This is a genomic window from Paenibacillus sp. Pae15 (assembly GCF_024519685.1).
GTDB lineage: Bacteria > Bacillota > Bacilli > Paenibacillales > NBRC-103111 > Paenibacillus_G > Paenibacillus_G naphthalenovorans.
In genome coordinates this window covers 1-56,570 of sequence record NZ_JALJRM010000033.1, presented here as the reverse complement: position 1 = coordinate 56,570, position 56,570 = coordinate 1, and the positions used below count along the sequence as shown (strand labels likewise).

Annotated in this window: 50 protein-coding genes, 2 pseudogenes and 1 riboswitch; of the genes and pseudogenes, 46 read left to right on the top strand and 6 right to left on the bottom strand. The window is 50.6% G+C overall.

From position 1 onward, the window contains the following. Window positions 1-122 (bottom strand): annotated as a pseudogene (locus NR121_RS25495) (transposase); the annotation flags it as partial. Between the two features lie 479 nt (window positions 123-601). Here NR121_RS25495 and NR121_RS21625 point away from each other — a divergent pair. Both NR121_RS21625 and NR121_RS21620 read left to right on the top strand, forming a co-directional pair. Beyond that, window positions 602-2,779 carry a methyl-accepting chemotaxis protein gene (locus NR121_RS21625; RefSeq protein WP_256831918.1) on the top strand — a complete coding sequence of 726 codons (2,178 nt, stop codon included), beginning with the start codon at window positions 602-604 and terminating at the stop codon, window positions 2,777-2,779. Between the two features lie 127 nt (window positions 2,780-2,906). Continuing rightward, a complete protein-coding gene (locus NR121_RS21620) occupies window positions 2,907-4,712 on the top strand; it encodes a peptidoglycan D,D-transpeptidase FtsI family protein (protein ID WP_256831917.1) in 1,806 nt (601 codons plus the stop codon). 2 nt (window positions 4,713-4,714) lie between these two features. On the opposite strand, the gene NR121_RS21615 is transcribed toward NR121_RS21620, so the two are convergent. From NR121_RS21615 to NR121_RS21605, 3 genes are all read right to left on the bottom strand, one after another. Next, complete coding sequence (locus NR121_RS21615) at window positions 4,715-5,998, bottom strand: ATP-binding protein (RefSeq protein ID WP_256831916.1); 1,284 nt, start codon at window positions 5,996-5,998, stop codon at window positions 4,715-4,717. A gap of 180 nt (window positions 5,999-6,178) precedes the next feature. Beyond that, window positions 6,179-7,123, bottom strand: coding sequence for an NAD-dependent epimerase/dehydratase family protein (locus NR121_RS21610; protein WP_054820175.1), 945 nt, complete (start codon window positions 7,121-7,123; stop codon window positions 6,179-6,181). Window positions 7,124-7,187: 64 nt separating this feature from the next. Further along, complete coding sequence (locus NR121_RS21605) at window positions 7,188-8,249, bottom strand: metallophosphoesterase family protein (protein ID WP_062409190.1); 1,062 nt, start codon at window positions 8,247-8,249, stop codon at window positions 7,188-7,190. A gap of 230 nt (window positions 8,250-8,479) precedes the next feature. On the opposite strand from NR121_RS21605, the gene NR121_RS21600 reads away from it, so the two are divergent. From NR121_RS21600 to NR121_RS21590, 3 genes are all read left to right on the top strand, one after another. Next, window positions 8,480-9,706: a DUF2157 domain-containing protein gene (locus NR121_RS21600; protein ID WP_054820174.1), complete on the top strand. Its 1,227-nt coding sequence runs from the start codon at window positions 8,480-8,482 to the stop codon at window positions 9,704-9,706. Then, window positions 9,699-10,241: a GDYXXLXY domain-containing protein gene (locus NR121_RS21595; protein ID WP_137670139.1), complete on the top strand. Its 543-nt coding sequence runs from the start codon at window positions 9,699-9,701 to the stop codon at window positions 10,239-10,241. Before NR121_RS21600 ends, NR121_RS21595 begins: the two co-directional genes overlap by 8 nt. Window positions 10,242-10,352: 111 nt before the next feature. Beyond that, on the top strand, window positions 10,353-11,186 hold the full coding sequence (locus NR121_RS21590) for a lipoate--protein ligase family protein (protein ID WP_054820173.1): 834 nt from the start codon (window positions 10,353-10,355) through the stop codon (window positions 11,184-11,186). 12 nt (window positions 11,187-11,198) lie between these two features. Here the strand turns inward: NR121_RS21590 and NR121_RS21585 are convergent, their stop codons facing one another. Then, the gene (locus tag NR121_RS21585) at window positions 11,199-11,927 is read right to left on the bottom strand and encodes an alpha/beta hydrolase (RefSeq protein ID WP_062409189.1); all 729 of its coding nucleotides are present in this window, start codon (window positions 11,925-11,927) and stop codon (window positions 11,199-11,201) included. Between the two features lie 222 nt (window positions 11,928-12,149). Here NR121_RS21585 and pdhA point away from each other — a divergent pair, with 222 nt between their 5' ends. From pdhA to NR121_RS21495, 18 genes are all read left to right on the top strand, one after another. Then, complete coding sequence (gene pdhA, locus NR121_RS21580) at window positions 12,150-13,220, top strand: pyruvate dehydrogenase (acetyl-transferring) E1 component subunit alpha (protein ID WP_062409188.1); 1,071 nt, start codon at window positions 12,150-12,152, stop codon at window positions 13,218-13,220. 19 nt (window positions 13,221-13,239) lie between these two features. Continuing rightward, window positions 13,240-14,220 (top strand): alpha-ketoacid dehydrogenase subunit beta, encoded by a 981-nt coding sequence (locus NR121_RS21575; RefSeq protein ID WP_054820342.1) that lies wholly within the window; start codon window positions 13,240-13,242, stop codon window positions 14,218-14,220. A 32-nt stretch (window positions 14,221-14,252) separates the two neighbouring features. Next, window positions 14,253-15,620 (top strand): dihydrolipoamide acetyltransferase family protein, encoded by a 1,368-nt coding sequence (locus NR121_RS21570; RefSeq protein WP_062409187.1) that lies wholly within the window; start codon window positions 14,253-14,255, stop codon window positions 15,618-15,620. A 6-nt stretch (window positions 15,621-15,626) separates the two neighbouring features. Next, window positions 15,627-17,042 carry a dihydrolipoyl dehydrogenase gene (gene lpdA / locus NR121_RS21565; protein ID WP_054819157.1) on the top strand — a complete coding sequence of 472 codons (1,416 nt, stop codon included), beginning with the start codon at window positions 15,627-15,629 and terminating at the stop codon, window positions 17,040-17,042. 168 nt (window positions 17,043-17,210) lie between these two features. Continuing rightward, a complete protein-coding gene (locus tag NR121_RS21560) occupies window positions 17,211-17,360 on the top strand; it encodes a hypothetical protein (protein ID WP_160327383.1) in 150 nt (49 codons plus the stop codon). Further along, complete coding sequence (locus NR121_RS21555) at window positions 17,357-18,136, top strand: DUF429 domain-containing protein (RefSeq protein WP_054819158.1); 780 nt, start codon at window positions 17,357-17,359, stop codon at window positions 18,134-18,136. Before NR121_RS21560 ends, NR121_RS21555 begins: the two co-directional genes overlap by 4 nt. Then, on the top strand, window positions 18,105-19,007 hold the full coding sequence (locus NR121_RS21550) for a helix-turn-helix domain-containing protein (RefSeq protein WP_062409185.1): 903 nt from the start codon (window positions 18,105-18,107) through the stop codon (window positions 19,005-19,007). Before NR121_RS21555 ends, NR121_RS21550 begins: the two co-directional genes overlap by 32 nt. Window positions 19,008-19,189: 182 nt before the next feature. Then, a riboswitch (cyclic di-GMP riboswitch) is annotated at window positions 19,190-19,275 on the top strand. A gap of 100 nt (window positions 19,276-19,375) precedes the next feature. Further along, window positions 19,376-21,286: a flagellar assembly protein A gene (locus NR121_RS21545; RefSeq protein WP_137670140.1), complete on the top strand. Its 1,911-nt coding sequence runs from the start codon at window positions 19,376-19,378 to the stop codon at window positions 21,284-21,286. A gap of 59 nt (window positions 21,287-21,345) precedes the next feature. Next, entirely contained in the window at window positions 21,346-22,335 is a 990-nt protein-coding gene (locus NR121_RS21540) for an HD-GYP domain-containing protein (protein WP_171005881.1), read from the top strand. Window positions 22,336-22,634: 299 nt separating this feature from the next. After that, entirely contained in the window at window positions 22,635-24,323 is a 1,689-nt protein-coding gene (locus tag NR121_RS21535) for a long-chain-fatty-acid--CoA ligase (RefSeq protein WP_074727197.1), read from the top strand. Between the two features lie 183 nt (window positions 24,324-24,506). Next, on the top strand, window positions 24,507-24,830 hold the full coding sequence (locus tag NR121_RS21530; RefSeq protein WP_062409181.1) for an SCP2 sterol-binding domain-containing protein: 324 nt from the start codon (window positions 24,507-24,509) through the stop codon (window positions 24,828-24,830). A gap of 452 nt (window positions 24,831-25,282) precedes the next feature. Next, window positions 25,283-26,932: an AraC family transcriptional regulator gene (locus tag NR121_RS21525; protein ID WP_054819165.1), complete on the top strand. Its 1,650-nt coding sequence runs from the start codon at window positions 25,283-25,285 to the stop codon at window positions 26,930-26,932. A gap of 100 nt (window positions 26,933-27,032) precedes the next feature. Then, window positions 27,033-28,037 carry an ABC transporter substrate-binding protein gene (locus NR121_RS21520; RefSeq protein WP_375162533.1) on the top strand — a complete coding sequence of 335 codons (1,005 nt, stop codon included), beginning with the start codon at window positions 27,033-27,035 and terminating at the stop codon, window positions 28,035-28,037. 17 nt (window positions 28,038-28,054) lie between these two features. Continuing rightward, on the top strand, window positions 28,055-29,062 hold the full coding sequence (locus tag NR121_RS21515; RefSeq protein ID WP_256831914.1) for a FecCD family ABC transporter permease: 1,008 nt from the start codon (window positions 28,055-28,057) through the stop codon (window positions 29,060-29,062). Beyond that, window positions 29,055-30,077 (top strand): FecCD family ABC transporter permease, encoded by a 1,023-nt coding sequence (locus NR121_RS21510; protein ID WP_054819166.1) that lies wholly within the window; start codon window positions 29,055-29,057, stop codon window positions 30,075-30,077. The genes NR121_RS21515 and NR121_RS21510 overlap by 8 nt, the downstream gene beginning before the upstream one ends. Before the next feature lie 24 nt (window positions 30,078-30,101). After that, a complete protein-coding gene (locus NR121_RS21505) occupies window positions 30,102-30,860 on the top strand; it encodes an alpha/beta hydrolase (protein ID WP_256831913.1) in 759 nt (252 codons plus the stop codon). Further along, on the top strand, window positions 30,850-31,695 hold the full coding sequence (locus NR121_RS21500; RefSeq protein WP_062409176.1) for an alpha/beta hydrolase: 846 nt from the start codon (window positions 30,850-30,852) through the stop codon (window positions 31,693-31,695). The genes NR121_RS21505 and NR121_RS21500 overlap by 11 nt, the downstream gene beginning before the upstream one ends. Window positions 31,696-31,727: 32 nt before the next feature. Then, window positions 31,728-32,294 (top strand): nitroreductase family protein, encoded by a 567-nt coding sequence (locus NR121_RS21495; protein WP_054819167.1) that lies wholly within the window; start codon window positions 31,728-31,730, stop codon window positions 32,292-32,294. A 172-nt stretch (window positions 32,295-32,466) separates the two neighbouring features. On the opposite strand, the gene NR121_RS21490 is transcribed toward NR121_RS21495, so the two are convergent. Beyond that, window positions 32,467-33,237 carry a DeoR/GlpR family DNA-binding transcription regulator gene (locus tag NR121_RS21490; protein ID WP_074727203.1) on the bottom strand — a complete coding sequence of 257 codons (771 nt, stop codon included), beginning with the start codon at window positions 33,235-33,237 and terminating at the stop codon, window positions 32,467-32,469. Window positions 33,238-33,524: 287 nt separating this feature from the next. On the opposite strand from NR121_RS21490, the gene NR121_RS21485 reads away from it, so the two are divergent. The 23 genes and pseudogenes from NR121_RS21485 to NR121_RS21375 all read left to right on the top strand — a co-directional run bounded on the left by NR121_RS21485 (window position 33,525) and on the right by NR121_RS21375 (window position 56,528). Further along, window positions 33,525-34,166, top strand: coding sequence for a class II aldolase/adducin family protein (locus NR121_RS21485; protein WP_054819169.1), 642 nt, complete (start codon window positions 33,525-33,527; stop codon window positions 34,164-34,166). 14 nt (window positions 34,167-34,180) lie between these two features. Further along, window positions 34,181-35,233, top strand: a complete 1,053-nt coding sequence (locus tag NR121_RS21480; protein WP_256831912.1) for an alcohol dehydrogenase catalytic domain-containing protein — start codon at window positions 34,181-34,183, stop codon at window positions 35,231-35,233. A gap of 14 nt (window positions 35,234-35,247) precedes the next feature. Further along, window positions 35,248-36,228: an NAD(P)-dependent oxidoreductase gene (locus tag NR121_RS21475; RefSeq protein ID WP_054819172.1), complete on the top strand. Its 981-nt coding sequence runs from the start codon at window positions 35,248-35,250 to the stop codon at window positions 36,226-36,228. Then, window positions 36,215-37,729, top strand: a complete 1,515-nt coding sequence (locus NR121_RS21470) for a xylulokinase (RefSeq protein WP_054819173.1) — start codon at window positions 36,215-36,217, stop codon at window positions 37,727-37,729. The genes NR121_RS21475 and NR121_RS21470 overlap by 14 nt, the downstream gene beginning before the upstream one ends. Further along, the gene (locus NR121_RS21465) at window positions 37,726-39,219 is read left to right on the top strand and encodes a xylulokinase (RefSeq protein WP_256831911.1); all 1,494 of its coding nucleotides are present in this window, start codon (window positions 37,726-37,728) and stop codon (window positions 39,217-39,219) included. Before NR121_RS21470 ends, NR121_RS21465 begins: the two co-directional genes overlap by 4 nt. A 106-nt stretch (window positions 39,220-39,325) precedes the next feature. Beyond that, window positions 39,326-40,027 carry an RraA family protein gene (locus NR121_RS21460; RefSeq protein ID WP_256831910.1) on the top strand — a complete coding sequence of 234 codons (702 nt, stop codon included), beginning with the start codon at window positions 39,326-39,328 and terminating at the stop codon, window positions 40,025-40,027. Continuing rightward, the gene (locus tag NR121_RS21455; protein ID WP_256831908.1) at window positions 40,008-41,066 is read left to right on the top strand and encodes an Ldh family oxidoreductase; all 1,059 of its coding nucleotides are present in this window, start codon (window positions 40,008-40,010) and stop codon (window positions 41,064-41,066) included. The genes NR121_RS21460 and NR121_RS21455 overlap by 20 nt, the downstream gene beginning before the upstream one ends. Window positions 41,067-41,088: 22 nt before the next feature. Next, window positions 41,089-42,279, top strand: coding sequence for an iron-containing alcohol dehydrogenase (locus NR121_RS21450; RefSeq protein ID WP_256831907.1), 1,191 nt, complete (start codon window positions 41,089-41,091; stop codon window positions 42,277-42,279). Window positions 42,280-42,293: 14 nt separating this feature from the next. Continuing rightward, window positions 42,294-43,781: an aldehyde dehydrogenase family protein gene (locus NR121_RS21445; RefSeq protein ID WP_256831906.1), complete on the top strand. Its 1,488-nt coding sequence runs from the start codon at window positions 42,294-42,296 to the stop codon at window positions 43,779-43,781. A 63-nt stretch (window positions 43,782-43,844) separates the two neighbouring features. Beyond that, window positions 43,845-44,396, top strand: coding sequence for a TRAP transporter small permease (locus NR121_RS21440; RefSeq protein ID WP_256831905.1), 552 nt, complete (start codon window positions 43,845-43,847; stop codon window positions 44,394-44,396). After that, entirely contained in the window at window positions 44,393-45,670 is a 1,278-nt protein-coding gene (locus NR121_RS21435; protein WP_256831904.1) for a TRAP transporter large permease, read from the top strand. Before NR121_RS21440 ends, NR121_RS21435 begins: the two co-directional genes overlap by 4 nt. A 247-nt stretch (window positions 45,671-45,917) precedes the next feature. Beyond that, entirely contained in the window at window positions 45,918-46,946 is a 1,029-nt protein-coding gene (locus tag NR121_RS21430) for a TRAP transporter substrate-binding protein (RefSeq protein WP_256831903.1), read from the top strand. Window positions 46,947-47,243: 297 nt separating this feature from the next. Continuing rightward, window positions 47,244-47,441: pseudogene (locus NR121_RS21425) on the top strand (RNA polymerase subunit sigma-70); the annotation flags it as partial. Window positions 47,442-47,828: 387 nt separating this feature from the next. After that, on the top strand, window positions 47,829-48,062 hold the full coding sequence (locus NR121_RS21420; protein ID WP_007781139.1) for a hypothetical protein: 234 nt from the start codon (window positions 47,829-47,831) through the stop codon (window positions 48,060-48,062). Next, the gene (locus NR121_RS21415; protein WP_054819181.1) at window positions 48,063-48,455 is read left to right on the top strand and encodes a type II toxin-antitoxin system VapC family toxin; all 393 of its coding nucleotides are present in this window, start codon (window positions 48,063-48,065) and stop codon (window positions 48,453-48,455) included. It abuts the gene before it with no gap. A gap of 78 nt (window positions 48,456-48,533) precedes the next feature. After that, entirely contained in the window at window positions 48,534-49,667 is a 1,134-nt protein-coding gene (locus tag NR121_RS21410; RefSeq protein WP_256831902.1) for a DUF6155 family protein, read from the top strand. A 12-nt stretch (window positions 49,668-49,679) separates the two neighbouring features. Beyond that, window positions 49,680-50,318, top strand: coding sequence for a UPF0158 family protein (locus NR121_RS21405; protein ID WP_054819182.1), 639 nt, complete (start codon window positions 49,680-49,682; stop codon window positions 50,316-50,318). A 499-nt stretch (window positions 50,319-50,817) separates the two neighbouring features. Beyond that, window positions 50,818-52,482 (top strand): SWIM zinc finger family protein, encoded by a 1,665-nt coding sequence (locus NR121_RS21400; protein WP_054819183.1) that lies wholly within the window; start codon window positions 50,818-50,820, stop codon window positions 52,480-52,482. Between the two features lie 149 nt (window positions 52,483-52,631). Continuing rightward, entirely contained in the window at window positions 52,632-52,811 is a 180-nt protein-coding gene (locus NR121_RS21395) for a hypothetical protein (RefSeq protein ID WP_054819184.1), read from the top strand. Then, window positions 52,804-53,388 (top strand): ATPase, encoded by a 585-nt coding sequence (locus tag NR121_RS21390; protein WP_054819185.1) that lies wholly within the window; start codon window positions 52,804-52,806, stop codon window positions 53,386-53,388. Before NR121_RS21395 ends, NR121_RS21390 begins: the two co-directional genes overlap by 8 nt. A gap of 362 nt (window positions 53,389-53,750) precedes the next feature. Beyond that, window positions 53,751-54,047 (top strand): hypothetical protein, encoded by a 297-nt coding sequence (locus tag NR121_RS21385; RefSeq protein ID WP_256831900.1) that lies wholly within the window; start codon window positions 53,751-53,753, stop codon window positions 54,045-54,047. A 67-nt stretch (window positions 54,048-54,114) separates the two neighbouring features. Then, on the top strand, window positions 54,115-54,810 hold the full coding sequence (locus NR121_RS21380; RefSeq protein WP_256831899.1) for a restriction endonuclease-related protein: 696 nt from the start codon (window positions 54,115-54,117) through the stop codon (window positions 54,808-54,810). Next, window positions 54,807-56,528: a pPIWI_RE_Z domain-containing protein gene (locus tag NR121_RS21375; RefSeq protein WP_256831898.1), complete on the top strand. Its 1,722-nt coding sequence runs from the start codon at window positions 54,807-54,809 to the stop codon at window positions 56,526-56,528. Before NR121_RS21380 ends, NR121_RS21375 begins: the two co-directional genes overlap by 4 nt. Window positions 56,529-56,570: the final 42 nt, after the last annotated feature.

Here is a 56,570-nt window from a genome sequence, read left to right as displayed (position 1 = left end):
CACCCGACCTCCAGGCTCACTTTGGGCAAGCCGCGAAGCAGGAGACGCCGGAAGTTCCGGTTGTTTTTCATTTGTCCAAACACACTCTCCGGTTCGATCATACGTCGAACCGACAACGCGTAGCAAGAAAAAAAGTGAGGGCAAGCCCCGTAAAGTAGCCGTGATCGCTTGCGCCAACAAGTTATTACATCACGTCTACGCTTTGCTAAAAAAAGGGCACCCTACACTTCATAAAACACCAATTATAAGTAGAAACAACCATAAACTTCCATTGTATGGAGGTTTATTTGTCATGCTTAGAAAATAGTATACAAACTATTTATCTGTCAAGCAATCAAAAGTGTTGACAAACCATTGGCTGGTTTTTATTGATAGTCTAAAAAGACTATAAATTTTTTGTTGATTTGTCCCGATATATAATAAGTCAGCTGTGTTTTTTGTCATATTCGCTGGAAAACTCTTTTATTAGATTGGGGCGATAGAACTATATTTTTTGAATTATGCAGGAAAAATAAAAGGATTATGGCTAAACTTGTCGAATACGTACAAGTTGTGTTTTTACACATTCAGCTAAATATACCAAATCTAGGTGGTGGTCTCTGTGAAGAACTACTGGTCTTCACTCAAAGCCAGCCTGCAAAAAGCCGGCAAAGCATTTACAGCACAGATTCGTTTGAAATTTTCCAACAGGCGTAACCGTCAAGGGGCGCCCAATGCTTCACGTGCCATCGATGCGATAAAGGGGATCAGGTTGAATAACTTGTTCAAATCGGTTGGAACAAAGCTGTTTATCATTTTTCTTTTGAGTATCTGGTTTTTCGTCTTGAGCGTGGGTTTCATTTCTTATTTCATTTCCAAAGACGTGATTCAAAGAAAGGTGGCCGAAGCCTCCGAACAGACGATTGTTCAAGCGGGGCAAAAGCTGGATATTCTGTACAATACATATGAAGATTTATCCATGCAAATTTTAATCGACGAAGATCTGAGGAACGTGCTGAAGGAGTTGAATCAGCTAGACAAAAACAGCTATGAATATCTCGTGCTTCGTCAAAAGCTTGGAGAAAGGCTAAACGTATATTCATATTCGAATAAAGCCATTACCTCCATACAATTAATGAATTCCGCCGGAGATCCGTTGGCAGGGTCAGGAGGCACCCTTAAAAGCGAGGGCTTGGGACAAGAAAGCTGGTTCAAATCTATCCTGGACAACAACGGAGCCGTTTCCTGGCTGGGGACCAAGCAGGGCGGATTCTCACAAAACGTCGGAGTCCCCGGTGCGGCCAGCTTCGCATTGGGACGGCTGTTGAAGGTTACCAACGATTATCATGTGGTCTTGTTGATGGAGATCAATCTGGACGTCATTGATAAAGAATTAAGCTCCATTAATATGGGCGAAGGCGGAAGAACGATTATTGCCGGTCCGAATATGGAATTGATTTATCATGCAGATCGGACGACCATCGGAAATGACAGCAATCTCGGCGTTGCCAAGGAATCGTTTGAAAATGACATGGGCAGGCTGCTCAGCGACAATAAAAACATGCAGCTGGTGTACTACAAATCCCAAAAGAACCATTGGCTGCTCGTGGGCGAGATGCCTGTGGACGAGCTGGTCAAAGACGCCAAAACGATATCCAATATGACTTGGCTGATGACCGCTGTCGCAGCGGTGATTTCAGTCATCATCGGTTATTTTATCGCCCAAATGATCGGAAGGCCGATCATTATGCTCCGGAACTTGATGAAACAGGGAGAGCAGGGAGATTTAAGAGTCCGAATGACGGTCAAACGGAATGATGAAATCGGCCAGCTGGGTGAAAGCTTCAATCAAATGATGGAGAAAATCACCGGACTCGTGCAGCAAACCAATCAGTCTGCGCAGGATGTGCTCAATACCGCCGGTGAATTGTCCGAGGCTTCGAAGCAGACGGCCATTTCCGCCAAGGAGATCGCCGTCGCAACGGAGGAAATAGCCAACGGGGCATCCAGCCTGGCTGCGGAATCGGAGCGGGGGAATGAATTAACCCACAACATCGGCTTGCAAATGAAAAACGTGGTGGATGCGAACATCGTTATGGGCTCATCCGCATCGGAAGTTCAGAAGTCGAGTAAACAAGGGATTGAATATATGTCCCAGTTGATCGGCAAGACGAATACGACGGAAGCGATGACCCGGGAAATGGTGGAGAAGGTAGATAACCTGAAGGACAGCACCAGCTCCATCCGAAAAATTCTGGAAATGCTGAACAGCATTACGAAGCAAACGAACATCCTGTCCTTAAATGCGACCATCGAGGCGGCCAGAGCGGGTGCGGCAGGCAAAGGATTCATGGTGGTAGCCGACGAAATCCGCAAGCTCGCGGATCAGTCCCGTCAATCGATTGCGGTTGTGGGTGAAATTACCGAGAAGATACAAAAGGAGATAGACGAAACGGTAAGCGTACTTTCCCAGGCTTATCCGATATTCCAGGAGCAGATTCAATCCGTTAAAGAGGCGGATTCCATCTTCAAGCAGGTTGATTCGCAAATGGGCGGGTTGATTGACAGGCTCTCGGAAGTGACGGAATCGATCAGCCAATTGGAATCTTCGCAAATGATATTGAATGACGCGATGACGAATGTGAGCGCTGTGGCGCAGCAATCGTCAGCGACCTCGGAGGAGGTTGCTTCCTTAAGCTCGGAACAGCTGAACATCAGCAGCAGTCTTGTGAAGCTGTCAGACAAGCTCGAAGAGCTGTCCAATTCGTTGAAGGAGTCTCTTTCCAAATTCCAGGTATAGCCTAAAGCCTTTCCCTGTAAGCGGGGAAAGGCTTTTTTTTGCCGTCCATCGCCGTCAAGAAACGTTTGGAGCTCATGACAACTGAACATACTGTTACTAGATTACAGGCATTAAAGGAGATTCCGGCATGAATGACGAAACCGAGCTGAAAAAGCATCGCATGTTCCTTGCTTTACTTCTGATTGTCGGTCTTTTGGCCGTCTGGAACATCAGATTATTCTGGATTCAAGTCGTCGCCACCCGCAGCTTCACAGGCAGGGGCATCGATTTACTGGCGAACTCTGTGATTCAGCGGGAAAACGGAATAGTTCTGGACAGCGGCAGAGGAGATTTCGTTGACCGGAACGGCGATCCGCTCACCGGTAAAGAGTTGAAGGTGCTGACGGTGTTTCCTGTACGCGAGGAGGGCAGTGCGGGAGGACGGCGGGAGGAGTCGCTGAACCGGATTGCAGAATGGATGGGAATTCCGGGGAAAGAATGGCATATATTCGTCAGCGGGCTGAAATCACCGGAAATCTGGTCCGAATCGGGCCGGCCCGTCGCGCTTACGGATTCCCAGGCAGAGCGGATTGAAGCGCTCGGATTACCGGATGTCCGGGTGATGCGCTACAAGCAGCGATATGCACAGCAGCAGCCGGCAAGTCATGTCATCGGTTTTATCGGACAAAATCCGGAGCGGATCATGGAGCAGTTTTCAGGCCAAATCCAAAAGGGAGAGCTTCAGCTCACAAGTAAAATCGGGAATGCCGGTCTGGAGAAAACGTTTGATTATTGGCTGCAAGGCATCGGAGCTACCTCGGTTTCTTTATTTACCGACGGGATGAAGCGGCCTTTACCCGGTTTGGATGTGAGAATGATATCGCCCGACAATCCCTACTACCCGCTAAAAATGGTTACGACACTGAACAAAGGCATTCAGAGCCATATTGAATTTCAGATGGAGCGGCTCGGGATTGCGGAAGGAGCGGTTGTCGTGCTGGATATTCGGAACGCGGATACGGTAGCCATGGCAAGCCGTCCTTCGTTTCATCCCGGACACGTCGATCCGACAGAAGGCCATTGGAGCAATAGAGCACTAAAAGCAACCGTCCCGGGCTCGATATTCAAAACAGTGACGGCTGCTGCCGCGTTGGAAGAAAAAGCGGTGCATCCGGACGAAACGTTTGAATGCAACGGAGAGCTTGGAAAGTATGGATTCACCTGCTGGAAAAAGGGGGGACATGGACACTTGACGCTGGAGGAAGGCTTTGCGCAATCCTGCAACATCGTTTTTGCGGAAGCTGCGAAACGTATCGGCGCGGAGAAGCTGGAGCAATATGCGCAAAAGCTCGGGTTGGGGACTCTCGTGGGCTGGTCGGGAGCGGTGCCGGGACAAGCGGACTTCAGGCAGTGGGACGGAGAAGAGAAGGGACAGGTGTATCACCTTTCGACCGATAAAAGAGATGAGGGGGCTTTAGTGCAGACGGCGATCGGGCAGCGGGATGTCCAGGTGACTCCGCTCCAGGTGGCCAATCTGGTCGTAAGCTTATATGCGCAAGGAAAGGTACTCTCGCCGCGCATCGTCCAGGAAATCCGGTTTCAGAACGATCGGCTTCATACCTCTTTCCCTCCAAGAGGGCTTGCACCGGAAGGTGCCGCTCCGATCAGCCCTGATACGGCACAGCGGCTGCTCGCTTGGATGAAAGAGGTGGTAGACCATGGTACCGGTACGGCGCTGCAGGCGGCCAAATGGCCGCTTGCAGGCAAATCGGGAACGGCTCAATTGACCTTGAAGAACGGGAAGCCGGGAGAAAATCATTGGTTCATCGGGTATGGTCCTGCGGATCAGCCCCGTTACGCCGTTGCCGTTCTGGTACAGAATGTGCCGCAAGGATACGGCAACAAGTCCGTTCCTTTGTTCAAGGAAGTCATGGACATTCTTGCTGCTCCGTAAGTCTAGTGATAAGCGGATGAGTGCAGGGAAGGGATCAGAATGGAAAAACAGGTGCCTTTTCCTACTTCGCTTGTCACGTCTATGCGGCCCTGAATGTTCTGAATGGTCCGATAAGTAACCATCATGCCGAGTCCTGTTCCCTTAACGCGCGTAGAATAATATGGCGTCCCCAGCCGCCTTACCTCGTCGGCCGTCATCCCGACGCCGTGGTCGATGATATCGATACATACGGTTTGATTCTGTACTACGCCGACGAGCTGCAGCTTGCCTCCGCCCGGCATCGAATCAATTCCGTTCCTGCACAAGCAAACGATGCACTGCATGAATTTATCCGTATTGGCGCTGATCATCAGCTGATCCTGCAAATGCGTCTCGATGGTCACTCCTTTAAGCTCGGCATACGCTTGCAGCGACTCTACTGCGGCAGCAATAACCGTCTTGGCATCGAACAGCTGCGTTGCATCGAATTGCGGCTTGGCGAATGTCAGGTAGTCGTTGATGATGGATTGGGCTTTGTCCATTTCTTCCAAAACCAGTTGGTTGTAAAATTGGCGTTTGTCTTCGGGCAAATGGCTTTGGCTCATCATCTGCACAAAACCGCGAACAACGGTCAACGGATTGCGAATTTCATGGGCAAACGATGCCGCAAGCTCGCTCAGCATGTTCATCTGATCGTTGTGCTGTATTCGTTTACGCAGATCAAGGTTTTTCTTTATCTGGCGAATGGTATACACGACAAGGATCGAAGTGACCGTGAATATTAAACAGTATAAAGAAAAAAAGATGAAGAAATGACTGCCCACAGGAACACCTTGCAGCCACTGGGTTAGCAGGGCGACAAAGGCCGATATAAGGGAGATCGCAAGTCCCAATAAGGCCCCCTTGACAGGGTCGAGCAGATTGGACGCATCGCCAAGCCTTTTTTGACAATACCACAGCAATATCAGAATAAAGCTTAATAATATCGGAAGCGTATGAAGATCGGAGCTGTTCAAGTGCCAGCCGTACCCCATGATGACGGCGGAAACGCCCAGCGCCGGAACCGGGCCGGCATAAAAAAAGCAGACTGCCAGCGGAATCATGCGGAAGTCGTAGCGGTAGTCCGGATGCCATTCTAACGGGTACGACATACTGAATACGGCAACCAAAGCACAAATAGCGGCTGCGATCCAATGTTTGCTTCTTTCGTCTGTTCGCTGCAGCCGGTCGATCCAAAAAAGCTGGTAAAGCAGTACGGGTGTTATAATAATAAACATGTGAAGCAAAAGTTGACAGATCAGATTCAAAAAACATCACCTTTTAAGGGTATAATCAAAAAACGTATATTCTTTCTTATTCGACAAAATCTTTTAAGTTCCTACATCATGCCAAAAAACCTTTTTCTAACCGAAACGCATACCGGTCTGAAAAAGGTTATTGCTGGAAGAACGGGAAAGCCTAAGGATGAGAGGAGCTCAAGAGACAAATCATTGTGGCGGACAGGATGAGTTCGATCCGTAGAGGCGGCTGTAGTATTCAATCGTTTCACGGAGTCCGCTGCGCAGCGTGACACGGGGCTCCCACCCAAGCTGTTCTTTGGCCGCCGTGTTGTCAAGCCGACTGTGGATGATGTCGCCGGCGCGCGGAGGCATGTAGCGGGGAGCGAACGGCTTGCCGCACAGCTCGCTCATTAGCTTCAGCAGATTATTTACCGAGGTCTGCTTATTCCAGCTGATGTTGTATATTCCTTTGCTCCCGCGTTCAACGGCCGCCAGGTTGGCGCTGACGATATCTTTGACATAAATGAAATCACGGGTTTGCTCGCCGTCCCCGAAAATAACGGTTTGCTGTCCTTGCAGCAGCTGATCCACGAAGACGGACACGACGCCGCCCTCTCCTTTGGGATCCTGACGAATTCCATATACATTGGCATAGCGTAATATGGTGTAATCGATTCCGAATAAATGAGAGAAGATCTCAATGTAATGCTCTGGCGTTTGCTTGGAAATGCCGTAAAAGGAAATCGGGCGGAGTGGATGCCCTTCATCCGCTCCAAGATACTCCGGAGGTCCGTACACAGCGGCAGAAGAAGCATAGATCAGTTTGCGCACTTTATGCTCGCGGCATTGCTCCAGCAGGGCAAGGGTACCCAGAATATTGACTTTTGCATCGAGCAGCGGACGCTCCATGGAAGTTTGCACGTCGATTTGCGCCGCGTGATGAATGACCATATCCGGTTTGGCTTGCTCAAAAACAGCTCCGAGCTGATCCCCTGTAATGTCGATAAGATGAAATATTGCCTTGGGATTCACGTTCTCCCGACGGCCTGTCGTTAAATTATCGACAACATGCACCCGATGTCCCGAATCGATGAGCGCATCCACGATATGTGAGCCAATAAAACCCGCGCCTCCGGTGACCACAAAATTCATTTTCTATTCCTCCAAAGTATAAAATACAATATCGTGAATGGAGGCCAATCACGCCGCACGTTGCTCAGGTTGACTTGCCCGGAAGCAGAGGAACCTTCCAATGCGCTTCTTCGATCCAAGTCCGGGTACTGAATTCCCGTCCGCGAATCACGACTTCATGCGGGTATACCTGTACGTACATTCCCTGTACCGGCGTTCCCGATTGACCGGGGACGGGCCTTGTTTTGCCTACCGAGGCATTGTTGAACCAGTGAAAGGTGTTCTGCCGGTTGTAATGGTCTTCTCCGACAAAGTTGCGGTGACTGTGTCCGGACAGCACGAAGACGTTGATGTAAGGCTCCAGAATGGCGCGGAATCGCTTGGCGCGAATCAACCGATGCGTACCGCCGTCCGTGCCCGGCTCCGGAAGCGGTTGATGGATAAAGACAAAAGCGGGCCGCCCGTCTTTGTGGGCTTTCATCGTTTCTTCAAACCAAGCCAGCTGTTCGTCGGAATACCATGCTCCTTCTCCGACCTCGGGCGTTTCCTGAACGTAAGTCTCCTGGGACAGCATGATGAGATGAACGCCCTTGATCCATACCTCATGATAAGGTTTGTCCTTATACCCGATAAACCGCATAAACCGCTCGCGTGACATGGCGTCCGTTTTGCCGTTGGGCATCGTCTCCGTAGAGAAAGCTCCTTTGGCGTTCAGCCATATATCGTAATAATCGTGGTTGCCCATATTCCCGTACAGCGGTGGAAGCTTATACTCATGGAGTATCGATTGCAGACGTTTGTACTCCGACTCTCTGCCGAAGTCTGTCAAGTCGCCTCCCAGCACGATCGTGTCCACATCCGATTCGAACTTGCTGATGTCTTTCAGCGCCAAATGCAGTCTGCCGTCGAAGACGGAATCCGCCGCGGAAATGTGCAGATCGCTGAGCAGAAAGAAGGAAAGGACAGGGACGGAAAGATCGGAGGAAGCCGTCCGAGCCTCGGGCTGTTGGGAATGATTTCCTCCGGATTTGGTTTCAGTGTATGTATCCGAGGCGCCATTCCATATTTGAGATGCAGTCAGGGCGCCCCCTGACATCAATGTGAGGATGGCCAGCATCTGTTTGACAAAGAGTCTTCTGGACATCATATTCGGACTTTCCCTCCGGGTATTGTGCTAATTAGCTTCATTATAATGGAGCAGGCATAAAAATAGAATAAGCGTTTTGTAAATTTAATGTCGAACGCTGTAATAAATTCGCAGGCTAATGAACGGGTACTATAAGAAATTAGTACTTCCGTTCTTATCCGGCTTGGATATACTAAAATGAACAGGACCTTGCCGGCAGACAGGGTCCGGGACAAAAGGTGGTGTGGCTTATGAGCAGAAAATGGGTGGAAAACCAAGCGCCTCTCTGGATCGAGCGGGGAATTGTAACCCGCGAGCAGGCGAATCAGATTCTGGATTTATATGAAGATAAAAAGCATGCCGTCGGTCTGCTTCCGATTCTCGGAAGCATTCTGCTCGGGCTTGGGATTTTGAGCTTTATTGCGGCCAATTGGCAGGATATTCCGCAGCTCGTCCGGTTGTGCCTGGTGATGGCGGCGATGGCGGGCTTCTACGTTGCGGGGGAGATCATGGTGCGCAGGGGCAGCGATAAGCTGGGCATCGCACTTGTCGCTCTCGGTGTTATTACCTTTGGCGGAGGCATCATCCTCATCGGTCAAATGTTTCATCTGATAGCTTACCATGCGGGAACGTTCATTTTGTGGTCGGCCGCGGGGGTGCTGGCAGCATTCCTCTACCGCAGCCGTTATTTATATTTGCTGAGCTTGCTGCTGGTCAATATTGCCCAGTGGTACAGTGTCAACGAGTTCGATACGTTCAGCTATACGGCTTTCGGTCTGCTGGTGCTGGCACTTGGGACTTATGTCTGGAAGCGGCGCAGCCATCTTCTGATCTGGCTTTTCAGCTTCAGCGTAACGCTGCATCTGCTGATGTGGACGACGTCGGGGCAGATTCCGTTCCTGTGGATGTTCATTCCCGCTATGTCGCTTTATGTGCTGGGCGATTGGCTTGAGGAGCGCCGCGGCGGTTACGCACTGCAGTCGGCGCCGCTTACAGCCGCGTATATATTCGGTGTGTATATGGTCCTGTTCCCGGGCGAATGGAAAGACGGGATGATGGAGCAGCTTCGGCCGGAGCCGCTGTTTTATATCGGAGCACTGGTGCTTCTGTTCGCCGTTTCGCTCGCGGGCAAAATGAAGAACGGAAAAGCTCAAAGCGCGTTCGAATGGGTATTGCTGGTACCGTTTATTTACATGCCTTCGGGGATCGAATTGCTGTACCTGCTCTCGCTGTTCTTTTTCTCGCTGTATGTTTTATGGTGCGGGTATGCACAGGAGTGGCGCTTCAAAATCAACTTCGGCACGCTGCTCTTCATCTGCAGCACGCTGGTGGCTTATGGCAAATTGACTTGGGATTTCATGGACAAATCGCTGTTTTTCATCATCGGCGGAATGATTCTTCTCGGGCTTGGCTGGTTCCTGAACCGCCGGAAAAAACAGGTTTTGGACGATACGAAGGAGGGGATTCGGCATGAGTAACGGGAGCGCGGTTTCGGTAAAGCGCCGTTCCTTGCTTGTGTTTGGACTGGTGCTGCTGCAGGCGCTGGTGCTGGCCGGAGTCGCCGTATCGTATTATGCCGTCGGCTGGTTTGGTCAGGATGTCCGCGTCCGAACGGTGCCTGTCGATCCCAGAGATCTGCTGTATGGGGATTACGTGACCTTAAGTTATGACATCAGCCAGCTGGATCCCTCCTTATGGAAGGATCCCGGCAGCCGGGCGGAGCGGGGCAAAACGATTTTTGTAGTGGCGGCGCCCGGAGCCGATGGGCTGTTTGAGGCCAAGGCGGCCTATGGGTCGAAGCCCTCCGCCGGGCAGGGCGAGGTCGTCCTGAAAGGACGAATCAATTACAACTGGGACGATGCGATTGCCGTGAAATACGGGATTGAAAAATACTACGTTCCGGAGAACACAGGCCAGGCGTTGGAGGAGAAGGCGGACCGGTTGATTGTTCACCTGAAAGTGGCTCCATGGGGCCAAGCAGCGATTCAGGGGTTGGAGGACCGAAAAGACTGAGAGAAAGGGGGCGGATACGCGGATGCCCGCTTGCAACGGAGAGTGTTCCCTTTTACAATAGGGGGTATCTATTTTGAGACGACTTTGAGACGTACATAAAGGGGATAGATCATGAGCAAATTCACCGATCTGCTGATCCTTGATCGGTCCAACGATCTGACGGAACCGGATGTGCTATATCCTTTTGCCTTGGAGGAGCTGCTGTGCAGGCATGTCGGCGAGGGCGGAGCGCCGCTTGTTCATCTTTGGCGGCATCCCCGGGCGTTTGTCATGGGCCTGCGCGACAGCCGTTTGCCGGGAGCGGGGAAAGCAGCCGAATGGCTTGAAAGGGACGGCTATTCCGTGGCCGTGCGCAATTCCGGCGGTGCGGCCGTCCCGCTGGATCTCGGCGTTGTCAATCTATCGCTGATTCTGCCTAAACGCAGGCAGGGAGAAATTGATTTTCGCGATGACTTTGAGCGAATGGTCGAACTCATCCGGCTCACCCTGCAGGAAACCGGGGCGAGCGTGAGTACGGGTGAAGTCCAGGGCGCCTATTGTCCGGGTGATTTTGACCTGAGTATCGGCGGGCGCAAATTTTGCGGCATTGCCCAACGGCGTCAAGCGCACGCTTATGTAGTGCAGGCTTTTGTGGTGGCCGAAGGAACGGGCAGGCAAAAAGCGCGGCTGGCCCGCGAGTTTTATCAACGCGCATCGGATCAAGCGGGCGGCGGTTCGGATCACCCCCGGGTAACGGAGGAGAGCATGGCCAGCTTGGAGGAGCTTACCGGCATCGGCGGCGGCGCCGCGGCGAAGTTTGCCGACGGCGTCAAGCGGGTGATCCGTGACCGGCAAACTCCGGAAGGGATGGAGCGGGCCGCCTCCGGACTGTGGCTGCCTGAACGCGATCAGGTGATAGAGATGATCTGTATGCTGAAGCAGCGTTACGGCATACGAAAAGGATAGCGGCAGCTGCAATCACTTAAGAAATTGCTTCAGCATCCATGGCAGCTCGTTCTGCCAGAAGCCCCATATATGCTTCCCCGGCTTTTCCTCATAGTTGACCAAACAGCTTCTCGCTTCGAGAAGCTGTTTGGTTATTCGATTCGCTTCCACAAAATCGAAGCTCCCCCGATCCGTATGAACCTCTGTTTCATCCAACCCGATCACCATGGACACGTGCAGCCTGGATAAATCGTCCTCCTGCGCAATGCGGTCTCTTGTCGATTGGAAAAATGCGCCCGATAAGGATATAACTTTACAAAATAGGCTAGGATAATCTAAGGCGAGATGCAGGGATACGGTTGCACCCAGAGAATCGCCCGCGATCATCCGTTCGTTTAAGTCCGCCCGTACAGGGTAATGATGTTCAAGGTAGGGCACCAGCTCCCGGGCGAAAAATCGGCAGTATGCGGCAAACCGGCTGCCTTCGGGAGCGTATTCGGAGGTGCGGACCGACTTATCCACGTCCACGCCTACGATGATGGCCGGTTCTATATTCTCGTCATAAATCAAGCGGTTCATGGTGGTGGCGATCCGTCCGAAATTGAAAAAGTCTTCTCCGTCCTGACAGTAAATCACCGGGTATGACAGCAGCTCGTTGTAACCGGGCGGGAGATATATTCGCAAGGAGCGGTCTTCGCCGAGCTCAGCCGAAGATATCGTTTCTTTTACAATGGTCCGTTTGTAGTACAAGCTTTCGTCCATGATAGCCATCTCCTTTGTATTATAATAGTTTTGTCGAAAAGAGGCATCTGTATTACTTATTTTGAGAAACTGTTATAGTGTTATGCATGTGTATATATCATATTTTTCAAGTAAGTTATTGTCTTATTGATAAAAACAGGTTTATAATAATACTATAACAGAAATTTTAAATAATCGACATTTTCATGTTTCTAAAAATCTATCTTAGAGGTGAATTTGATCATGAGCAAGCCGTATATAGTTGACGTGCAAGAAGTTCAGCCGTTGTCCGTTCTGGCTGAGGATGGTACGGTAGTCAATCCGGAAGCGATGCCGAAGCTCTCCGACGATCAGTTAAAGGAAGTTATGCGCCGCATGGTATTTACGCGGACGTGGGATCAACGTGCCGTAAACCTGACCCGTCAGGGCCGTCTTGGTTTTTATGCGCCGGTATCGGGTCAGGAAGCGACGATGATCGGCAGCGAGTTCGCTCTGAATAAGGATGATTTTATTTGTCCGGGGTATCGCGACATGCCTCAGATCGTTTGGCATGGCTTGCCGATGTACCAAGCGTTTTTGTATTCCAGAGGACATCAGCATGGCGGTCAAATTCCGGAAGATGTGCACGTGCTGATGCCGCAGATTATTATCGGAGCCCAGTATCTGCACGCGATGGGTGTAGCCATGGCGTTCAAACAGCGCGGGGAAAAGCGTGTCTCCATCACGTATACCGGCGACGGCGGTTCCTCCGAGGGTGATTTCTACGAAGCGATAAACTTTGCGGGGGCCTTCAAGCTGCCGGCGATTTTCGTCGTTCAAAATAACGGTTATGCCATTACGACTCCGTTCTCCAAGCAAACGGCTGCGTTGTCCATAGCTCACAAAGCGGTAGCGGCGGGGATTAAGGGCGTGCAAGTGGACGGAATGGATGTGCTGGCTGTCATCAAAGCGGTACAGGATGCAGCGGAACGCGGACGCAATGGCGAGGGAGCCACACTGATTGAAGCGGTAACGTACCGGTTCCTGCCGCATTCCATGTCCGGCGACGATCCGTCCAAATACCGTACGAAAGAGGAAACGGCGGAATGGGAACAGAAAGATCCGTTGAACCGCTTCCGCAATTACCTCGTGAGCAAGGGCCTGTGGTCGGAAGAAGAAGAGGCCGCTGTGATCGAGGATGCGAAGAATACGGTGGCGGAGCAAATCAAGAAAGCCGAACAGACGGAAAAAATGACGGTGCCGGGATTGATCGACAGCATGTTCGAAACGACGCCGCAGCATTTGGAAGAGCAGAAAGCGGATTATTTAGCGTAAAGGGGAGGAACCATCAGCCATGGCTCAAATGACAATGATTCAAGCGATCAAGGACGCGATGCGGGTTGAGCTTCAGCGCGATCCTAACGTGGTAATTTTCGGTGAAGACGTGGGGAAAGTCGGAGGCGTATTCCGGGCGACGGAAGGTCTTCAGGCGGAATTCGGGGAAAACCGCGTATTCGATACACCGCTGGCCGAATCGGCGATCGGCGGAATGGCCGTCGGTATGGCGATTCAAGGCTTCCGGCCGATTATGGAAATCCAATTTATCGGATTTATTTTTGAAGCGTTTGACCAAATTGCGGTTCAGGCGGCCAGAATGCGCTACCGTTCCGGCGGCCGTTACCAGGCTCCGATCGTCATTCGCACACCGTTCGGCGGCGGAGTGAAGGCGGCGGAGCTGCACACGGATCCGCTGGAGGGTCTTTTGGTGCAAACGCCGGGGATTAAAGTGGTCGTGCCGTCCAATCCTTATGATGCGAAGGGCTTGTTGATTTCGGCCATTCGCGACAATGATCCGGTCTTTTTCATGGAGCATCTGAATTTATACCGCTCGTTCCGCGCCGAAGTGCCGGAAGGCGAATATACCGTTCCGATCGGCAAAGCCAACGTGGTTCGCGAAGGTTCTGACGTCACCATCATCACATACGGAGCTATGGTGCATACTTCGCTGAAGGCTGCGGAAGAATTGGAAAAAACCCGCGGCGCGAAGGCGGAAGTCATCGACCTGCGCACGCTGATGCCGCTGGACATCGATACGATCGTGGAATCGATCAAAAAGACGAACCGTGCGATCGTGGTACAGGAAGCGCAAAAAACGGCCGGCATTGCGGCGGAGGTCATCGCTCAGATCAACGAAAAGGCGATTTTGCATCTGGAAGCGCCCGTGCTGCGTGTGGCTCCTCCGGATACGGTATATCCTTTCGCACAGATTGAGGATCAATGGCTTCCGAATCCGGCGCGCATCGTAGCCGGTTTGAATAAGGTTCTGGATTTCTAATTCTGATAAATCGTAAGGACGGTGACTGACCGATGGCAAAGTTTGAATACCGTTTTCCCGAGCTGGGCGAGGGCATTCATGAGGGCGAAATTGTCAAGTGGCATGTAAAGCCAGGAGATACGGTAAACGATGAAACGATCCTGATGGACGTGCAAAACGATAAATCGACTGTAGAGGTTCCTTCCCCGGTGGAAGGCAAAATCGTCGAGCTGAAGGTTGACGAAGGCACGGTGTGTACGGTTGGCGATTTGATAGCCATTTTTGAAGTGGAGGGTGAAGTTCCGCAAAGTGCGGGCGGACACGGCGAAGCGCCTGGCGCCGCTGAAGCGGCAGCGCCTGCTGCGGCTGGGGCGGAAACCGGCGCCGAATGCGCGGTGGGCGGAGCTGTTGCGGCGAACGTGAACGCTGCGAAGCTGGATACGCCGATGGCAGGCGGCTCGTCCGCGGCGCAGGGAGCGGCGGCCGGAAGCCAGAAGCGTGAGGTATTGGCTACGCCGAGCGTCCGCAAGCTGGCTCGCGAGAAGGGTGTGAACATCGCGGAAGTGACGGCAACCGGGAAGAACGGGCGCGTGACGAAAGAAGATGTGCTCGGATTTGTGAACGGCGGCGGGAAAGCTGCAGCACCGGAAGCGGCGGAAACGGCGGCTCCTGCAGCATCGAAAGCTGCGCCTGCGGCTTTAACAGCCGCAAGCGGAGACCGCGAGGAAGAGCGCGTACCGCTCAAAGGCATCCGCAAGGCGATCGCCAATGCCATGGTGAAGAGCGTGTACACGGCGCCGCATGTGACGCTGATGGACGAAGTCGACGTGACGCAGCTCGTCGCGCTTCGTACGAAAGCAAAGCCGATTGCCGAGAAGAAAGGCGTCAAGCTGACATACCTGCCGTTCATCGTGAAGGCGCTGGTTGCGGCGGTTCGCCAATTCCCGGTAATGAACGCGATGATCGACGAAGAAAAGCAGGAAATCGTGTACAAAAAGTACTACCACATCGGGATTGCTACCGATACGGATAACGGTCTGATCGTTCCGGTTATTCCGGATGCCGACCGCAAGAGCATGTGGGCTATCGCCGAAGCGATTAAAGATTTGGCGGCGCGCGGCCGCGAGGGCAAACTGGGACCCAACGAGCTGAGAGGCTCGACGATCACCATTACGAACATCGGCTCCGCCGGCGGCATGTTCTTTACTCCGGTCATCAATTTCCCTGAGGTGGCGATTCTTGGAACGGGCCGGATTACGGAAAAGCCTGTAGTGAAAAACGGAGAGATCGTTGTCGCTCCTGTCATGGCATTGTCCTTAAGCTTCGATCACCGTATTATCGACGGTGCTACTGCTCAAAACTTTTTGAATTATATCAAGCAGCTGCTGGCCGATCCGGAACTGCTTGTCATGGAGGTGTAATCCATTATGGTAGTTGGAGACGCATCAGTTGAAATCGATGTGCTTGTCATCGGAGCCGGTCCCGGCGGGTATGTCGCCGCGATCCGTGCCGCCCAGCTCGGCAAAAGCGTGCTGGTGGTGGATAAGGCCGAGCTTGGAGGCGTCTGCCTGAACCGCGGCTGCATCCCGTCCAAAGCCTTGATATCCGCGGCACATCAATATGAGCTGGTCAACCATGCCGCTTCGGTCGGTATCTCGGCGGAGAATGTCTCGATCGATTTTAACAAAGTCCAGGAGTGGAAAAACGGCATCGTCAAAAAGCAATCCGGCGGCGTCGGCATGCTGCTCAAGGGCAATAAAGTACAGGTATTCCATGGCGAGGCGCTGTTCATCAACGAGCATGAGGCGCGCGTGTTTAACGATAACGAAACGGCCCGGTACCGTTTCAACCACTGCATCATTGCGACGGGGTCCCGTCCGATCGAGCTCAAGGCGTTTCCTTTCGGCGGCAGGATCATCTCCTCGACAGAGGCGCTGTCCTTAAAGGAAATTCCAAAGAGCATGGTCGTGATCGGCGGCGGCTACATCGGAATCGAGCTTGGTCAAACCTATGCCAAATTCGGTACGAAGGTTACGGTGCTGGAGGGATCGGATTCGATTCTTCCCGGCTTTGAGAAGGATCTTACCCAGCTTGTGGCGCGCAACCTGAAAAAGCTGAATGTAGACATCGTGACGGAAGCGTTGGCGCAGAGCTCCGAGCAAACCGACAAGGATGTAACAGTGACCTACACCGTAAAAGGCGAGGAAAAGAAAATCACGGCCGACTACGTGCTTGTTACGGTAGGCCGTCGTCCCAATACGGACGGCGACCTGTCCCTGGAACTCGCCGGAGTGGAGGTTGGCGAGCGCGGCCTGATCAAGGTGAACGAAAAATGCCAGACCAACGTGCCGCACATTTATGCTATCGGCGACATCGTACCGGGTCCTGCGCTTGCGCATAAAGCTTCCTATGAAGCAAAAGTGGCGGCGGAATCGATCGCAGGTCTGCCCAGCGCAGTGGACTATAAAGTCATTCCGGCCGTCGTATTCTCCGATCCGGAAATCGCGGGCGTCGGTCTCAGCGAGACGGAAGCAAAAGAGAAGGGCATCAATGTCGTCGTAGGCAAGTTCCCGTATGGAGCTAACGGACGCGCGCAATCGATGAACGCCACCGACGGCTTCGTGAAGCTGATCGGCGACAAAGACAGCGGACTGTTGCTTGGCGGGTTTGTCGTCGGTGCAGAAGCGTCCAACCTGATCGCCGAGCTGACGCTGGCCATTGAGATGGGAGCCACGCTTGAAGATATCGCGCTCACGATCCATGCGCACCCGACGCTTGGCGAGATTACCATGGACGCTGCCGAAGGCGCGCTTGGCCATCCGATTCACCAGTTAGGGAAGTAAGAAAGAATGAAAAGCCGAGGATGAATGGAAATCCATGTATCCTCGGCTTTTTGCGTTTAAAGCAGTACGGATGCCGAGGCGCTATTTGTCCTTGTCTCAGCATGTCCGTTCCATGCAAAAGGATGTATAATAAAGACAATGACCAAGGGATAAAGGGCGTGTTCAACTATGCAAGCGCATACCTGTTTATTGGCGGATCGGGACGAAAACAAGCAAGCCGCGGACGAATGGGATCGGGAGTGCGGGACAAGGTTTATGGCTGAGCGGTTTTTGCAGTTGAATCCGGGTGCCGGCAAAGCGGAGCCGGAAAACTCATGAAGGGCGGCTCCTTTGCAGGCATTGACGGCTGCCCGGCGGGCTGGCTGACGGTGGAGCTTACGATTGACGGAAGCTGGACGGCGGGGGTGTTCGAGGACCTGGAAAGCCTATGGGCGGCGTATCGGCAGGCAGCGTTGTTGTTGATCGATATGCCGATCGGTCTGGCCGACGGCAGCGAGCCGCGACGCTGCGATGTGCTGGCGCGGCAGCTGCTGAAGCCCGGACGGGCGTCCAGCATATTCCCTGCGCCCGTCCGCGAGGTGCTGAGTGCCACGGATTATGCGCAGGCGAATGCGCTCCAGCGCAGGCTCAGCGGTCGGGGATTATCGCGCCAAACCTGGGCGCTTGTCCCGAAGATTCGCATGCTGGACCGGCTGCTCCGGCAGGATGAAGCGGCCCGCTTAACGTTTCGCGAGTCGCATCCGGAGCTTTGCCTCGCACAGCTTTTCGGCGGCCCGATGCGCAGCGGGAAGAAGAGCCAGGCGGGCTTTGACGAGCGTATGGCGCATCTGCGGGGCGTGTATGCACAAGCCGACGAGGTTGTCGAAGAGCTGATGCTGCGGTATCCGCGCAAAGCGGTGGCGCGGGACGATATCGTCGATGCGCTTGTGCTCGCGGTAACGGCATGGTTGAGTGAAGGCAGACCGAGGCAGCTGCCCGAGGGCGGAGATGGGGACCGCTTGGGAATACAACGGATCATAGCTTATTACTGTTTTCTTAAAGAGGAAAGGTTGGAAAAGCACAATGCCGAATCGTTGGGCAAGCTTGATGGTTGAAAAGGCTGCGGTTGGCATCTGTCTTTGCAAATGGGATGGCCGTCAATTCATGGTCGAGGAGGCGAATCCGGCTTTTTTCCAGATCATCGGCTATACAAAAGAAGAGCTGGGGCAGGCATCCTTCTTATCTTTTCTATCGGCTGAATACAGGGATTGGGTATTGAAGCGCCCGGAGTTTTTTGAGTATGATGAGGTTCTGTTTTCGGAAGAGAGATGGACCGTAAAACACGGGCATCAAGTGGATGTGGAGCTATCTTTACGCGAAACGGTTATGGATGGGGTCTATTACTATATTATGGTTGTCAGAGACGTCAGCGACAAAAAATGGATTTTACGGCAGGGTACGGGGTATGAGGTAAGCGGAACGCTGACGACGAAATTCCGCTTTACCGATTGCTCGCTCCACGGCCCCTTGCTGGATCTGCAGAGAAAAGATTTGTTAGCGCAGCCGTTTCTTTCTTTTGTCGGATCCAAACATTTGCTTCAGGTAAGGCACTCGCTCCGCCAGGCCTTATTGTCCGCATCCGGCTTCAGTATGGCGCTGGAGTGGGTACATAACCATCGACAGGCAGATATGGAATTTCGCTTTCAACCTCTGTTAAACGGCAGGCAGGAAGTCACCCGAATTGCCTTTGTCGGCAAATGCCTGGCAAACGGGCAAACACGGGAACCGTCGGGAATAGCTGTTACGCTGCGCATGCTGATGGCGGAACGCCGTATGACGGCAACCAGGCTTTCTGAGCTGACCGGACTGTCCATGGGCACGATCTCCAAAATGAGAAACGGAAAAATTACAAACCCGCATAAATATACCATACAATGTATTGCGGATGCACTGGGTGTTCCGATTACCGAGCTTTGGCGCGATTAGATCTGTAACAATATGTAAAAACGGGTGTAAATAATGCAATGTTTTAACCTTTTTGTCGAATATTAGCGAAAAATGACACATAAAATACTTTCTACAAGCATGGATTAGTCCTTTTGTCTTATATCGTGTTGTCGTTTGCCGATCTGCTTGATTATAATTTAATTATAAAACGGAATATTTCATTACGATAATGGCAAACTTGTCGAAAGGCAAGGACGCAAAGCAATGGGCCTAAAGTATTTTATGCTATGGCAGCCATGCCGCCGATAATGGAAGGAACGTATTTTTCATGCACCTTTCCCCGGCTGGAGAAGGTGCATTTTTTCTAAGCTGCAAAACGCTTGATTCAGAGGAAGGAGGTAGTCCGGATGTCCGACTCTATTACGGAAATGGAATTGGTCAAAATGATAAAATCGTTGGCGTTGGATTCAGCGCCGAATGGTGCCGGTTTGTCGGATTATTCCAAAGAGGAAGCTCTCGGCGGGCATAAAGAAAATACGAACCGAGGCTGGTTTAGTGTAAGCGGAAATGAAATTTTTGTACATACGTCGGATGACGAGATGTCGCCCCTTACCATTGAGGCTATACCCCCGGTCAAGCTGACTGTAAATGGAGAAGCGGTCTCCGGTACGGTAACCGTAACATCCAAGGACAAGCTGGAGTGGTCCGTAGAGGAATCTCCATTGTTTGAAATTCAGGTATCCGAGGATCGTATGCAAGCCTACCTGCTTGTGCATTCACCCGTCAGGTATGTATGGAAGCTCAGCGAGTGCGAGCCTGCCGCCCATTTGGTTCTCAGAGCGGAAGAAGACCAATCGATTATTCTTAACAAACTGGAGTTTAACGATATTATTCTTGAGCTGGATCGTTTGTCGATCACGAAAAACCGGAACATCGGGGCAGTGTTTGAGGAAGTGCTTAATCCGACATTCGAGCCGATTCTGATCGCGCGGGGAAAGCCTCCGGTTCCCGGAAAGGATGCGGAGCTGCAGCTCTTTTTCACAGAGCAGGTGGAAAATCAGTATGTGGAAATCGGGGGCGTGGTCGATTACAGAAATCATTTAAATATTCCTTCGGTCACTCCGGGAGATGTGATCGCCCGAAAAATTCCGCCGGAAGAAGGGACCGTCGGCTACGACGTATATGGCAATTTCATTCGGCCAAAAGAACCGAAGGATATTGTTATTGTAGCCAAAGACGGGGTGCAAATCCGGGAGGACGGCTTCGTTATCGCTCTTAGAGAAGGAAGACCGCGCATCACCGGCAACCAAACGAAGTTTTTTGATATTACGAAGGCTTATATCGTACCCGGCGATGTCAATATTGAAACGGGACATATTGTTTTTTCCGGCGACATTATCATTTATGGAAACGTGATGGAAAGCATGATCGTCGAGTCGCTTGGCAATGTGTATATCTCAGGCAGTGTCTACAACGCTACCGTCACGGCAACCGGCAGCATTTACATTCAAGGCAATGCGATCAAAAGCAATCTGTACTCCGGTTATTTCGGGGTGTTGTATAACCGGCTTTACAACAATTCCAAATTGTTAATGTCCCAATTCGAACAGCTGCTTGAAGCAGCGAAGCTTCTTTTCGAGATGGTGGAAAAGAAGGGGCAGAAGCCCCATTACGGACAAATTATTTTACTGCTCGTGGAAAACAAGTTTAAAGATATTTATAAACTGGCCAAAGAAGCGTTATCGGTGATTATTAATATCCGGTCCCGAGACAAGACGGCTTGGCTGAATCTTAAAGACATGCTGGAACGGTTCCTTCAGCTCTCCCGGATGCCGCAATTGATTTCTCACGGAACGATTCTCGGCATTTTGAATTCTCTCAGGGAGACGGTCCAGCATGTCGGCAGCATGCAAGAAGCCAAAGTACGGATCGATATCGGGCAGTGCCATTTATCCACGCTCAAATCCAACGGCGACATTTTGATCCGAAAAGAAGGGGTGCTGCAAAGCGACCTGTACTCAGCGGCCAATATTGTATTTTATGACAAAGATGCCGTATGCCGAGGCTCCCGTTTGGAGGCGGACGGCATGATTTCCGCCATGATGGTCGGCGGTCAGACGGGGGCTCCGTCGGTTTTAAGGTCCAAGACGAAAATTATTCTGAAGAGCATGAGCTCCGGCAGGGTATGCATCGAAAATTACTGCATCGAAATTCTGGAGCACATCGAGAATCAGACGATCGATATGGAATGGGTAAAAAGCCGCGTATATTCCGCCAGAGGCATTCAAAATCAACAGACCAACGGTAAATTGGCGTGATGACGGACGATAAAGGTTTACGCCAGTTGATAGAAAAATCGCATCTTCTGGGCAAGAGGTTGAATAAAAATATATATAATCGAAATGGACTATTAATTCTGCCAGCTTCCTCCATTCTTACAACGGAAAGCCTTAAATCGCTTCAAGAGCACGGTCTTAAACTTGACAGTACGGATGTGATTCTCCCGGAATTTGAGCCTGAGCAGCTTGTACGGCTTGCTATCCGTGAGATGAAGGAGATGTTTGCGGATATCCGCGCCGCCGGAAGGGTTCCTGTCGACAAGGTATGCCGTACGGTTCTGCCGGCCATCATGCGTATTTCGGGCCGTTCGGATACGTATCGCATTTTGTTGACGCTGGAGAAGCAGGATGAAGATACGTACAAGCACAGTGTCGGAGTCGGCGTGATGGCGGGATTGCTGGCCAAATGGCTCGGCCTGTCCGTAAATGAACGGGTTCGAATCACCTTGGCCGGCCTTCTTCACGATGTGGGCAAGCTGTTCGTTCCGCAATCGATCCTTCAAAAGCCGGGCCAATTGGATGAACAGGAGTTCTGTGAAGTCAAGCGCCACGCCCGGTACGGTTATGATCTCCTCGTTCGCGAACCGGGGCTGGATCCGGTGATTGCTTTGGCCGCGCTGCAGCACCATGAACGGGAGGATGGCAGCGGCTACCCTGCGGGGTTACCGGGAAACCGCATTGAAAAGGTTAGCAAAATCGTGGCTGTGGCCGACGTGTTTCATGCAATGTCCTCTAAGAGGGCGTACCGAAATGCTTTGCCTTTATTTGATGTGCTTCAAAGCATCGCCGATCATGCTTATGGTATGCTGGATCCGGGTATTGTCCGCTGCTTTGTCCGGCATGTGACCGAATGTACGATTGGAAGCCGTGTAGACTTGTCTGATGGAACGCAAGCAACGGTAGTCATGGTTCATGAAGCGGATCCTTGTCGTCCCCTGGTGTATGGGTCCGGTCAGTTTATCGACCTGAGGAAGCGGCCGGGGTTAAAGATCGGAAGGCTGCGCGACGGGGGAACCGTTTCTGTATAGTGGATGATCATCGAGGGCGCCGGGCGGTTTCTCCGCTGATAAGGGCGCTTTTTCGCGTTTCATGGCTTTCCGCGCCGATCGTCAACAATGAATATTTCCGCAGATCCTCGTAGAGGCGGCCTGTTGAGGACAACGGAAGGTGAAGGAAAGTCATATCGGGTTAGCCGGAATCATATATTATCCATTACAGGAATATGTAAACGTTTTCGGACGACCCTGGCAAAACATTAGTTGATCCGGAAGCGGTTTGCTTACCAAGCGCAGCTTGACATGACTAGCCCGATGTGGAGGTGGTTTCAATGACCAGCAAACCTTGGCTCAAGCATTATCCTGCCGAGGTGCCACCGACCTTTGATTATCCGAAGCAGAATTTGGCACATTTCTTGAAGGAATCCGCCCAGACCTATCCGAAGCATATCGCTTTAGATTTTTTGGGTAAAAAAATATCTTACCGGGAGCTGCTCGATTCAGCCTACCGGTTTGCGAATACGCTGATCCGCCTCGGCGTCAGAAAGGGCAATCGCGTAGCGATCATGCTGCCCAATTGCCCGCAAACCGTGATCGCTTATTATGGCACACTGCTGATGGGCGGAGTGGTAGTGATGACGAATCCGATGTATACGCCGCGGGAGCTGGAGTACCAGCTCAAGGATTCGGGGGCGACCGTGATCGTAACTTTGGATTTGCTTTTCGACCGGGTTTACCAGGTAAAGGAGAAGGCGGAAATCCGGCAGATCATCGTTACGTCTATCAAGGACTATTTGCCGATACCGCAAAATTGGCTGTATCCCCTATTTGCCAAACTGAAGAAGATGAAACGGGATGTTATTTATGGGGAAGGCGTATATTCGTTCGTCAAGCTGCTGCGCCGGGCATCCCCGGAGCCGTGCGGCGTCAAGCTGGATGCGGAGAATGATCTCGCACTGATTCAGTACACGGGCGGGACGACAGGGCGGGCCAAAGGCGTGATGCTTACGCATTATAATCTGGTCGCCAATACGATTCAAAACCGGCTCTGGTCTTACCGTTCAAAGCAGGCAGGCGAGGTTTATTTATCTGCATTGCCTTTTTTCCATGTTTTCGGCTTAACGGTGCTGTTGAACAAATCGGTCTATTTGGCTGGAACGATGGCTCTGCTGCCGCGATTTGAGATCGCCCTGCTGGTCGAGACCGTACGACGGGTGAAGCCGACGATCTTCCCGGGCGCCCCGACGATGTATGCGGGTTTGATCCGTCATGCGCTAACCGGCAGTACATTGTCTTCTCTGGAGGTGTGTGTCAGCGGCGCGGCTCCTCTTCCGGCGGAGATTCAGCAGAAGTTTGAAGCCATGACGGGCGCCAGACTGGTCGAAGGCTATGGCTTAACAGAGGCGTCGCCGGTCACTCATGCGAACAATATATGGGAGAAACGTAAAATCGGATCGATCGGCATTCCGTTACCCGACACGGAGGCCCGGATCGTCGATCCCGATCACGATACGGAGCTGCCGGCGGGGGAAATCGGCGAGCTGATTGTTCGCGGCCCTCAGGTTATGAAAGGCTACTGGAATCGTCCGGAGGATACGGCAGCCGCTTTGCGGGATGGCTGGCTGTACACCGGGGACATGGCGAAGATGGATGAGGATGGTTTTTTTACCATTTTGGACCGAAAGAAAGATTTGATCATTGCCGGCGGCTACAACGTTTATCCACGGGAAGTCGAGGAAGTGCTTTATGAACATCCTGAGGTTGAGGAGGCTGTGGTGGCAGGAGTGAGCGACCCTTATCGCGGGGAGACGGTAAAAGCCTATTTGGTGATGAAAAAAAACAGTGAGGCAGGTGCGGAAGAATTGAACCTCTGGTGCCGGCAAAGACTCGCAGCATATAAGGTACCGCATGTTTATGAATTCCGCGAAACGCTGCCCAAGTCTCTGGTGGGCAAGGTGCTGCGCAGGAAGCTTGAGGAAGAAGAAGCGGAGAAGACGGATGACGATACGGTGGAAAGCTGATCTGAAACGATTTCGATGGGGAACAACGAGCAAGCTTGCCGGCGGAAAAGGCTTGACCGGAGGCGGCACCGGATATGTTCTGAAATGCCCGGCGGTGTCTTGGAAGAGAGCCAGCCGGAACGGGTGACGGTACGTTTCATTTGGTGTTCCGCCACTTGAATCCATTGATCTTCGAGGTGAGCTATGGCCATTCGGGATGAGCTTCAGCGACTTGTGGATCGAATGAACGGCAGCCCCGAGGCGATCCGGTCGCTGAATGCGGTATATCAATTTCATCTGGCAGATGACAATGTGCTGCAGGTACGCTTTCATGGAGGACAGGTGAGCCTCAAGGAGGGGGCGCCGGATCCTGCGGATTGCAAGCTGACGATGACGGAGGCGACGCTCCGCAAGCTGATGAACCGTCAACTGAACGCGGCAGCCGCGTATATGTCGGGGGATCTAAAGGTGGAAGGAAAAATGACGGTCGCCTTCCGGCTGCAGGAGGTATTGAAGGCTTATTCATAAATTTCAGGGTAGTTCTGACTTCAATGAGGGTGCTCCGACAGGTCGAATCCGGCCTGAGGGACACCCTGTTTTGATATGGAGACATAGATCCGGAGCCAATCCAATACAGCTGATCAAAAATGGGGAAAAAATGCGGCTGGCCGAAAAGAACGGAGTATAGGGACCGGGAAAATCCGATTCCTAAAGGCTGTCGGTAGAGCATCATTTGCGGTAGGTTGAGCAGCGGTTCATGATCTGGAGGCCGACAGAAGCAAGGCCGATTGCTGCCGCCCATAAATTGCAGTTGTCAACCCGAAGTCATATTGCTATAATTCATAATTGATAATGATAACCATTATCAATTGATGAAATGATCGAATCCGATTCCATAAGCGGACAAAGCGTACCAAGTGAACAAGGTGGACAAACCTATTTGTCAGCATGATTCGGTTTAAAGGAGAAGGTGAAGGCCGATGAATTCGATCCGGACGGAAAATACAGGACCGTGGGCTCATGAGGCGGAGGGTTTGATGGTTCATCTTCTGGACATCGATTTGATGAAAGGCGGCTGCGAATGGAGGATGGAACAGCGGTTCACCGAATCATATGTCTTAATCGTTGCCACGTTAGGGCAAGGACGGTTATCGATCGGCAGCCAACATTATCGGCTGAGGCAGGATGCGGTTTATGTTTGTCCTCCGGGAGAGACGTTCGGGGCTGCGGCGGAGTCCGAGGATGGGCTTGGATTGTTTCTGCTTCGCTACGAGCTTTACCGTATAGCCGGTTCAAATCGCGATGCCGTACGCTGCAGCGGCGGAGCCGGCTTCTTCCCGGAGCGTGGCGAAATCCCGGTTCCATCCGGGGCTCGTTTGGCCGCATTGTGTCATACCGCCTATCTGCACAGGCAGAGTCGTGACAGCCTGGAGCGTTTCCGCGGGCAGCTTGTGTTCCAGGAACTGCTGTACTCTATCTTGGAGAACAGACGCCACTCGGCCGAAGATTCGCATTCGGCGCTGGAGCGCGCGAAAGCGTACATGGACAGCCATTACCAGCAAAATCTTTCGATCGAGCAGCTGGCCCGTCTGGCGGATATAAGCCCTAAGTATTTTGTGGACCTGTTTAAAAAATTGTACGGCATCAGCGCCGTCGATTATTTGACCGCCCTGCGGATGAACAAGGCGAAGCAGCTGATGGCAAGATCCAACGCGAGGCTGAAGGATATCGCCCATCAAGTCGGCTATAACGATGAATTTTATTTTAGCCGCAAATTCAAAAAGGAGACGGGCTGCCCGCCGACGACCTACATGTCGAAACGCCGCCGCAAGATCGCTGCATACGGCGCCGGGGTGACCGGGCACCTGCTCGCGCTCCATATGATCCCTTACGCCGCTCCTCTTAACCCCAAGTGGACAGCGTATTATTACCGAACATACCGTTCGGATATACCGGTCCATCTTAGTGCGTACCGCCATAACGAGCACTGGAAATCCAATATTGAAACGCTGTTTCAGGTGCGCCCCGATACGATCATCAGTACCGACGAACTGCAGGACGGGGAGAAGGAGATGCTCGAACAGGCGGCTCCCGTATATTATATCCCGCGGAAGCATACCGACTGGCGGGAGCAGTTGAGGCTGACCGCCGAATATCTCGATATCCCCAAGGAAGCGGAGCTGTGGCTTAACAATTATGACCGGAAAGTCAAAGCCGTACGGGAGCGTCTGAAGCACAAAACGAAGAACGAGACGTTCCTGACGCTGAGCATATACAAGGACCGCTGTCAGGTTTATGCCAACCGGAGCATCATCGAGGTATTCTACGGGGATCTCCAGCTGACTCCCGCGCATGCGATCGATCAAGTTTTTACTGGAGAACCGGTAACCCCGGAGCGGCTGCACGTTTACGATGCGGACCATATCCTCGTAAACGTATGCCAGGAGACGGAATCGCTCCTGCATTGGGAATCGCTGCAGCTCTCTCCGTCGTGGCAAAGCTTAAAGGCTGTAAGCCGCAATCAGGTCTATGTCATCTCTTCCGATCCTTGGCGTGAATATTCAGCTTCCTCGCACGACCGTCTTGTGGACGAGACGCTCAGGCTGCTAACAGGAAATCGTCCATGTTAATTCAGGATTTCGTCCATGGTTCAGGCCAAGGCGATGTTTTATAATTGCAAATGAGAATTGTTATCAATTGAATCGAAGAAGCTTGGGAGGAGACATCAGCATCATGAAAACGAAGTTTGTAAGCTTTAGCTTCATCGTATTACTCATCTTGGTTTTAGCCGCATGCGCAAACCAAGCAGCGCCGGCGACGGGCGGCGCCCCTTCGGGGAATAAAACATCGGAAAGCACTGCCGAGAAACCGAAGGAACCGCCAATTGCGGGTCAAACGAAAACAATCACTTATTTGGACAAGCAATATACGGTCACCGTGCCCTCCGGCAAAATCGTCATAACGGGCGCTCTGGAAGCGATGGAGGACGCCCTTGTGCTGGGGGTTGAACCGATCGGCGCTATAACGGTCGGCGGCAAGTTCCCCGACCTGTTTAAGCCGATTACCGGGTCTTCGCAATCGATCGGCGAGAAAACGCAGCCGAACATGGAAACGATTCTGAAGCTGAAGCCGGATGTCATTCTCGGCACAACTAAATTCCAGCCGGAGGTGGTGGAGAAGCTGGCGAAAATCGCTCCGACGATTCAGGTATCCCATATTGCTACCAACTGGGAAGCGAATCTGCGTCTGATGGGCGAGCTGACCGGCAAGCAAGCGGAAGCCGAGAAAGTGCTGAAGCAGTATAAGGACGATGTCGAAGCGGCGAAAAAGCAGCTGGGCGAGAAGTGGAAAGGGAAGAAAGTCGTGACGGTCCGGATTCGCAACGGAGCCCTGAATATTTATCCGGCTGACGTTTTCTTCAACCCGACGATTTATGGAGAGCTTGGAATGGACGTGCCGGATGAGGTCAAGGCAGCCAAAGCGCAGCAAACCATTTCTTTAGAACAGTTCAGCGCCATGAACCCCGATGCGATCTTCCTTCAATTCTCCGAGGACGAGAACAAGGATCATTTGAAATCGCTGCAGGAGCTGCAAAACAACCCGATCTGGGGAAGCATCAACGCGGTGAAAAACAATAAGGTGTTCGTCAATGTCGTGGATCCGCTCGCACAAGGGGGCACATCCTGGAGCAAAATCCATTTCCTGAAAGCAGCTGTTCAGAAGCTGTCCGAATGAGAGGGCTCGGTTGACGTATGAGGCTTAGGATTTCTTACACCGCGTTTTTGCTCGGCATTGCCCCCGTTATGATCATGCTCATCATGCTCTTATCCATACGCTACGGGGCAAAATCGATGGATGTCAGCACGGTGTGGAACGCGTTCTTTCATTTCGATAAGGGAAATGTGGACCATCAGATTATTATGCATTCCAGGGTTCCCCGGGCTGCCGGGGCACTACTTATCGGAGCCTTCCTCGCCATATCCGGGGCCATTATGCAGGGGATGACAAGGAATTACTTGGCATCCCCCTCTATTATGGGGGTTACGGACGGCTCGGCGTTCGCTATTACACTGGGAATGGTGCTGCTGCCGGAGGCCTCGTCAATGGAGTTGATCGTATGCTCTTTAATCGGCTCCGCTTTGGGCGTCGGGATCGTTTTCGGCATTGCATCGCTGCTGCCCGGCGGTTTGTCCCCGGTTCGAATGGCGATTATCGGGACGATTATCGGAACGTTTCTGAGCAGTGTTTCCGCGGCGGTAGCGACGTACTTTCAAGTTTCGCAAAATATCAGCTTCTGGTATAACGCAAGGCTTTACCAGCTCGATCCGACACTGATCAAGCTTGCCATCCCGTTTGCTGTTGTCGGCATCGTCATGGCGTTGTGCATTTCCCCGTCGGTCACGATTTTATCGCTAGGCGAGGAAGTGTCCGTCGGTTTGGGCCAGCGTACTCTGCTTGTGAAAGCGGCCGCTACAGGAGCTGTCGTCATTCTGACGGGAATTTCCGTCGCTTTGGCCGGCAAAATCGGCTTTGTCGGGCTGCTGATTCCGCATATCGCCCGATTTTTTGTCGGCGTCGATTATCGTCGCATCATTCCGTGTGCGGGGGTGCTGGGCGGACTTTTTCTGGGGCTGTGCGACATTCTCAGCCGGTTTCTCAACTATCCATTCGAGACGCCTATCGGGGTGCTAACCGCACTTTTCGGCGTGCCCTTCTTCCTCTATTTGATTCGCAAGAGAGGAGGCGGCAAGCATGCGTAAAGGCTCAGAAAGGCCCTTGTGGCATGTACAGCTTGGCTGCTTCGTCGTCATCGCGGCGGCGGTATACATCCATCTGACCAACGGCGAATTTGACATGACGGTCTCTGAAGTGCTGCGTACGCTGCTCCGTATTCACCCGCAGCCGGATCACGATATGGTACTGTTTGAGTTTCGTCTGCCGCGCATCGTCATTGCGGCGTTGGTCGGTTTCGGCCTCGGTATCGCAGGCGCGGTGATTCAAGGCGTGACCCGGAACGGCCTTGCGGATCCGGGGATTCTCGGCATCAATGCAGGTGCCGGTGCGGCGATCGTATTATTTATGTTTTTCTTTCAAGGGAATGTCATCCGTACCGGATGGACAGCCATTATGATGATGCCGCTCTTCGGTCTTATCGGAGGTTTGGCCGCCGCCGCACTTATCTATTTCTTTGCCTGGCAGAACGGACGACTCGATCCGCAGCGTTTAGTTTTGACAGGGATTGCGATCGGTTCCGGTTTCGGCGCGTTCACCATGTTCCTTTCCCTGCAAATGAACGCCAAAGATTTTGAAATGGCAACCGTCTGGCTGACGGGAAGCATTTGGAATGCCAACTGGGTCTATATCGCATCCATGCTGCCGTGGTTTATCGTGCTAGTGCCCGTTCTCATGCGCAGGGCGCCTCTGCTCGATGTGTTTCAGCTGGAAGAAAGCTCGGTTAAAGGTCTCGGCGTTCGCGTGGAAAGAGAGAAAAGCTTGTTTTTGCTGAGCAGCATCGGACTGGTGAGTGCCTGCGTGTCCGTGTCGGGCAGCATCGGCTTTGTCGGATTGCTCGCCCCGCATATTGCGAAGCGTCTTGTCGGTCTGCGCCATCGGCGGGTGATGTCCGTCTGCGGACTGATCGGGATGATGATGGTCATTGTCTCCGACCTGATTGCCAAAACCGTGTTCTCGCCTGCCGAGCTGCCTGTGGGCATTGTGATTTCGATAGTTGGCGTCCCGTATTTCGTCTACTTGCTGTTTAAAGCCAAAGCCTAGGATATAAAGAAGGGAGAGCGGGCAATGAAGGGCAAGATCGTTCGGGAAAAATTCGAGGGCAGGGAACTCCTGATCTACCTTCCCCAAACCTATGAAACGGACTCGAAAAAGTATCCCGTAGTCTATGTGCATGATCTCGGCGATGTGTTTGATCCGGCCAAGAGTGAAGCCCTCTATGAGCTGGAACGCATGTTTGCGGATGGGTCGCTGTTGGAGGTGATCCTGGTCGGGGTGGAATCCAAAAACCGGATGGACGAATATACGCCCTGGTTTGCGAAGGCCCTTTCCACACCATACAATTACGGCGATTTCGGCGGGAAGGGCGGCGAGTACCTCTCTTTTCTCGCCAACAAGCTGAAGCCATACATGGACGCCTCGCACAGAACAGCCACGGACCCGGAGCATACAGCCGTCATAGGCAAATCGCTCGGCGGGCTGATCTCGATGTATGCGGCTTACCTGTACCCCGGCGTGTTCGGCAAAATCGGTTCCATCTCCGGCTCGTACTGGTTCGAAGGGTTTGCAGACTATATGCGAACGCATGCGATGGACCACGGCAAAATGAAAATCTATATGGATGTAGGAAGCCTGGAAGGGGTCGGCAAGCAGACCGTTCAAAAGGACATGGTTCCACTAACCGGACAAGCGCATGCGATCTTGAGACAAAAGGGCTTTTCCGAAGAACGATTGACGCTGGTGACAGAAGAAGGAGCTGTACACGAACACTCCTATTTTTGCAGGAGATTTCCAAGTGCGTTGAGGTGGTTGTTTCATGCCGTATAAAAAAGCAGCTTTAGAACCCGTTCCGCCGTATGCCATCGTCCATTCGGAAGCGAGAGTCATGTATTCGCGGAACGGGAACCGGGAGTACCGGATTTTTGTGTTCAAACCGGCGCATGAGGCGCCTCCCGAGGGGTTTCCCGTCATCTACGTGCTGGACGCCAATGCCGTATTCGGAACGATGGCTGAAGCGGTCAGGCTGCAATCCCGCAAGCCGCACGGGTTCGGCCCTGCCGTCATTGTCGGGATTGGCTATCCGACGGATGAGCCGCTGGATTCAACAAGAAGATTTTACGATTACACGAAGCCCGCCTCCGCCAAGCTGCCGGTCAGACCCGACGGGTCCCCTTGGCCCGAAACCGGAGGAGCCGATGCGTTCCTGTCTTTCATTGAGGATGAGCTGAAGCCGGCGATCGAACGGGACTTTCCGATTGACAGGAACCGGCAAACCCTGTTCGGCCATTCGCTTGGCGGGCTTTTTACACTGGATGTGTGGCTGAACCGGCCGGAAACGTTCCAAACCTATGTGGCGGGCAGCCCGTCCATCTGGTGGAACAACCGGTATCTGCTGGACGCCGCACGCCGTTTGGCGGAAAGACAGGAGGACAAGGCCCTGCCGGCAGCGGTGTTGATGGCCGTGGGCGGCAAGGAGAAGCCGTTTATGATCCAGGATGCCAGGGAGCTGTTTCAAACGGTAGAGCCTCTTTCTGGACGGGGAATTCGGCTCCAATTCATGGAGCTGGAGGACGAGGGGCACATTACCATACTGCTGCCTCTGATCAATAGGGCGCTGCGGTTCGCTTTAGCGGAGAGCGGGGAGCCTGGAGGCAAACTTTAACCATTTATCATTTGAAGGGAGGTCGCGGACTCATGGAGCTCGCGCGATTAATCAGGGAACGCCGTTCCATTCATGCTTTTGAACACCGGGAAGTCCCGCCCGAGCTTATTATGGAGCTCATGGACACTGCCGTCTGGGTACCCAATTATCATATGACCCAGCCTTGGCGGTTTATACTGACCTACGGCGAGGGCCGCAGGAAGATGGCCGAAGCGGTCCGGACGATGAAGGAAAGCAGGGAGCCCGACCCGGCCCTGAAAAAAGAGGTCGGTCAGAAGTTTTACAATAAAATCATGGCTATCCCGATGATCATGGCCGTCATTATGAAGGAAGATCCGAATCTGGTCGTCAGGGAAGAAGACTACGCTTCGACCAGCTGTATTATTCACAACCTCAGCCTGCTGGCTTGGGAACGGGGAATCGGCATGGTATGGGAGACATACGGCTGGCTGCATCACCCCGTATTTCGCGAGACGATGGGGATTTTGCCTGGAGAAAAGGTGCTGGGCAATCTGCACATCGGATACCCGGCTCAAATTCCTAAAGCTCAGCCGAGAATTCTGGCGGCGGAGCGCATTACTGTGGTTGATAGAGTGTAATGGCGGAAGGAAAGACGAAACAGCAAGTGCACAGACGTCCCTGATTACCACTCGGGGACGGTATTTTTATTTTTACGGACGTTTTCCGCATGCTCAAACTTATTTCCCGGCCCAGTATCTGAAACCTAAAACAACCCGACCGGAGATTCCGATCAGGTTCACAGGCCCCGAATTATGGCTGGGCGACGATGACATGAATGCCTTTATTCACAAACTCCTCAACCAGATGGGCAGGGGTTTGCCAATCGGTGACCAGGGTATCGATTTGTTCAATTGAAGCAGAGGTGGCCAGAGCCGTACGTCCGATCTTGGTATGATCGGCCACCACAATTAACTTTTTGCTTATGGAGACAAGCGATTTTTTCACTCCCAGTGCAAGCAAATTCGTGTTCATGGCCCCCAGTTCCGGCGATAATGCGTTGCATCCGATAATGGCTTTGTCGCAGCGGTATTTTAATAGCACTTCTTCGCATAAATCCCCAACCAGGGAAAGGGTTTTACTCCTCAGGATTCCCCCGGACAAGATTACGGTTATTTCTTCACGATCCGCTTCGCCAAACATTTGACCAATGGTAAGCGATGGGGTCACGACAGTCAAGGGTTGAATGTTCACTAAAAGCTTGGCTACCTCAGTGGTTGTTGTCCCGGCGTCCAAAGCCACGATTTCACGCGGCTGAATCAATTGTGTCACTGCTTTCGCGATGGCTTTTTTTTCGACAGTGCAATCCCCTACACGCATACTATATGAAGGTTCGTAGCCTACGGATTGAATATCGATTGCTCCTCCATAAGTCCGCCGGAGCTTGTTTTTTTGCTCAAGTCTCTCCAGATCACGACGGACGGTAGCCGGAGAAACTTGTAATATATCGATGAGTTCATTCACGGAAACCGTCCCGTTTTTTTGCAGAATTTCCAGAATCTTTTCTTCACGTGCTATAGCCATTGATAATTACACCCCTCATTTGATTCGATATTATCACAATAATAAAAATGAAATCAAGCATTGACGAATTTTTTGATTGGAGTTATCATTTTTTTGAGTAAATTAATCAAAAAAATCATAAATTTTAGGTGAAATGGATCATTATCGTCATTAAGCGATGGAAAAAATGTTTTTGTTCTATTTTCGGTTCAAATACAAAATGAAGTGGTGATTAAATGATCAGAAAAATTGATTGAAACAATCAAATTTGAGTGATGTCCAAACATTAGGAAAGGGGCGGTGGATTAATGAGCTCAACGTATCATTTGAATGAGGAAGAAGCCAGGCAGAAAATCGTCAAATGGGGGAAAGAAATGTATATCCGGGGCCTGATTAATGGCAGCGGAGGGAATATCTCGATCCGGATGGAAGCGGATACAGTTCTTTCGACACCCAGCGGTTGGTCGCTTGGGCATTTGACCCCGGAGTCCATCAGCAAAACAACGATCAAAGGCGAGCTCATAAAAGGATTAAAGCCTACGAAGGAATTGCCATTGCATCTGGCCGTCTATGAGGCAAGACCTGATATTGCAGCAGTTGTCCATACCCATTCGATTTATGCCGTGGCGTATGGATGCACCATGGAGCCCGGACATATCATGGCCCCCTATGTGCCTAGTCTGGTAGCGAAGGTGGGGATGGTCCAATTGACGCCGTTCCGGATGCCTGCATCCCGCGAGCTGGGCGAGGTGGTGGCGGAAGGTATTGCCTCAAGCCAAGCGGTTTTGTTGGAAAATCATGGGGTTGTGGCGGTTGGAAAAACGTTGGAAGCGGCGGTCGGGGCCGCTTTTGAAGTGGAGGATAACGCAAGGATTTATTTCTTATCGGGGGCCAAAGCCCGCCGGTTACCCGAAACGGTATTGTCACAGATCAAAGCTAACTATATTTAAGGAGATGTTTAAGAATGGCTGCAGGTATGATGCGTTCGCTTACGTTTTACGGTCCTAAAGATTTGAAGGTGGAAGAAAAAGCAATCCCTCGCATTTCGGAAGACGAAATGCTGGTCAAAATTCGTTATGCCGGTGTATGCGGTACGGATAACCGCATTTATCAAGGGACGAAGAAAATTCCTTCTCCTCGTATTATCGGCCACGAGCTGGTTGGCGAGATTGTCGAACTGGGGGCCCGTGTTCAGCAGTTTGAGGTGGGCCACCGGGTAACGATTTATCCTATGATTCCTTGCGGAACCTGCTATATCTGTCAATCGGGAAGAAAAAATATATGCGTTAACCGCGTGACGATCGGATATGAGCTGGACGGAGGATTTTCTCAATATGTCAAAATTCCTGCGATAGCGATCGAAGCGGGAAATGTGATCAAGGTGCCCGAAGGGCTTGCGGATGAAGTGGTCGCTGCTTCGGAACCGATTGCGGCAGCATATCACGGGATCAAACGGTGCAACATTCAAGAAGGTCAGACTGTGGTCATCGTGGGAGCCGGGCCTATCGGGCTGTACCATACCCAATTGGCCCGTTTGCAAAAGCCGTCCCGCTTGATCGTGATCGAGCCGCAGGAAGAAAAACGAGCACTGGCCGCAGAAATGGGCGCGACGCATACCGTCAATCCGATGGACAGCAATCCTCTGCAGGAAGTGATGTCCATCACAGACGGAGAAGGAGCGGACGTTGTGATCATCGACGTCGGGATTCCCAAAATTATTGAAGATTCGCTGCCGTACGTGAAAAAAGGTGGAACGTTCCTCATTTTCGCAGGCTGTCCCCATGGTTCGGAAATCACGATAGATCCGAATGAAATTCACTATAAAGAAATTAATTTTACCGGCTCCTCCGCGTCTACGCCGGAAATCCACGCCGAGGTTTTACAATTGCTGGCCACCGGACAAATGGATGTAACGAAATTAATTTCCGGGGTGGTCAGGCTGGATGATTGGCAGCAAGCTTTTGAAATGAAAAACAACTACCTGGGGATCAAGGTGTTGATTGATCCCTGGAAGTAGACGGAGGGTACCATATGAATGCTTTTGTTACCGCCCAGTTAACGGAGGATGTCATTGATCGCCTTTCCGGGCTCCTTACCCTCACCTTCGGCGGCTGGGGGTATGAGGGAGTAAAGCTGACGCCCAAGCAGCTGGTGGAACGTGCCCAATCGTGCGAAATTTTAATTATCGGGTATGAGGATATCGATGAATATGTATTGAAGAATCTTCCTCAGCTTCGATACATCGCTTGTACCCGGGGCGGAATGGAAAATATCGATGTAGCCTTGGTGAAAAAATACGGAGTGATGCTCTCCAATACTCCGGGCAGAAATGCAAGCGCTGTAGCGGATTTAACGATCGGTCTCATGTTATCCGTTGCGCGGTTTATTCCGCAGACGTACCGGTACATCTGGGAACGGCGTTGGGAGGACGTCCCTTGGGATACTGCGGGGAATACGCCGTACAAACGGTTCGCCGGCCTGGAACTGGAGGGGAAAAAGCTAGGCTTGATCGGCTTCGGCGCCATTGGAAGGAAGGTGGCCAAGCGGGCTTTGGGCTTCGATATGGACGTATGGGTGTATGATCCTTATTTAACCCCTGAAGATGTGGCGGGAGCCGCCAAGCTGGTAGATCTTCCTACGCTGCTTGCGCAAGTGGATTTTGTCAGCCTGCACTGTAAGTTGACTAAGGATACCAAAGGGTTAATGAACAAGGAAACGCTGGGAGCCATGAAATCGTCGGCTTATCTGGTGAATACGGCCAGGGGAGCTCTGGTCAATGAGGAAGACTTGTATCATTGCTTAAAAGAACAGAACATCGCCGGCGCAGGCCTGGATGTACTGATAGAAGAGCCGATGAACCGGAACCATCCATTTCTTGAGCTGTCCAACGTGATCGTAACGCCTCACATCGGAGGGGCTTCCCATGACATTCTTCATCATCAAAGCTCGATGATTATGCAGGACATTGTTCATTTTATCGACGGGAAGAGGCCGGTACATGCCGTTCATTGACGCGTATCTCGGAATCGATCTCGGAACGACTAGCGTGAAGGCAACGTTAATTGATCGGGATTGGGGTGTCCTGCAGCAACGAAGAATCGAATATTCCAGTTACCAGATCAAACCGATGTGGATCGAACAAGACCCTTGGGAATGGTGGTCGGCTGCCTGCCGGGCGATACGGGAAGTCATCGGCTTGGCGCAGATCGACGCGAAGCTAATTAAAGCGGTGTCGGTCAGTGGTCAGGCTCCGTCCTTGTTAGGAGTGGATCCGGAGGGACAGCCGCTTGGCAGGGCCATGATCTGGATGGACCGCAGATCGGAGGACGCGTGCCGGATGCTTGCTTCCACTGTTGGCGAATCGGCGGTCAGAGCGGTTTCCGGTAATCGCATCGATCCGTATTACATGCTTCCCAAGCTGCTTTGGGAGATGAATCACGCTCATGATAAATACCGGAAGACGGCCAGGTATCTGCAAGCGAACGGATGGATTGTTTTTCAATTAACCGGTCAATATTCCATGGATGTGTCGCATGCCGCTTTAACGCAGTTCTATCATATTCACCGGGGCGAATGGGAAGCATCCCTGATGAAGGAGCTGGGGATCGACGGCTCGAAGCTGCCGAACGTATACGATTGTACCGAGGTTGTAGGCGGTATATCCAGACGGGCCGCTGAACTGTTCGGTCTTACGGAGGGTACGCCCGTGATCGCGGGGGCCATTGACGGTGCGGCGGCTCCGCTTGGACTGAAGCTGTATCAAGCCCATCAATCGTTCGAAATGTCGGGGCAGTCGTCGGGCATCGGCATGATCCTGGACCAACCGGTTTCGCATCCGAACCTGGCCTTGTTAAGACACTGCGTTGACGGCAAATGGATTTTGAAAGGCAGCATGTCCGCTTCGGGCGGGTCGCTTCGCTGGTTCAGAGATCACGTGGATGAGGCGCCGGGCCATCCGGAGATGTATGGCGAATATGAGAAATTAGCCGCTGCAGTGCCGCCCGGCTCCAACGGCTTGCTCTACCTTCCGTATCTTGCCGGGGAGCGGGCTCCGCTGTGGGATAGCTATGCCAAAGGCGTGTTCTTTGGCCTTCATTATCAGACGGGAAGGGCAGATATGGTTCGCGCGATCATGGAAGGAACAGCTTACGGATTGAAAAGCATTTTGGGAGAATTGGAGAAGGTTAATCTCTGCGTTACCGATCTGTATGGAACGGGCGGAGGCTATCTGAATCAGGAATGGTCGCAAATCAAGGCGGATATATTGGAAAAAGAGATTCAGGTGGCTTTTGGCGACATAGAAACGGCGTCGCTTGGATCCTCGTATTTGGCATTAATGGCCGTGACGGGACTTAAGGCGAGTCAACTTCCCGGCGTCAGCATCACCCGAACGTATAGGCCAAACGAACAAAATCAACGGCGATATCGCGGCTATTATGCTATGTTTAAAAGCCTTTATGAGAACAATAAAGACATGTTCCGAAATTTATCTTTGGTTGGTGAAATGAATTGAAAAACCTGTTAGTAGGCATCGACGTAGGAACAACAGGCTTAAAGGTCGCGTTGTATACATTGAATGGGCAATTGGTTGCCAGGGCATATCGCGAATACTCTTTATCCTTTCCGCAGAACGGTTGGGCCGAAATCGATCCAGAAATCTGGTGGGAGCAATTAGGCGATTGCATGAAGGAGATTCGTTCCCAAAACGGAGTGGATCTTAAAGCCGTTGCCGGTATCGGGATTACTTGCTCCAATTCGCTGGTTCTATTGAATGCCGACCAGCAGGCGGTTCTGCCAGCCATCATGCAGCTCGATCAGCGGGCGGTTCGGCAGGCGGAAGCGATGAAAAGCGAATACGGCCAGGAATGGGTATTTCAGAAAACGGGAAACCGTGTATCGTCCGGCGCTTTTTGGGGTCCTTCGCTCCAATGGGTACGCGAGAATCGGCCTTCGCTGTATCGGCAAGCCCAATTTTTTCTGGTGCCGACCGGCTTTCTTGTTCTTCGTCTGACAGGTGTTTATTCCATCGATCACAGTCGGGCAACGACGACCATGCTCTATAATATACATGAAAAAAATTGGGATGCCGAGCTTTGCCATGTTTTTGGTCTATCTCCGGAGGCGCTCCCGCCCATTTATCCATCCCATGAAGTGGTCGGGACGATTCATAAAGAAGGCGAGCGGGCCACCGGACTCCCGGCGGGCACTCCGGTCATTGCAGGTGCGATGGATACGGTAGGGGCGCTGGCGGGGATGGGGACCGGCCCGGATACCGGAGCTTTAATCATGGGCAGCGTGGGCCGCCTGTGTATCGAGTCGAATGAGCTTGACATCCGCTTTATGAACACCGTGAATTACGATGCTTCGAGCAGCTTGATTATGACTCCGGTCAACAGCGCAGGCGTCTCCTATAAATGGGCGAAGCAGCTTTTTTTCAGCGAAGATCAGGGACCGGGCAATATCTATAAAAAAATGGACCGGATGACCCAGGCGATCGCGCCGGGAGCGGAAGGACTGATTTATATGCCTTATTTGGCGGGAGAACGATCGCCCATATGGGACCCCCATGCCACAGGAAGCTTTATGGGGTTCACGATGAAGCACGGCAAAGGGCACTTTCTGCGGGCCGTTCTGGAAGGCGTAGGCTTGGCGCTGGCCCAGAATCATGAAATTCTTAAGGCTGAATTGAACATCGACCCACCGTTCCTGATGGCAGGGGGTGGAGGAGCCGGCAGTCAAGTGTGGATGCAAATCATCAGTGATATGCTGGGCAAACCTCTCTATATTCCGGAAAAGCTTGAAACGGAGACAATGGGGGCGGCTATGCTGACGGGTGTCGGCGTGGGGTTGTTTTCGGATTTATCACAAGTGAACAAGGACTGGGTTCGTGTTTCGGAGACGGTTATGCCGCGAATGGATGTGAACGCACAATACCGGGAATTGTTAAGCAGGTTTAAAACCATCTCCATCCAAAATCGCAGTCTATTCCAACAGTTAAAGTAATGTTTAAAACCGATTTCGTTGTCCGGTCGGTAGCATGGATTTACGGCATATAATCTATGCTTGAGCCGATACGATCATTTACACGATGGCGATGCGAAACAGGGGGATGATGATGGCTAATATTGGGTTTCGGATTTTTCCGATCACTAAACGCCCGTCCGAACAACTGGTAAACCAGTTCCGAAGTATTGTTACACCGCATATCAGCGACAATGTAAACCGCATTCATGCGATGTCCGCCGGCTTGCGGCCGTATCATAAGGAAGGACAATTGGTAGGGGCTGCCGTTACGGTTAAAACAAGACCCGGAGATAATCTGATGGTGCATAAGGCTATTGACCTTGCGCAGCCAGGGGATGTGATTGTTGTGGATGCAGGCGGTGATGTGACCAATGCGATTGTCGGTGAGATTATGATGCGAATCGCTCAAAAGAAAGGGATTGCCGGATTTGTGATCGATGGCTCTATTCGGGATACCGAAGCGTTCAAGAATGATGTATTTCCAGTGTATGCAAGAGGAGTTACTCACCGTGGGCCTTACAAGGACGGACCGGGAGAAATCAACGTACCTGTGTCGGTTGGGGGAATGATCGTTCATCCCGGCGACATTATGGTAGGAGATGCCGACGGTCTGGCGGTTGTGCCGTTGGAACAGGCGGAAGAGATATTGGAGCTTGTGAAAAAACAACAAGTAAAAGAAGAAGCGATTCTTAAGTCGATTGAGGACGGAACGATAGACCGCAGTTGGGTAGATGAATTACTGAAACAGAAGGGTTGTGAGTTTGTTGATGGTAGCGACAAGATGTAACTGGCAGGGACTTCAGGACTTTTGTTATCAGGTTTTCATGAAAGCGGGGTTGCCGGAACCGTCGGCTGCTATCGTAGCTGAATCGCTTGTGGAGGCAGACCTGCGCGGAGTTGACTCGCACGGCGTAGTGAGAACAGCGATTTACTTAAAAAGAATCGAAGCCGGAATGATCGACCCTCTTTCCCAAATTGAAAAGGTGTCTGAAAGCGATGCGACCGTTTTGGTGGATGGCAACAACAATTTTGGCTCTGTCATCGGCAGAAGGGCATTAGAAATCGCCATGGAAAAAGCAAAAAACAATGGCGCAGCCTTTGTCGGAGTCAAAGGCTCCAATCATTTTGGGACCGGCGCCTACTATGCATTGAAAGCGATTGAGCAGGACATGATCCTGCTGGTCATGTCCAATGCTTCGCAAACGATGCCGCCAACAGGGGGAGTAAGACCTTTTATCGGCACCAATCCTTTGGCTGTAGGTGTTCCAAGCGGAGAAGAGCTGCCTTTTATTCTGGATATGGCGACAAGCGTAGTGGCGAGAGGCAAAATTATTGTAGCTGCTCAAAAAGGGGAGGATATCCCAACGGGGTGGGCGATCGATAAAGACGGCAAGCCTACGACCGATGCGAATGCGGCGCTGGAAGGATCTGTTCTGCCGGTGGGAGGACCGAAGGGATATGCCATTTCGATGTTTATCGATATCTTGTCGGGCGTGCTGACGGGTGCCGGATTCGGGAAGTATGTCCATAATATGTATGACAATTGGGAACAACCGCAAAATGTGGGCCATCTGTTTATCGCTGTAGACATTAACCGGTTTATTCCGCTAGAGCTGTTCAAGGCAAGAATGGATCAATATATTCGCGAACTGAAGCAGGAGCCCAAAGCCCATGGGGTACAGGAAATTTTAATCCCCGGTGAACTGGAATACCGGCGTACGCAGGAGCGAAAGGCAAACGGCATCGAATTGCCGCAGAAAGTAGCCGAGGAATTGGCGGAAATAGGCCGTCGTTTCGGCATTGATTTTTCAAAGGCATCATTTTAAGAATGGAAGAGGAGGTTCGGTCATGCAGTTGAATCACATGTTCAGATATGAGATTCCGACGATTATCGAATTTGGAAACGCATCCATCAAACAACTGGCAGATCATGTTAAAGCATTGGGAGGTAGCAGGGTACTGATCGTAGGCGATCCGGGTGTCGTTCAGGCGGGTGTTGTCGATCACTTAACCGAGCCTTTGGATAAGGCAGGCATTCCTTATCAGATTTTTTCGGATATTGAGGCGGATCCCGATATAGACTCGGTGCAAAAGGGTACGGAGCTCGCCAAATCGGAAGGCTGCGACTTGGTAGTGGGAGTCGGCGGTGGAAGCTCCCTGGATACGGCAAAAGCCATCGGTATTATGTTGACCAACCCCGGGCACATCCGCGATTATGTAGGCATCAACAAGGTTCTGCATCAGGCGGCTCCCGTCATTGCCGTACCGACTACGGCGGGAACCGGAAGCGAAATGACGATATGGTCTGTTCTTTCAGACAAGAAAGCAAAGGTAAAATTGAGCGTTGGAAGTCCATACAATTGCCCTACACTGGCTCTTTGCGATCCGCAATTAACCGTATCGCTTCCGCCCCACATTACAGCCGCAACCGGGATGGATGCTTTAACGCATGCCTTGGAATCGTATGTGAACAAAGCGACCCAGCCTATTTCAGAAGGCCTGGCCATTCAATCCATGAAAATGATCGCAAGAAGCTTGAGATTAGCGGTAGTGCAAGGAGAAAACCTGCAAGCCCGACATGATATGCTGTTGGCCAGCCTTATTGCGGCGATGGCTTTTAATTCAACCCGTTTAGGGCTGGCGCATGCTCTGGCCCTGCCGCTTGGCGCGCATTTCAAAATTCCTCATGGTATGGTAAACGCCATACTTTTGCCTGAGGTTATGCAGTTCAACGTGATCGGCAATGTAGCGAAGTTTGCGGAAATTGCCGCTATTTTCGGCGAAAAGACAGATCATCTGACTGCACGAGAAGCCGCAGAACGCTCTGTTGCTGCGATTCGCCAACTGAAAAATGACGTGGGCATTACCCAAACGCTGTCCGATTACGGATTAAACGAAGACCATCTCGATTTCATTGTAGAAGAAGCGATGCTTTCCGGTAATGTGGCGGTAAATCCGCGTAACCCATCTTTGGAGGACTTGAAAAATATTTGTAGAGCGGCCATGACCGGATCTTCTATCCGCAGACCAATAGATTGAAAGGGGCGGTTCTAGTGTCACAACATGAAATGTTAGATTGGCTGGATCAATATGCAGGTAAAACATACGGGAACTTTATCCAAGGTGAATGGCTTGCAAGCAAAAGCGGACGAACGGTTCCGCTGTACCATGCAGCACGCAAAGACCAACTTCTGGGATATTTCGCGGATTCGACGGAAGAAGATGTTGATTTAGCGGTGAAAGCGGCACATGAAGCTTTTAAGACTTGGTCCCGTGTACCGGCTCCGGAGCGCAGTACGATGCTGCTGACATTCGCCGGGCTTCTCGAAAGGGATGCCAAAGAATTAGCTTACATGCTGTCAGCCGAACAAGGCAAAACATTGGCGGAATCTTATGGCGAAGTTGGCCGGGCAGCGAAGGAAACCCGATTTGCCGCGGGCGACGCCTTGCGTATCGACGGCGAAACGCTGCCGGGCGAGCGTGCTCATGTGTGGAATTCGACCGTTCGTTATCCGATTGGAGTGATCGCTGCGATCGCTCCATGGAATTTCCCGGTGGTCACTCCGGTGCGCAAGATTGCTCCCGCCCTTGCCTATGGCTGCACAGTCGTTATCAAACCCGCCTCCAATACGCCTTGGGCTACTGTAAAAATCATGGAATTGTTGGCTGAAGCCGGATTACCCCGTGGAGTGGTAAACCTCGTTACGGGAAGCGGTTCCCGTGTAGGAGATCCTCTGGTAAGGCACCCGCTGGTCAGGGGAATCAGTTTCACCGGTTCGACCAAGCAGGGACTAACGATTAATGAAATTGCGGGCGGCAGATTAGCGCGTACCCAGTTGGAGCTGGGAGGCAAAAACCCGGCTGTCGTGCTGGACTATCCCCATTTGGAGTATGCGGCCAAACAAATCGTGAGCGCCGCTTTCACCTGCAGCGGCCAACGTTGTACAGCCATCAGCAGGGTGATTGTACTGCAGCATCAGGCAGAGGCTTTAACCGAGGCGATTTTGAAGGAAATGAAGCAAATCAAGATCGGTCCGGCGTGGGAGCAGGGCGTCAACATGGGACCTCTTGTCAGCGAGAGTCATCTGGAATCCGTACGGAGTTACATCGAAGTCGGCAAGAGGGAAGGAGCACGTCTGCGTACGGGGGGAGAGATCCTCACGGCGGGTAAATTCTCTAATGGGGCTTATATGACACCCGCGCTGTTCGACCAGGTAACACCGGAAATGAGAATCGCGAAAGAAGAAATATTCGGCCCTGTGCTTAGCGTTATTCCTGTCAAAGATGAGCAAGAAGCGTTTGAGGCAGCCAATGCTGTCGATTACGGGCTCGCAGCGGCAATCTTCACTGAAAATCTTTCATCTGCCTACCGGTATGCCGATCAGATCGAAAGCGGAATGGTTCACATCAACCACGGTACCGCAAGTGCAGCCCATATGCCTTTCGGCGGGGTAAAGCAATCCGGCTTTGGCCCTTATTCCATCGGCAGCTCGAACAAAGAGTTTTTCACTGAAATGAAAGTCCTCTATCTACAATATTAAACGCGGAAACCGGTGTTATGTAATGATGACGTGGTGCAATTGATGTAAAGCGAGGGGAACCACTTGAAATCTTTAGGGAAAGCAATGGATTATCTGTTTAACGGGCTGATCGCGTTTGCTTTGTCGTCTATGGCCATTCTGGTTTTCGGAAATGTCGTATTGCGGTACACGTTCAATTCCGGTATTACATGGTCTGAAGAGATGGCAAGGTTTTTGTTCATTTGGCTCGTATTTATCGGAGCGATCATGGCATTGAAAGAAAATTCGCATTTGGGCGTCGAAATGTTTATAAAGAAGCTGCCGAAACCGCTTAAGAAAGCAGCGTATATCATCAGTAATCTCATTGTTCTAGTTGTTCTCTACCTGGTGGTGGAGGGAAGCTGGAAAATGACGGTGCAGAGTGCGGATAGTGCAGCCCCGGCGACCGGCTTGCCGGAGTCGTTGATTCACGGCACGGGCATTGTGATGGGAGCAGGCATGGCGGTCATCATCCTGTTCAATATCATCCGTACATTGTCGGATCAAGCGGACATTGATGAATTAACACGGACACAGGAGTCCGAGGAATTGATGCTAACGAAAACCGGCCCGACGCAGCGGGAGGTACCGAGATGATTGTATCTGTATTTCTGGGATCTCTGCTTGGTGCTATGGCACTGGGGATGCCGATCGCGTTTGCACTGCTCGTCAGCGGACTTTGCTTAATGTTTACTATCGGTATGTTCGACAGCCAGATCATGGCGCAAAATCTCATTAACGGCGCCGACAGCTTCCCGCTGCTGGCCATTCCTTTCTTTATTCTCGCGGGGGAGCTGATGAATGCGGGGGGGATTTCCAAGCGTATCATTGATTTTGCGACTGCCCTCGTCGGCCATATCAAGGGAGGACTCGGCTATGTGGCGATTATCGGGGCGCTCGTATTCGCGGGCCTCTCCGGTTCCGCGGTAGCGGATACGGCCGCTTTGGGAGCGATCTTGATTCCGATGATGGTCAGCGCAGGGTACGACAAAAACCGTTCCGCAGGATTGATCGCTGCAGGAGGAATCATTGCGCCGATCATCCCTCCAAGTATTCCGATGATCATTTTTGGCGTTACCAGCGGCGTTTCCATTACCAAATTGTTTATGGCCGGTATTGTTCCCGGCTTCATGCTTGCCGTCGGTTTGACCATTGCCTGGTATTTGGTCGTCCGCAAATCGAACTTTAAAGTGTTTCCCAAAAAATCAGGGAAGGAAATTGTGACGGTGACCGTCAAGGCGCTATGGGCGCTTGTTTTGCCGGCCATTATTATCGGCGGCCTGAAATTCGGCGTATTCACACCCACTGAAGCGGGGGTCGTAGCGGCGTTTTACGCATTGTTCGTCGGACTCGTCGTGTACCGAGAACTCAAATTGAAGAATTTGTTTCATGTCTTGGTCGCCTCGGGCAAAATGACCAGTGTCGTTATGTTTCTGGCAGCAGCGGCAATGGTATCGTCATGGTTGATCACCGTAGCTAACATACCTGGCGAGCTGACGGCCATGCTCGGTCCGTTGATGGAAAATAAATTGCTCCTGCTTATGGCCATCAACCTGGTCGTTTTCTTGGTAGGCATGGCGATGGATTTAACCCCTACGGTTCTTATACTGACGCCGGTGCTTATGCCAATCATTACGGCCGCAGGGATCGATCCGGTGTATTTCGGTCTTCTGTTCATTCTGAACAATAGTATAGGTCTGCTCACACCTCCGGTAGGAACCGTTCTGAACGTTGCGGCCGGAGTCGGGAAAATCAGCATGGAAGATATTATAAAGGGCGTTTGGCCGTTTTTGCTGGTTCATATCATCATATTGCTGCTGCTTACCTTGTTCCCGCAGCTGGTCATGGTGCCTCTTGGATGGTTTACATAAATCCGATGACGGCTTCATTAGCGTAGTGGATGCCATACGGAAATAAAAAACATTTACATTTCAGCCACACCGGCACGTCAAATGTAAGCGCTGTTATATTTGTGCCAGTGAACCGGTATAAAACCTGTAACTGGTGAAGGGAGTGATGTAAATCGTCATTTAATATCATGGTAACCACAAAACAACGAGGGGTATCGAGTGAAGCATTTGTTAGACGGGATGTTCAACCAATAAAGGAGGGCACAAAATGAAGAAAGCAATAACCGGTTCATTAGCACTTTTAGTAAGCGTGTCGATTCTGATTTCAGGCTGCGGCTCATCCGCAAATACGGGCCAGCCGCAGCAAGGTACAGGAGAGGAAACAAAAGTGACGGTCATGAAGCTGGCGCATGTGAATCCAAAGGATAGCCCGGTCGGCGAAGGGGCTCATAAGTTTGCTGAATTGGTTGATAAAGCCACCGGCGGTAAAGTCAAGATTGAAGTATATGATAACGGTACGTTGGGTGGAGAGAAGCAAACCCTGGACAGCATGAAATTCGGAGCGGTTGAAATGACCATCGTAGGAGATATTGTTTTCTCCACGTTCGCTCCTGAATATGGCGGCTTGGCTCAACCGTATCTGTTCCGCGACCAGGAGCATTTGCGTAAGGTTCTCGATGGAGAGATCGGGAAAGAGATTAATGAACAAATAAGCAAAAATGCAGGTGCCACCGTTCTTGGCTGGTGGGACCGCAGTCCTCGAAATTTAACGGCAAGAAAAGAAATCAAAACTCCGGAAGATCTTGGCGGTATGAAGCTTAGAACACCGGAAATTGCAAATATTCTCGATTCCTGGAAGGCGCTGGGGGCTAATCCGACGCCTATGGCATTTACAGAACTGTTCACTGCATTGGAACAGAAGGTTGTTGACGGACAGGAGAACCCTGTCGACCTGGTATATACGAACAAGTTCTATGAAGTGCAAACTCATATTATGAAGACCGAGCATTTGATTGCTCCATTTGTATTAATGGTAAACAGTAAAAAGCTCGAAAGCTTGCCTCCAGATTTGCAAAAAGCAATAAAGGACGCGGCTGTGGAAGCAGGGAAATTCCAATCGGAAGTTACCAAGAAATCGGAGCAAGAGTATTTTAAAAAGCTGCAAGAAGCAGGCATGAAAGTGGTAGAGGTAGACAAAACCTTGTTTGCCAAGAAACTTGAAGCATCGAAAGTGGAAGAGAAATACGCGGAAAAGTGGGCGCCTGATCTGCTTAAGCGCGTGCGTGAGGTAAAATAAGGAGAAAAGTCTGGGGGATACTGAACTTATCCCCGTCCCAGGCGGCCTTATCCCTATATTGTAGGGATAAGGCTTTTTATTCACTTTGGCTGACGTTCGAAAATGCGGTTGTTCGCGATCGTGTCATGAAATGGCCGCAAATCCTATTGCAGTAGTGGGTAATATCATCACAGACGGGACCTGCGATGGAAAGTTATAGTTGAGGGAGTAAGGGTATAGTATTTTTGTTCTGTACAGGCACTGATAGGCTGCGGCCCACATAGAATAGTACTACTTTCATCATGGGGGTGGCTTGAGGTGCCTGGATTTTTTTCTGCAATTGCCTTGTTTATTAAAGAGTTAATGCTGCTGGTTTCGTACGTTAAAAATAATGCGTTTCCCCAACCGCTCGCTGAAGATGAAGAAGAGAAGCATTTACGATTAATGGCTGAAGGGAATCAGCATTCCCGCAATTTGTTGATAGAGCACAATCTGCGGCTCGTGGCTCACATTGTCAACACGTTGTGAACACGAACCGACGTCAGGGAACGGCGCGGTTTGTGTGCAGCGGGCGGTTTGTGAGGTGAGGGTGGACAAGCTATATGAAGAGATAAGCCAGCCGGTCCGAGGGGCTGGCTATCTTCTTCTGGTTTCGGAGCCGTGTATGTTATACTGTTGGTAACACGAAATTAAGTGCTCCAGTATGACAGAAGAAACGATTATGACAGGAGTGAAATGATATCGAAGAGCAGCGATCGATTCAAGCTGATGTTGAAGCCAATCCGGAACTGAAATTCATGATTGAACAAAGCAGAATGGAATATAAATCCGGAAAGGCCTTGAGTACATCGGAAATAATGAAATATCTTGCAAATCTTAAATCGGAAGGTTGGTGTTTAAACAATGTCTTTGCCCAAAAAGATGGATCAGCAAACGGCTAAGGAACTTCGCTCCATACTGCAAAAGATGAATATTACGCACAGCAAAGTAAAAATCAATTTGGATAACGACACGATTGAAGTAGAGGATGACTACTCCATTGATGACATCCTTGAGTCGGCGGGGGTATTAACACCGGAACAAGCAAAGCAGTTGGCTAATGAAGTCAAGAAAATGCGTGAGGAAGAGTGGAACTAAATGGGCGGTTATTTACTCGATACCAATATTGCGATTGCATTGCTGGCTGGGGAGCATGCCGCGTTGGATTTCGTTAGGCAGGCCAGTGACGATCGGATGTCGATTTATTTCTCCGTAATTACGGAGTGCGAAGTGTTCAGCGGGCTGGAATCCGCTTATCGTTTGCAAGGAATCAAGCTGTTTAATTCACGAAGATGTATTGAGGTAAGTTCCAGTGTTGCCCGACTTGCCGGGGACATACGTAGGGAACAAAAGTCGAAAGGACGGAAGCTTAAAACTCCGGAAGCAATTATTATTGCAACTTCTATTGAGCACCAGCTTGGTCTTGTATCAAGGGACCACGATATGAGCTTTGTTCGGGAAGCATTCGGTTTGCCGCTGTTTACCATTTAGCCTACCCATTGTAATTCCAACCGGGATACAGTGGGTTTGTTTATATACTCGGAATACTTAAAAGGAGAACAGACGATCATGGTTTATAGATGCAGAATCGAACTGAATGAGATTGCCCCGAAGATTTGGCGGGAGTTTCAATTTCATCCGGACGTGACGTTTCATCAGCTTCACAAAATCATCCAATCGGTCATGGGATGGGAAAATTACCATTTATACGAGTTTCATGTGAAAGAAAAGGTGATCGGTCTGCCCGATCCGACATTCGAGCATATAGAAGACCGCGAGGTGCTGAATGCACGGAGGGAAATCGTTCAGAAGCATGTTCACGAAGAAAACACCGTATTTACATACGTGTATGATTTTGGAGATGATTGGCAGCACACGGTTACGTTGATCAAAATCGACGCTTCGACATCCGACCCGGCACCCTTGTGTCTAGATGGTGCCCGCGGCTGTCCGCAGGAAGATGTGGGAGGCGTTTGGGGGCATCAGCATATGCTGGAAGTACTGCTTACTCCCAATCATCCGGAGCGGGATCATTTTATCGGTTGGGTTCGAGAAGGATATGATCCCGAACATTTCTCCTGCGAAGAAGTGAATCAGGAGCTTCAACGGCAGAAGGACAAGCTGATCCCCAAGTCACTGGTTAAGCGGCCGGTAGGGAAAAAGCCTGTGAAGCTGACGAAGTCTGCTCTGAATAAGCATCTGAAGCAGCTAAATAGCGACCAGCTTATCGATTTGGTGAAGGCTTGTTATGGCGCCAGCAAAGATATGGAGAAGTTTCTTGCTGTAAGAATACTGGGCGATGAAGCAGTAGAGTCTCTCTTTCAAGAGTATTGCAAGAAGGTTGAGAAAGAGTTTTTCCCTGAGCGGGGATTTGGCAAGCTGAGACTCCAAGAAGCGAAACATGCGATTTCGGAATTCGAGAGATTGACTGGAAATGCCAGGTACGCCCTGGAATTGAAGCTGGTCTACGTTGAAAATGGAGTTGATTTCACCCTAAGCTACGGGGATATTGATGAACGCTTCTACTACAGCATGGTGTCCATGTATGCCGATATCATTGATCAAGTAAATGAAGATAAAACAGCCGAGTTGTTCGACGAATTCGAGGAGCGCCTCGAAGCCGTGGTTTCGAAAACAGAAGGGATCGGCTGGGGTTTTCATGACAATTTGGCAGAACTGCACGCTCAAATAAGATGGATTTAGGTGAGGGGCTTTATGCGCGGCGGGAAGAATAAGAAGCGGACCGATCACAAATCGGAGTTCGCGGGGCTGTTGGAGCAAGACGAGAATTTCTATTTTATCGCCGGATGTACGGATGGCGGCTTCCCTTATGGAATCACGTGGGAGGAATATGAGGCAGAACAACGCGTCGGATCAATTATGAAAGAGAGGGTAAAAGGAGGCCATATGAAAGAATTGAAATTGACCAAGCAGCAGTTTCAGGAGATTGTGGATGCATACGACATGTACGTAGAAGGAATAGAGTCCTTCCTGAATATCGAAACTGGAGATGTTGTCACGTTGCGAACGTTTGACCGGGATGAAGAGGACGAAGAATTAAGCGAGGTCATTGAAGAAGGCTTTAATGAAATTTATTTTCGGTTACCGAAACGGGAGTCGGATGAAGGATATACCGACATGGTTGATTTTGCGGAAACGGTTGAAGATAAAAAGCTGCAATCCACTTTGAAGCACATATTGAGCGGCGGCAAGAAAATATTCCGAAGATTCAAGGATGCGTTATCTTCCGACAGCGAGCAGTTAGAGCGGTATTACCAGTTTGTTGAAGAGCAGAATCGCAAACGTGTTTCTGATTGGTTGGAATCCATTGAAGTGAAGTTGATTCTCGAGTAATAAAGAAATGTTTGGGCAGGGGATACCGGTGAAACGTTCTTCAAGACAGACGATGATTAAGCTGTATGCTCAAGCGGTCATTTCGGAATTTCAACAATTAGGTTATCCCAATGATCAAGCTAAAGACACTATCGAGAGATGAAACGCTTATTTGGTCTTGAGCAGAATGTATGCGATTTTGCAAAGATGATTGATGAATTTGAACGTGCCATGCAGAAGAAGCATGACCCGAGTGATCCCAATTCAATTGCTGTTGGCCATCTAAACCACTTGGCTAAAACATACATCCTTAAGCATAAAAGCAACAAATGAGCAGGATTATTTTCCAATCGGTAACCGATATACGACCTGTGTCGCTGTCACCATTTCTAAAAGATGAACATGTCGACGCTGCGGCAGATCAACATATTTTCTTCTTCACCACTGAGCGATCTTATCAGGTGTTCATCGACTATTGGAATTCCAAGATGGAAAGAAGCATCCAAAGGGGGTGGTCCTCTTGAATTTATCCGATTTTTCCAGATACATAGATCCTGCAGTTGTACACAGAGGAAAGGAATACGCGTCCGAAGGCCGGGTGATTTCCTTGAAGTCGTTTGCCGAAGGAAAGTACACTTCGGTCGTGCGCGGGAACGAAGATTATGAGGTTTACGTAGAACTGGACAACGAGGGAAACATTATGGAATCAGAATGCGAATGTCCGTACGATTTCGGCCCGGTCTGCAAGCATCAAGTCGCCGTATTCCTCGAGCTTAGAAATCGAGAAGCAGACGGGGCATCTTCAACGGAGCCGTCTCTCCGGCAACGGTTGGAAGCAGAGAGCAAGGAGAAATTAATCGAATTGCTGCTCTCGATTGCATCGGATTCATATGCCGCGGAAGAGCGCATCAGACTCCACTTGTCGAAAAGGGGCGCGGATCAGGAGTTGGACACCTGCCGACGGTTGATCCGATCCTACATTGACAGATATTCGGATGAACATGGCTTTGTGTCTTGGCGGAACGTAAGCCGCGCGGTGGAAGGTGCGGAGATCGTCGCTGAAAAGGCTCTCGCCGCCTTCGATGAAGGGGGATGGTTGCACGGGCTGGCGATTCTGTTTTGCATCATCGAAGAGATGATTGAATTATTGCAGTCCGCCGACGATTCGGACGGTGGAGTCGGGATCGTGATCGAAAGCTGTCTGGAATCGATCTTCAAGCTGGTTCAGGATCGCCATCATATTCCGGCGGAAGAACGCATGAAGATTTTCCGCCGGTTGTTGGAGGAGACACACCAACCTTATTACGATGGGTGGTCGGATTGGCAGCTCGCGCTCCTCGAGGCGGCCAACGCGCTGATCGAGTCGGAAGAGATGCAACATCAATGGGATGATGCGGCGGATTCGCTCCTGGGACATACGTCCGGAAGCAATTGGTCGCGGGAGTACACAGACGAGCGGGTAACTGTACTCCGATATGGTCAAATTTTGGAACGTTCAGGTGAAGAACAGGCGAAAGCTTATTTGTATAAACATCTGCATTTCCCGGAAATCCGGGAGATTGCGATTCGTGCGGCGCTTGAGCAAGGCGATGCCGAGGAAGCGATCCGATTGGCGGAGGCCGGGGAAGCTCAAGATCAGGGGCTGCTGGGGCTCGTCTATCGCTGGAAGAAATATCGGTATGAGGCATACCATCGCACAGGACAAGTCGAACAGCAGCGGAAACTCGGGATGGAGCTGATCGTGAACGGAGAGTATGCGTATTATCGCTCTGTGAAGGATACATTTTCCGATGAGGGAGTATGGACTTTGTATTTGCAAGATATGTTAGATCAATTAGAGCAGAGCCCGAGGGGAGAGCATACGTATACCCAAATCCTGGTGGAAGAGGAGATGTTGGCACGGCTTTTGGAACATGTCCGCAAGGCACCTTACCGAATTGAATCGTTCTATGAGCAATTGCTTCCGCATTACCCGGAGGAGGTGAAGCCGCTTTTCGTGGCATATATCGAATTCCGGGCGGATCAATCCAGGGACAGGCGAGATTACGCCGATGTTTGCCGGATCATTCGAATGCTTCAACAGGTTGGCGGGCGGAAAGAAGCGTTCACCGTCACACAAAAATTGTTAACCAAATTTCCGCGAAGACCGGCTTTCCGGGAGGAGCTGGGGAAGATTCGTTTTTGAACTTTATAATGGGAATAAGAAGTAACGCGGTTTGAGCACAGCGGATTTTTGTGATGAGGGGAGACAAACCGGTATGAAAAGACCGCAATTCTTGAACTAAAACGAGTATGTTATAATAATGCAAGAATAAGACGGGTGGATGGTGATCTATGATGAATCGTGTTCAAGATTTACAAAAATTGATAAAACTTACGGGAGATCGCGCGAAACTGGATGCAAAAGCAAATGGGACTTACATTGTTTATCAAACGGATAAGGGCCAGATAGTCAAAGAATATGCAAACGGTGTGATCGTGCCGATCGAAAATCCGGGGGCTCATCATGAATGAGTTTGCCGCCGTGATGTATGTATTCGCAGGCAATAACGGCAGCGGCAAAAGCACCATCCGCAATTTGATTATGGACAGGCTTGGTATTAGTATCAATATTGATCCCGACGCTTTAGCTCGCGGCATTGATCCTGACCATCCGGATCGACGCAAGGTGTCTGCAGGCAAAGAAGCGATTAAACTTGCGAGGGAATGTATCCATCATAAACGAGATTTTTCCCTAGAAACGACTTTGGCTGGCGGCAATGCTATACGTTTGATACGGGATGCCAAGGCGAACGGTTATGAAGTGACGATGTTTTATGTGGGACTAAGAGATGTTCGGCTCAATATCGAACGTGTTGCTGCTAGGGTCCGAAACGGCGGACATCATATACCGTCTGAAGACATTATTCGGAGACAAACCACATCCATGCAAAATCTGTTAACCCACCTCCGTCTAATTGATCATTTGATTGTGATTGACAATAGCGAAGCTTCCGGTGAAATCGTTATACAAGCCGAACTTAATGTTTTAAAATATCAGGCTAAATCTCTTCCAAAGTGGGTGCTTAAGATCAAGGACCAGTTACATTGATTATGGAGAATCATATGAAGTTTGAAATTAGCAAATCAATGGAAAACAAAATTAATAAATGGGATAAATGTGAACCCAATGATGTAACGGGAGCAAAGTTTGCGTACATATTTATACCAACAGGCCTAGGATTGGTAATCAAGGTCCAGTGTGATGTTTGTAAAAGGGAATTACTTCTAACCGAAGATGATTAGCGATTGAATTTTTTCTTTCTTAACAAATGTGAATAAGAGCGCTACACGACCAGAATAGTTTTTGGTCGTTTTTTATGTAGAACATACATTCGCTGACAAATGATTGTCATGACTTAATTATAGAATAAAAAATACTAGGAGTTTTTTGTTATTACAGGTGGTGTTGAAATGGAAACGGATCAAGCTGTAAGAGATTGTCTATTGAATTTAATCGCCGGTTTGAAGCAGTGGGGGAAAGAACTCGGTGAGCCGCCTGCTCTATTGCGTCAAGGACATATGCAGTTTGTTCGCCTGCTGATGTTGGAGGGAAAAGAAGCTCCAATTGATTTGCACTCACTAATTCAATTTTTGCAAAAACCGGCAGAGGAATGGGGTATTTCCGTAGCTGATATCTATCCGTCGGAGGCACCGCTCTTGATTCCATATCTGGGCTTGTCGTCTGATGCACGTGAAATTCACATATGACTCTCCCGAAGAAGCACAGTCACAAGAGATGGTAGAGATTTTGCGCTACTGCCGAGGGACAATGCCCATGTTAGAGGAGAAGTACCGGAAACTTCGAGAGTTCCTTATCACCAATCCGGTGGTATCTGCTTACCGTTTAATGGAGTCCGGGCTGGAGCTTAAGGATACGGAATTGATGAAAAGGCTAAGTCGCTGTTATGAAGAGATAACGGATGATTTGGAACGATATCGAATCTGTCCAGGATGCGGATGGACGCTGGAGTTTCGTAACGATCATTGGCAATGCGGGACGGAAGACCTTTGCGGGAAACTGGCAGGTCGCGGAGAGCTTAAAAAATGGGAAACCCCGGAGCCCATACATAGATTGCGTTATGGAATTTATCGATATACGATGCTGCCAGGATTGGCGGAACTTGCGGCCAAAGATTGGCTAACTAAGAAAGGTTACAAAGTTACACTCTTTCCGCAAGTTGATCGGTTTGATTTAGCTGTTGAATTGGATACGCATGTCGTCTATCTGGATATGAAAGATTTTAAGCATCCCCTACATCTGGCTAACTTCTTCAACAAAATGCAACCACACCAACTAGAGAAATATCGAGATCCTTATGTATATATTGTTATTCCGCAATACCGAACTAAATTATATCCCGGTTATTCGGAGCTTGTCATACAAGCGCTCATGCCTCATGCGAGTCATTTGCGAGTGATAAATGAAAAGAAAATATTGAACCTTCTGGAAAAGGAGGAAACGGAGGAATGAGAGTATCGTATTGGACCTATTTTGAGCAGATCTTTCCACGTCTCTTGCCATCTGGATTGCCGCGGCAATCCATTGAGACTATTTACACAGTCGAATTGTTCGTCACGGGATGTCTGATGATTGATCCTTTTATGGATATTCGCGAAGGATATACAATTTTATCCGGTTACGATTCTCCTGTTCTTCCCAAGCATGCTCGGAAGGAGATTGCGCACCGCCTAAGAGTTCTATATAGTGCTTTACGTTCAAGGATGACATGGGACAACTTATTTGAACAATATGAAGAGATCTCCGTCGAATACCGTTTATACGAATACGATGGAGAATGTTGGAGACTCCGGATTCCTGCCCTATTCTCCGATCGCAGGAATTGGTACGAACAATTATTAGAACAGGCTGTTGCTCATCAGTCTAAGGACATACATTTTGCTACATCAGGCAAGTTCCACTACTACAAATATAATCAGGATCATGAGCCTATTCGTTATGGCGGGGAAATTCCATCGTTGGCGGTTAAGATGCCCCAATTCCCAAGATATAGACCGAAGGGGAAATTTTCGCTTCATCTTGGAGACGATCACACCTATCAGACAGAGGGGATGCGAGAAGCTTCGGCGGCCTCGGAATGGAAGGAACGTGCCGGGATTGGGCTTAAACTAAAATCATTGACTGATCCCCAAATTCGACAGTTTGAGTATAAGGACTTACAGCATATCGTGGGTGGACTGGGATCAGGGAAATCGACATTCATGATATTGGAAACGGAACGATTAGTCCGAGCAGGAGCGCGTATAGGATTCATTGAGAGCAGTGTCCCACAAGTGTTAAACCGAGTTAAGGAACTTCGTTTATTGGGTATTAATGCTGTCCCTGTAATTGGAAGATCGGGTCGTCGTAAACATCAGAAAGATTATATATCCACCCGTCGTCATCAGATTCGAGACGTGACGGATTGGGGACAGGATTCTTATTTGGAACTCCAACATGTATCAGATTTTTGCATCATCCATGCCCTTGCCAATGACTATGAAGACACTGCGGATTATCCATGTCGTCAGTTATGGCAGCAGGAAAAAAAGTGCATATGCCCCTATGCTGCCAGCTGTGGAATCTATCGCGATTTTGCAACTCTGATCAATGCGGAAGTATGGGTTACAACCTCAGCAAGCATACTTAAGACGAAACTACCGATTATGCTGGATCCTTATGAAAGAACAATTTATGAAGCGATGTATGACTTGTTAGATATCATTTTCGTTGATGAAGCCGATGCTGTTCAGAAGCAATACGATGATGCTTTCGTCTCCGAGATTGCCTTGTTCGGAAACTCTCAGCACCTCTTTGAAAAAACTTTGTTAGAATCATTCCGCAAGACGATAGGCCATTATGGCAAGTATGCCCATGACGAGGTTGTACAAGAGTGGATGGATGTCCTGAATCGCCTTGAAAGCACCATCCGCCGAGGGGTATATCGTACGTTGAATTTGTCACCAGAATACGCTCAGTTTTTGTACAGGAAGCTATTACGGCTCACTACCGAAGCCTATCGCATCAGTGGCGCTTTCGCCAAGGATGAAAAGAATCGGAAGCGAATTGAACAGGAATTACATGACTACGCAGACGATCCGTTGGAACACCATATCTATACAAATGTAGCGAAAATGCTGCAAGGACGGACAAAGAAGGAGCGCGAACAAGTTTTAATTAGGGCTTGCTGAACAAGATTAGTTCCATCTACACCCAACGCAAGTCTCTAAACC

Bases quoted from the DNA above. Each gene is read 5' to 3' on its own strand.
- NR121_RS21620 (WP_256831917.1), top strand. From the start codon at position 2,907: ATGAATGACGAAACCGAGCTGAAAAAGCATCGCATGTTCCTTGCTTTA.
- NR121_RS21610 (WP_054820175.1), bottom strand. From the start codon at position 7,123: ATGAATTTTGTGGTCACCGGAGGCGCGGGTTTTATTGGCTCACATATC.
- NR121_RS21605 (WP_062409190.1), bottom strand. From the start codon at position 8,249: ATGATGTCCAGAAGACTCTTTGTCAAACAGATGCTGGCCATCCTCACA.
- NR121_RS21600 (WP_054820174.1), top strand. From the start codon at position 8,480: ATGAGCAGAAAATGGGTGGAAAACCAAGCGCCTCTCTGGATCGAGCGG.
- NR121_RS21595 (WP_137670139.1), top strand. From the start codon at position 9,699: ATGAGTAACGGGAGCGCGGTTTCGGTAAAGCGCCGTTCCTTGCTTGTG.
- NR121_RS21590 (WP_054820173.1), top strand. From the start codon at position 10,353: ATGAGCAAATTCACCGATCTGCTGATCCTTGATCGGTCCAACGATCTG.
- NR121_RS21585 (WP_062409189.1), bottom strand. From the start codon at position 11,927: ATGGACGAAAGCTTGTACTACAAACGGACCATTGTAAAAGAAACGATA.
- pdhA (WP_062409188.1), top strand. From the start codon at position 12,150: ATGAGCAAGCCGTATATAGTTGACGTGCAAGAAGTTCAGCCGTTGTCC.
- NR121_RS21575 (WP_054820342.1), top strand. From the start codon at position 13,240: ATGGCTCAAATGACAATGATTCAAGCGATCAAGGACGCGATGCGGGTT.
- NR121_RS21570 (WP_062409187.1), top strand. From the start codon at position 14,253: ATGGCAAAGTTTGAATACCGTTTTCCCGAGCTGGGCGAGGGCATTCAT.
- lpdA (WP_054819157.1), top strand. From the start codon at position 15,627: ATGGTAGTTGGAGACGCATCAGTTGAAATCGATGTGCTTGTCATCGGA.
- NR121_RS21560 (WP_160327383.1), top strand. From the start codon at position 17,211: ATGCAAGCGCATACCTGTTTATTGGCGGATCGGGACGAAAACAAGCAA.
- NR121_RS21555 (WP_054819158.1), top strand. From the start codon at position 17,357: ATGAAGGGCGGCTCCTTTGCAGGCATTGACGGCTGCCCGGCGGGCTGG.
- NR121_RS21550 (WP_062409185.1), top strand. From the start codon at position 18,105: ATGCCGAATCGTTGGGCAAGCTTGATGGTTGAAAAGGCTGCGGTTGGC.
- NR121_RS21545 (WP_137670140.1), top strand. From the start codon at position 19,376: ATGTCCGACTCTATTACGGAAATGGAATTGGTCAAAATGATAAAATCG.
- NR121_RS21535 (WP_074727197.1), top strand. From the start codon at position 22,635: ATGACCAGCAAACCTTGGCTCAAGCATTATCCTGCCGAGGTGCCACCG.
- NR121_RS21530 (WP_062409181.1), top strand. From the start codon at position 24,507: ATGGCCATTCGGGATGAGCTTCAGCGACTTGTGGATCGAATGAACGGC.
- NR121_RS21525 (WP_054819165.1), top strand. From the start codon at position 25,283: ATGAATTCGATCCGGACGGAAAATACAGGACCGTGGGCTCATGAGGCG.
- NR121_RS21515 (WP_256831914.1), top strand. From the start codon at position 28,055: ATGAGGCTTAGGATTTCTTACACCGCGTTTTTGCTCGGCATTGCCCCC.
- NR121_RS21510 (WP_054819166.1), top strand. From the start codon at position 29,055: ATGCGTAAAGGCTCAGAAAGGCCCTTGTGGCATGTACAGCTTGGCTGC.
- NR121_RS21505 (WP_256831913.1), top strand. From the start codon at position 30,102: ATGAAGGGCAAGATCGTTCGGGAAAAATTCGAGGGCAGGGAACTCCTG.
- NR121_RS21500 (WP_062409176.1), top strand. From the start codon at position 30,850: ATGCCGTATAAAAAAGCAGCTTTAGAACCCGTTCCGCCGTATGCCATC.
- NR121_RS21495 (WP_054819167.1), top strand. From the start codon at position 31,728: ATGGAGCTCGCGCGATTAATCAGGGAACGCCGTTCCATTCATGCTTTT.
- NR121_RS21490 (WP_074727203.1), bottom strand. From the start codon at position 33,237: ATGGCTATAGCACGTGAAGAAAAGATTCTGGAAATTCTGCAAAAAAAC.
- NR121_RS21485 (WP_054819169.1), top strand. From the start codon at position 33,525: ATGAGCTCAACGTATCATTTGAATGAGGAAGAAGCCAGGCAGAAAATC.
- NR121_RS21480 (WP_256831912.1), top strand. From the start codon at position 34,181: ATGGCTGCAGGTATGATGCGTTCGCTTACGTTTTACGGTCCTAAAGAT.
- NR121_RS21475 (WP_054819172.1), top strand. From the start codon at position 35,248: ATGAATGCTTTTGTTACCGCCCAGTTAACGGAGGATGTCATTGATCGC.
- NR121_RS21470 (WP_054819173.1), top strand. From the start codon at position 36,215: ATGCCGTTCATTGACGCGTATCTCGGAATCGATCTCGGAACGACTAGC.
- NR121_RS21460 (WP_256831910.1), top strand. From the start codon at position 39,326: ATGATGATGGCTAATATTGGGTTTCGGATTTTTCCGATCACTAAACGC.
- NR121_RS21455 (WP_256831908.1), top strand. From the start codon at position 40,008: ATGGTAGCGACAAGATGTAACTGGCAGGGACTTCAGGACTTTTGTTAT.
- NR121_RS21450 (WP_256831907.1), top strand. From the start codon at position 41,089: ATGCAGTTGAATCACATGTTCAGATATGAGATTCCGACGATTATCGAA.
- NR121_RS21435 (WP_256831904.1), top strand. From the start codon at position 44,393: ATGATTGTATCTGTATTTCTGGGATCTCTGCTTGGTGCTATGGCACTG.
- NR121_RS21430 (WP_256831903.1), top strand. From the start codon at position 45,918: ATGAAGAAAGCAATAACCGGTTCATTAGCACTTTTAGTAAGCGTGTCG.
- NR121_RS21420 (WP_007781139.1), top strand. From the start codon at position 47,829: ATGTCTTTGCCCAAAAAGATGGATCAGCAAACGGCTAAGGAACTTCGC.
- NR121_RS21415 (WP_054819181.1), top strand. From the start codon at position 48,063: ATGGGCGGTTATTTACTCGATACCAATATTGCGATTGCATTGCTGGCT.
- NR121_RS21410 (WP_256831902.1), top strand. From the start codon at position 48,534: ATGGTTTATAGATGCAGAATCGAACTGAATGAGATTGCCCCGAAGATT.
- NR121_RS21405 (WP_054819182.1), top strand. From the start codon at position 49,680: ATGCGCGGCGGGAAGAATAAGAAGCGGACCGATCACAAATCGGAGTTC.
- NR121_RS21395 (WP_054819184.1), top strand. From the start codon at position 52,632: ATGATGAATCGTGTTCAAGATTTACAAAAATTGATAAAACTTACGGGA.
- NR121_RS21390 (WP_054819185.1), top strand. From the start codon at position 52,804: ATGAATGAGTTTGCCGCCGTGATGTATGTATTCGCAGGCAATAACGGC.
- NR121_RS21385 (WP_256831900.1), top strand. From the start codon at position 53,751: ATGGAAACGGATCAAGCTGTAAGAGATTGTCTATTGAATTTAATCGCC.
- NR121_RS21380 (WP_256831899.1), top strand. From the start codon at position 54,115: ATGTTAGAGGAGAAGTACCGGAAACTTCGAGAGTTCCTTATCACCAAT.
- NR121_RS21375 (WP_256831898.1), top strand. From the start codon at position 54,807: ATGAGAGTATCGTATTGGACCTATTTTGAGCAGATCTTTCCACGTCTC.